47 protein-coding genes (2 of these 47 only partly in view) are annotated in these 57,671 nt (G+C 41.9%); 26 read left to right on the forward strand and 21 right to left on the reverse strand.

What is annotated here, in order from left to right:
- Nucleotides 1-944: the 5' portion of a methylmalonyl-CoA mutase gene (gene scpA, locus J2X69_RS08690; RefSeq protein WP_310101610.1), read on the reverse strand. 1,177 nt of this gene lie to the left of the window's left edge; the window shows 944 of its 2,121 coding nt (coding positions 1-944); its start codon is at nt 942-944; its stop codon lies off the left edge, out of view.
- Nucleotides 941-2,347: a methylmalonyl-CoA mutase family protein gene (locus J2X69_RS08695; protein WP_310101613.1), complete on the reverse strand. Its 1,407-nt coding sequence runs from the start codon at nt 2,345-2,347 to the stop codon at nt 941-943. The genes scpA and J2X69_RS08695 overlap by 4 nt, the downstream gene beginning before the upstream one ends.
- Before the next feature lie 405 nt (nt 2,348-2,752).
- Between J2X69_RS08695 and dnaA the strand changes: the two genes are divergently transcribed.
- Complete coding sequence (dnaA, locus tag J2X69_RS08700; protein WP_310101616.1) at nt 2,753-4,171, forward strand: chromosomal replication initiator protein DnaA; 1,419 nt, start codon at nt 2,753-2,755, stop codon at nt 4,169-4,171.
- Between the two features lie 232 nt (nt 4,172-4,403).
- On the opposite strand, the gene J2X69_RS08705 is transcribed toward dnaA, so the two are convergent.
- On the reverse strand, nt 4,404-4,820 hold the full coding sequence (locus J2X69_RS08705; protein ID WP_310101619.1) for a nucleotidyltransferase substrate binding protein: 417 nt from the start codon (nt 4,818-4,820) through the stop codon (nt 4,404-4,406).
- Nucleotides 4,821-5,223: 403 nt separating this feature from the next.
- On the opposite strand from J2X69_RS08705, the gene J2X69_RS08710 reads away from it, so the two are divergent.
- The 5 genes from J2X69_RS08710 (at nt 5,224) to J2X69_RS08730 (ending at nt 15,317) form a co-directional block, all read left to right on the forward strand.
- A complete protein-coding gene (locus tag J2X69_RS08710) occupies nt 5,224-8,394 on the forward strand; it encodes a SusC/RagA family TonB-linked outer membrane protein (protein ID WP_310101621.1) in 3,171 nt (1,056 codons plus the stop codon).
- Between the two features lie 11 nt (nt 8,395-8,405).
- On the forward strand, nt 8,406-9,881 hold the full coding sequence (locus J2X69_RS08715; RefSeq protein ID WP_310101624.1) for a SusD/RagB family nutrient-binding outer membrane lipoprotein: 1,476 nt from the start codon (nt 8,406-8,408) through the stop codon (nt 9,879-9,881).
- A 68-nt stretch (nt 9,882-9,949) separates the two neighbouring features.
- Entirely contained in the window at nt 9,950-12,643 is a 2,694-nt protein-coding gene (locus tag J2X69_RS08720; protein ID WP_310101627.1) for a TonB-dependent receptor, read from the forward strand.
- Nucleotides 12,643-13,749, forward strand: a complete 1,107-nt coding sequence (locus J2X69_RS08725; protein WP_310101630.1) for a DUF4249 domain-containing protein — start codon at nt 12,643-12,645, stop codon at nt 13,747-13,749. The genes J2X69_RS08720 and J2X69_RS08725 overlap by 1 nt, the downstream gene beginning before the upstream one ends.
- The gene (locus tag J2X69_RS08730; RefSeq protein ID WP_310101633.1) at nt 13,731-15,317 is read left to right on the forward strand and encodes a hypothetical protein; all 1,587 of its coding nucleotides are present in this window, start codon (nt 13,731-13,733) and stop codon (nt 15,315-15,317) included. The genes J2X69_RS08725 and J2X69_RS08730 overlap by 19 nt, the downstream gene beginning before the upstream one ends.
- A gap of 294 nt (nt 15,318-15,611) precedes the next feature.
- On the opposite strand, the gene J2X69_RS08735 is transcribed toward J2X69_RS08730, so the two are convergent.
- Nucleotides 15,612-17,063, reverse strand: coding sequence for a trypsin-like peptidase domain-containing protein (locus tag J2X69_RS08735; RefSeq protein WP_310101637.1), 1,452 nt, complete (start codon nt 17,061-17,063; stop codon nt 15,612-15,614).
- A 636-nt stretch (nt 17,064-17,699) separates the two neighbouring features.
- Between J2X69_RS08735 and J2X69_RS08740 the strand changes: the two genes are divergently transcribed.
- The 3 genes from J2X69_RS08740 (at nt 17,700) to J2X69_RS08750 (ending at nt 21,538) form a co-directional block, all read left to right on the forward strand.
- Nucleotides 17,700-18,866 (forward strand): 1-deoxy-D-xylulose-5-phosphate reductoisomerase, encoded by a 1,167-nt coding sequence (locus J2X69_RS08740; protein ID WP_310101640.1) that lies wholly within the window; start codon nt 17,700-17,702, stop codon nt 18,864-18,866.
- Nucleotides 18,866-20,188: an RIP metalloprotease RseP gene (gene rseP, locus J2X69_RS08745; RefSeq protein WP_310101643.1), complete on the forward strand. Its 1,323-nt coding sequence runs from the start codon at nt 18,866-18,868 to the stop codon at nt 20,186-20,188. The genes J2X69_RS08740 and rseP overlap by 1 nt, the downstream gene beginning before the upstream one ends.
- Before the next feature lie 123 nt (nt 20,189-20,311).
- Nucleotides 20,312-21,538 (forward strand): hypothetical protein, encoded by a 1,227-nt coding sequence (locus tag J2X69_RS08750; RefSeq protein WP_310101646.1) that lies wholly within the window; start codon nt 20,312-20,314, stop codon nt 21,536-21,538.
- Between the two features lie 36 nt (nt 21,539-21,574).
- Here the strand turns inward: J2X69_RS08750 and J2X69_RS08755 are convergent, their stop codons facing one another.
- On the reverse strand, nt 21,575-23,380 hold the full coding sequence (locus tag J2X69_RS08755) for a hypothetical protein (protein ID WP_310101649.1): 1,806 nt from the start codon (nt 23,378-23,380) through the stop codon (nt 21,575-21,577).
- Nucleotides 23,381-23,732: 352 nt separating this feature from the next.
- On the opposite strand from J2X69_RS08755, the gene J2X69_RS08760 reads away from it, so the two are divergent.
- The 5 genes from J2X69_RS08760 to J2X69_RS08780 all read left to right on the forward strand — a co-directional run bounded on the left by J2X69_RS08760 (nt 23,733) and on the right by J2X69_RS08780 (nt 27,713).
- Complete coding sequence (locus J2X69_RS08760; protein ID WP_310101653.1) at nt 23,733-23,963, forward strand: hypothetical protein; 231 nt, start codon at nt 23,733-23,735, stop codon at nt 23,961-23,963.
- A 92-nt stretch (nt 23,964-24,055) separates the two neighbouring features.
- Nucleotides 24,056-24,604: an RNA polymerase sigma factor gene (locus J2X69_RS08765; protein WP_310101656.1), complete on the forward strand. Its 549-nt coding sequence runs from the start codon at nt 24,056-24,058 to the stop codon at nt 24,602-24,604.
- Nucleotides 24,591-25,967: an outer membrane beta-barrel protein gene (locus J2X69_RS08770; RefSeq protein ID WP_310101658.1), complete on the forward strand. Its 1,377-nt coding sequence runs from the start codon at nt 24,591-24,593 to the stop codon at nt 25,965-25,967. The genes J2X69_RS08765 and J2X69_RS08770 overlap by 14 nt, the downstream gene beginning before the upstream one ends.
- A gap of 344 nt (nt 25,968-26,311) precedes the next feature.
- Complete coding sequence (gene mph / locus J2X69_RS08775; RefSeq protein WP_310101661.1) at nt 26,312-27,199, forward strand: Mph(E)/Mph(G) family macrolide 2'-phosphotransferase; 888 nt, start codon at nt 26,312-26,314, stop codon at nt 27,197-27,199.
- Between the two features lie 85 nt (nt 27,200-27,284).
- Nucleotides 27,285-27,713 (forward strand): VOC family protein, encoded by a 429-nt coding sequence (locus tag J2X69_RS08780; protein ID WP_310101664.1) that lies wholly within the window; start codon nt 27,285-27,287, stop codon nt 27,711-27,713.
- A 362-nt stretch (nt 27,714-28,075) separates the two neighbouring features.
- Here the strand turns inward: J2X69_RS08780 and J2X69_RS08785 are convergent, their stop codons facing one another.
- Nucleotides 28,076-28,777 carry a DUF4397 domain-containing protein gene (locus J2X69_RS08785; RefSeq protein WP_310101669.1) on the reverse strand — a complete coding sequence of 234 codons (702 nt, stop codon included), beginning with the start codon at nt 28,775-28,777 and terminating at the stop codon, nt 28,076-28,078.
- Between the two features lie 227 nt (nt 28,778-29,004).
- Nucleotides 29,005-29,499, reverse strand: a complete 495-nt coding sequence (locus J2X69_RS08790) for a DinB family protein (protein WP_310101672.1) — start codon at nt 29,497-29,499, stop codon at nt 29,005-29,007.
- Nucleotides 29,500-29,638: 139 nt separating this feature from the next.
- On the opposite strand from J2X69_RS08790, the gene J2X69_RS08795 reads away from it, so the two are divergent.
- A complete protein-coding gene (locus J2X69_RS08795) occupies nt 29,639-30,619 on the forward strand; it encodes a YafY family protein (RefSeq protein ID WP_310101673.1) in 981 nt (326 codons plus the stop codon).
- A gap of 122 nt (nt 30,620-30,741) precedes the next feature.
- On the opposite strand, the gene J2X69_RS08800 is transcribed toward J2X69_RS08795, so the two are convergent.
- The 4 genes from J2X69_RS08800 to J2X69_RS08815 all read right to left on the reverse strand — a co-directional run bounded on the left by J2X69_RS08800 (nt 30,742) and on the right by J2X69_RS08815 (nt 36,383).
- On the reverse strand, nt 30,742-31,755 hold the full coding sequence (locus J2X69_RS08800) for a bifunctional oligoribonuclease/PAP phosphatase NrnA (RefSeq protein WP_310101677.1): 1,014 nt from the start codon (nt 31,753-31,755) through the stop codon (nt 30,742-30,744).
- Nucleotides 31,756-32,128: 373 nt separating this feature from the next.
- Nucleotides 32,129-33,655, reverse strand: coding sequence for a glycosyltransferase family 39 protein (locus J2X69_RS08805; RefSeq protein ID WP_310101680.1), 1,527 nt, complete (start codon nt 33,653-33,655; stop codon nt 32,129-32,131).
- Nucleotides 33,656-33,667: 12 nt separating this feature from the next.
- Nucleotides 33,668-35,011, reverse strand: coding sequence for an ATP-binding protein (locus J2X69_RS08810; RefSeq protein WP_310101682.1), 1,344 nt, complete (start codon nt 35,009-35,011; stop codon nt 33,668-33,670).
- Nucleotides 35,001-36,383: a sigma-54 dependent transcriptional regulator gene (locus tag J2X69_RS08815; protein WP_310101684.1), complete on the reverse strand. Its 1,383-nt coding sequence runs from the start codon at nt 36,381-36,383 to the stop codon at nt 35,001-35,003. The genes J2X69_RS08810 and J2X69_RS08815 overlap by 11 nt, the downstream gene beginning before the upstream one ends.
- A gap of 182 nt (nt 36,384-36,565) precedes the next feature.
- Between J2X69_RS08815 and J2X69_RS08820 the strand changes: the two genes are divergently transcribed.
- Nucleotides 36,566-36,991: a peptidylprolyl isomerase gene (locus tag J2X69_RS08820; RefSeq protein WP_310101686.1), complete on the forward strand. Its 426-nt coding sequence runs from the start codon at nt 36,566-36,568 to the stop codon at nt 36,989-36,991.
- A 108-nt stretch (nt 36,992-37,099) separates the two neighbouring features.
- Here J2X69_RS08820 and J2X69_RS08825 read toward each other — a convergent pair whose 3' ends face one another.
- The 4 genes from J2X69_RS08825 to rsfS form a co-directional block, all read right to left on the reverse strand.
- A complete protein-coding gene (locus J2X69_RS08825) occupies nt 37,100-37,870 on the reverse strand; it encodes a hypothetical protein (RefSeq protein WP_310101689.1) in 771 nt (256 codons plus the stop codon).
- Between the two features lie 56 nt (nt 37,871-37,926).
- On the reverse strand, nt 37,927-38,703 hold the full coding sequence (locus tag J2X69_RS08830; RefSeq protein WP_310101691.1) for a UDP-2,3-diacylglucosamine diphosphatase: 777 nt from the start codon (nt 38,701-38,703) through the stop codon (nt 37,927-37,929).
- A 60-nt stretch (nt 38,704-38,763) separates the two neighbouring features.
- Nucleotides 38,764-40,833: an ATP-dependent zinc metalloprotease FtsH gene (ftsH, locus tag J2X69_RS08835; RefSeq protein WP_310101694.1), complete on the reverse strand. Its 2,070-nt coding sequence runs from the start codon at nt 40,831-40,833 to the stop codon at nt 38,764-38,766.
- A gap of 65 nt (nt 40,834-40,898) precedes the next feature.
- Nucleotides 40,899-41,246: a ribosome silencing factor gene (rsfS, locus tag J2X69_RS08840; RefSeq protein WP_310101763.1), complete on the reverse strand. Its 348-nt coding sequence runs from the start codon at nt 41,244-41,246 to the stop codon at nt 40,899-40,901.
- Between the two features lie 63 nt (nt 41,247-41,309).
- On the opposite strand from rsfS, the gene J2X69_RS08845 reads away from it, so the two are divergent.
- Both J2X69_RS08845 and ahcY read left to right on the forward strand, forming a co-directional pair.
- Nucleotides 41,310-42,071 carry a biotin--[acetyl-CoA-carboxylase] ligase gene (locus J2X69_RS08845; RefSeq protein ID WP_310101697.1) on the forward strand — a complete coding sequence of 254 codons (762 nt, stop codon included), beginning with the start codon at nt 41,310-41,312 and terminating at the stop codon, nt 42,069-42,071.
- Nucleotides 42,072-42,151: 80 nt separating this feature from the next.
- A complete protein-coding gene (gene ahcY, locus J2X69_RS08850; protein WP_310101701.1) occupies nt 42,152-43,471 on the forward strand; it encodes an adenosylhomocysteinase in 1,320 nt (439 codons plus the stop codon).
- 118 nt (nt 43,472-43,589) lie between these two features.
- Here the strand turns inward: ahcY and J2X69_RS08855 are convergent, their stop codons facing one another.
- A complete protein-coding gene (locus J2X69_RS08855) occupies nt 43,590-44,414 on the reverse strand; it encodes a hypothetical protein (RefSeq protein WP_310101706.1) in 825 nt (274 codons plus the stop codon).
- A 99-nt stretch (nt 44,415-44,513) separates the two neighbouring features.
- Here J2X69_RS08855 and J2X69_RS08860 point away from each other — a divergent pair, with 99 nt between their 5' ends.
- The gene (locus J2X69_RS08860; protein ID WP_310101709.1) at nt 44,514-45,386 is read left to right on the forward strand and encodes an SDR family oxidoreductase; all 873 of its coding nucleotides are present in this window, start codon (nt 44,514-44,516) and stop codon (nt 45,384-45,386) included.
- 62 nt (nt 45,387-45,448) lie between these two features.
- Here J2X69_RS08860 and J2X69_RS08865 read toward each other — a convergent pair whose 3' ends face one another.
- Both J2X69_RS08865 and J2X69_RS08870 read right to left on the reverse strand, forming a co-directional pair.
- Nucleotides 45,449-46,516, reverse strand: coding sequence for a PAS domain-containing protein (locus tag J2X69_RS08865; RefSeq protein ID WP_310101713.1), 1,068 nt, complete (start codon nt 46,514-46,516; stop codon nt 45,449-45,451).
- Between the two features lie 510 nt (nt 46,517-47,026).
- The gene (locus J2X69_RS08870) at nt 47,027-47,539 is read right to left on the reverse strand and encodes a DUF4494 domain-containing protein (RefSeq protein WP_310101716.1); all 513 of its coding nucleotides are present in this window, start codon (nt 47,537-47,539) and stop codon (nt 47,027-47,029) included.
- A 217-nt stretch (nt 47,540-47,756) separates the two neighbouring features.
- Between J2X69_RS08870 and J2X69_RS08875 the strand changes: the two genes are divergently transcribed.
- On the forward strand, nt 47,757-50,060 hold the full coding sequence (locus J2X69_RS08875) for a patatin-like phospholipase family protein (RefSeq protein WP_310101719.1): 2,304 nt from the start codon (nt 47,757-47,759) through the stop codon (nt 50,058-50,060).
- Here the strand turns inward: J2X69_RS08875 and J2X69_RS08880 are convergent.
- Nucleotides 50,057-50,536, reverse strand: a complete 480-nt coding sequence (locus tag J2X69_RS08880; protein ID WP_310101721.1) for an Mpo1-like protein — start codon at nt 50,534-50,536, stop codon at nt 50,057-50,059. The genes J2X69_RS08875 and J2X69_RS08880 overlap by 4 nt on opposite strands.
- A gap of 75 nt (nt 50,537-50,611) precedes the next feature.
- Here J2X69_RS08880 and J2X69_RS08885 point away from each other — a divergent pair, with 75 nt between their 5' ends.
- The 3 genes from J2X69_RS08885 to J2X69_RS08895 are packed head-to-tail and all read left to right on the forward strand — an operon-like array spanning nt 50,612 to nt 53,857.
- Nucleotides 50,612-51,745, forward strand: a complete 1,134-nt coding sequence (locus J2X69_RS08885) for an FAD-dependent oxidoreductase (protein ID WP_310101724.1) — start codon at nt 50,612-50,614, stop codon at nt 51,743-51,745.
- 49 nt (nt 51,746-51,794) lie between these two features.
- Nucleotides 51,795-53,258, forward strand: a complete 1,464-nt coding sequence (gene nhaC / locus J2X69_RS08890) for a Na+/H+ antiporter NhaC (protein ID WP_310101727.1) — start codon at nt 51,795-51,797, stop codon at nt 53,256-53,258.
- Nucleotides 53,255-53,857: a 3'-5' exonuclease gene (locus J2X69_RS08895; RefSeq protein ID WP_310101730.1), complete on the forward strand. Its 603-nt coding sequence runs from the start codon at nt 53,255-53,257 to the stop codon at nt 53,855-53,857. The genes nhaC and J2X69_RS08895 overlap by 4 nt, the downstream gene beginning before the upstream one ends.
- Here the strand turns inward: J2X69_RS08895 and J2X69_RS08900 are convergent.
- A complete protein-coding gene (locus J2X69_RS08900; RefSeq protein ID WP_310101733.1) occupies nt 53,847-54,500 on the reverse strand; it encodes a YigZ family protein in 654 nt (217 codons plus the stop codon). The two genes, J2X69_RS08895 and J2X69_RS08900, sit on opposite strands and share 11 nt — an antisense overlap.
- Nucleotides 54,501-54,576: 76 nt before the next feature.
- On the opposite strand from J2X69_RS08900, the gene J2X69_RS08905 reads away from it, so the two are divergent.
- Genes J2X69_RS08905 through J2X69_RS08915 form a run of 3 tightly spaced genes read left to right on the forward strand, consistent with a single transcriptional unit; the run spans nt 54,577 to nt 56,855 of the window.
- Nucleotides 54,577-55,002, forward strand: coding sequence for an FdtA/QdtA family cupin domain-containing protein (locus J2X69_RS08905; RefSeq protein WP_310101737.1), 426 nt, complete (start codon nt 54,577-54,579; stop codon nt 55,000-55,002).
- Nucleotides 54,974-55,903 (forward strand): hypothetical protein, encoded by a 930-nt coding sequence (locus J2X69_RS08910; protein WP_310101741.1) that lies wholly within the window; start codon nt 54,974-54,976, stop codon nt 55,901-55,903. The genes J2X69_RS08905 and J2X69_RS08910 overlap by 29 nt, the downstream gene beginning before the upstream one ends.
- 1 nt (nt 55,904) lies before the next feature.
- Nucleotides 55,905-56,855, forward strand: coding sequence for a glycosyltransferase (locus J2X69_RS08915; RefSeq protein WP_310101744.1), 951 nt, complete (start codon nt 55,905-55,907; stop codon nt 56,853-56,855).
- Here J2X69_RS08915 and J2X69_RS08920 read toward each other — a convergent pair whose 3' ends face one another.
- Nucleotides 56,856-57,671 carry the 3' portion of a pitrilysin family protein gene (locus J2X69_RS08920; protein ID WP_310101747.1) on the reverse strand. It continues 456 nt past the right edge of the window, so only the last 816 of its 1,272 coding nucleotides appear in the window; its start codon lies beyond the right edge, outside the window; its stop codon occupies nt 56,856-56,858. It abuts the gene before it with no gap.

The raw sequence follows: 57,671 nt of genomic DNA on the forward strand, positions 1-57,671 counted from the left end.
CAGTGTGTTCGAAGTACAAGTGATTTGTCAGATTTTGGATTGAATTGCTTTACGATTTTTGCCCACAGCAAGCGACCTGCCCGCATTTTGGCTATTTCCATAAAATAGTTCATTCCAATGCCCCAAAAAAATGAAAGACGGGGAGCGAACTCATCGATGTCCAAACCGGCTTTCACACCTGTTCTCAAATATTCCAGACCATCAGCAAGTGTATAAGCCAATTCAATATCTGCTGTAGCTCCGGCTTCCTGCATGTGATAGCCGGAAATGGATATGGAATTGAACTTCGGTGTCCGCTCAGAGGTGAATTTGAAGATATCCGCGATAATCCTCATCGAAGACTGTGGAGGATAGATATAGGTGTTTCGCACCATAAATTCTTTCAAAATATCATTCTGGATCGTACCACTAAGCTGTTCCTGTTTTACTCCCTGCTCTTCTGCAGCGACTATATAGAAAGCTAAAATCGGAATCACAGCCCCATTCATAGTCATGGATACAGACATTTGATCCAGAGGGATTCGGTCAAAAAGCAACTTCATATCTTCGACAGAATCTATCGCCACACCGGCTTTTCCCACATCACCCACTACCCTGGGATGATCAGAATCGTACCCTCGGTGAGTGGCCAGATCAAATGCAACCGAGAGGCCCTTTTGACCTCCGGCTAGATTTTTTCTATAGAAAGTATTGGATTCTTCTGCCGTGGAAAAGCCGGCATACTGACGGATAGTCCAGGGGCGTATACAGTACATTGTACTATATGGTCCCCGCAAATAAGGAGGAATTCCTGCCGCAAAATTAATATGGGTGAGCTTCCCGATCTGCTCAGAATCAAAAGAAGGAGGAATGGAAATTTGCTCAGGTGCCACCCAATTGGGCTGATCTTCCAGTTGGGCAGATTGAATTTTCGAAGATTTCCAATTTTTCAAATCCGGTCTCATGAGTTGCTCAGGTTATTTTGTTCCACAAAGTATGTCGCCCGGCTTGGCAGTAATTCAAAGTCTTTCTCTGTTATGGGTGCAAAAGGAAGATGGTTTTCCAGCTTGTCTTTGGCGAGGTATTTATTTGCACCGACTTTTATCAAGGAATCTGCCAGAACTTTCTTTTGAGCAGTTTCACGGCTTTTTCGAATTTCGGCATGCAGCGTGCGGTCTTCGAAGCTTTTCAGCCAACCACCTTGTTCTTCCAATTCTTGTAGACCTGAAATCACAGCTTTTTCAATCTCTGCTTGAAGCACTTCCATATAATATGATCCTGCTGCCGGATCCATGACCTTGTCTAAGTAACTTTCTTCTTTTAAAATAGAAGAAACATTCCTGGCAATTCTCTTTTCCAATACCGAAGCATTTTTGCTTTCTACAGGATTTACCCAGAGTGAATTCGCACCTCCCAGAATTCCCGCTATAGCTTCATAAGTCTGGCGGATGAGGTTGGTGTTTTTATCCATGAGGGATTTGCTCCAAATGCTTGTGGAGGCGATGATGTATATGTTCTCCACTTTTATTTGCACACCGTAATTACCTGCTAACTCTACGATCAGCTTGCGCAAAGCTTTCACTTTGGCAATTTCTGCGAAATGTGAATCACCTATAGCAGTATGGAAAGCGGTGTTTTCAAACACTTGACGTGCTGAGATGCTTTTCTTTGATAACTTATCAATCAGTTCAATGACTTCTCCCAAGCCGTACGTCAGTTCTTGAATTCCGGTTGCTCCGGTATTTGCATAGCGCGATAAGTCAATAGTCATCGGATAGAACTCTCTAAACTCCCTAAAGTCATTTATTGTCTGTGCTGCAAGATCAATCCCCAAATTGAAATTTTCCCCACTTCCAAATAACTCATCGCAGGGATTCCAACGAATGGCCCCACTCAGCATAGTAGGCTTCAGATTCAGAGATCCTATCCATTCTTGAATCAATCGGAGAAACAATGCACTTTCTGCCGTAGGAGAGAAAATTGTTGTAATATATTCCGTGTGAACTCCTTTGAGAATTCTGTTTAGATTTTGGGTTCCTTTCAGATGCAGGATAAGTCCATCTGCTCCATTTTTAAGCGTATTCAGGATTTCCTCATTTGAGGATTTTTCATTTTCCGGGTAAAAGGGAACCAAATTAGTCCATATTCTGGGCGACATCCCCGGGATTTTCGAGTCAGGATGAAATTTGTATTCCTGAGTAAGGTCTTTTAAGTCTTCTGAAGTGTAGAATGGTTGAATTTTGATTTTTTCCCAAAGTGTGGACGTAAGGGTGTCATCAAAATCCTTTCCTTTTAAGTCTTGTTTTACCTGATCTACCCAGTCGTTTTTGCCGGTTGGGATGAACGTATAAAAGTCCTGATTTGTCATAGTTGGGTTTAAAGTTTCACTGAATCTGAATTTATGTAAATAAAAACCATTACTTTATTGCTAGTTATAGATCGGAATGGCCTTTATCAAAATTAGGAAAATGCAGGGGAAATCCAGATTCTAAATTAACCGCTTTGAAAATCCGATTAGTTTCTGACTTCTTTTCAAAAGATTGAAAACTAGAATAGTTAGCATTAGTGACCAATAAGCCCTTTATAGTACACGAATGTGGATGCTTCAAACCGAAAAGGATTTTGTGGCCAAATTTCCTTCGGTTGGAAATAAGTAGTTGTCCAAAAATTCAATATTTCAAGAAGAAATCCATTTTTTATTTAAGTTAATTTTCATCAAATTTGACACCCTTGCACCTACTGCAAAATCTTTGTTTTTCAGAAATCTTCTCTAATGAGTTCAGAAGCTAGCGCCGTTTGGAATGAATGTTTACGTGTTATCGAACAGCACGTCAATGAGCAGAGCTTTTCAACTTGGTTTAAGCCTATTAATCCCGTCAAACTTGAAGGTACTTCGCTGACCATTCAGGTACCAAGTCAATTCTTCTATGAATGGTTGGAGGACAATTATGTACAGGAATTAAAGATTGCCATTAAAACCACATTGGGGCAGAGTGGAAGATTGGAATATGCTGTTGTAGTAGATCGGGGAAACTCATCAAATCAGCCTTATGTGGTTTCATTTCCTCAGGGGAATTCCGGGAATAAGAAGTATCAGGCGCCCGTAGAGCCTGATAAGACCCCTTTTGAGATGAAGTCGCTTAATGCAGAAGCATTGACGAACAGCAATTTAAATCCTACTTATACTTTTACCACTTATATAGAGGGGGATTGTAACAGACTGGCGCGATCAGCGGGCTTTGCTGTGGCTACAAAGCCGGGCATTACTTCTTTTAATCCGCTGATGGTCTACGGCGGAGTAGGGCTGGGCAAAACCCACCTTGTCCAGGCGATCGGTAACGAGATCAAAAATGGTCCTGAAGACAAATTTGTGTTGTATGTTTCTTCGGAGAAATTCGTAAATCAATTCATGGATTCCATCAAGGACGGAAATGTGAAAAGCTTTACCAATTTCTATATGCAGGTGGATGTGCTGATCATTGATGATATCCAGTTCCTTGCAGGAAAAGACAGGACACAGGAGATGTTTTTCCATATTTTCAATCACCTTCATCAAAGCAAGAAGCAAATCATTATGACTTCGGATTGTCCTCCTAGGGATCTGAAAGGCTTGGAGGAGCGATTGCTTTCCCGCTTCAAATGGGGGCTGACTGCAGATTTGCAGATGCCTGATTTTGAGACCAGAGTGGCGATTATCCGTCGGAAAATGCAGTCTGAGGGAATTGTCATTCCCGATGATGTGGTGGAATACCTAGCTTACACCGTGGATACAAATGTGCGTGAATTGGAAGGGATTCTTATTTCGCTTATTGCACATGCTTCGCTGAATCGGGTGGAGATCAGTCTTGAGCTGGCCAAAACCGTGATGAAGAATATCATCAAGGATATAGAAACGGAGGTAGGTGTGGATTTTATTCAAAAGACTGTTTCGGAATATTATGGAATTGCACTTGATGATCTCAAGGCGAAAACCCGTAAAAAGGAAATCGTGACAGCTCGACAGGTTGCAATGTATTTTTGCAAAGAATTTACCAACCATTCCTTGAAGTCAATAGGTTACCATTTTGGAGGAAGAGACCACTCTACCGTAATTCACGCTGTACAGACGGTGAATGACATCATGGAAACAGATAGCTCATTTAGAAATGCTGTGCTTGAATTGAAGAAGAAGTTTAAGATGAGGTCTTATTAAGACATGGTTGCCTCCAATTAGCCGTAGCCTTATTTCTTTGCTTGTCCGGTTGCCTGCCCTCGGGGAGGTGGGGAAGACGGGAGACCGAAGACAGGAGTGGCATAAATTTGAGAGATGTACTTTTTTAGCATATTTGATTTTTCCACTCGGTAAATAGGCGGTTTTATCCGTTGTTTTGCACCGGATTTTACCACTTTCCAAAGCTGCTTTTTATACCACTTTAGAGTAAGTTCTACTCATTCAGCTTTTTGACCATGGTATCTTCGAACCGCTGTAGCAGTCTGATGTACCTCTTCTGGATGTTCTCCAAGAATTTCTCCTGAGTGTCAATAGGATAAACCGGGTTGTATTGAATCCGGTCTATAACAATGTCCAGCCAAGCTTTTCCATCATCTATTAAATCCGCATGAAAAGCCTCTACAGTCAAATCTCTAGAACCTGAGAATGGACCTTTTCCTAGCTGGAGAAAATACTTGGTAATTACATTCAGTGCCAATTCATGGGTTCTCTCAAAATGCCTCAAGAGATCTCTTGATTGCGCCTCGTTTAGCTTCCCGTTTTTTGCACGGTTTGAATAATCGGTGAGATCAGCTAATGCGGTGCTGAATTCTTCCAGATACTTCTCGCAGGACTTTGTGTCAGTTTTCATTGCTTAAGGGTGATCTATGTAATTCAAATTAGTGAAAAATGATAGATAAAGTATAATGTTAAATAAAAGTTAATAACTGGGGTATTTGTGACTTGAGAACTAAAAAACCGGCACGAAAAAAGAGGGGTTTAAAACCGATTTCAAACTGAACCACTAAAAATGATTTTTTTTGAGCGAAGTGGGTCTGAAGGTGGGTGATATTTGACCTAAATTTGCATAAGAAAAAGATGATGGGTTGTTATTCTCTAATTTGAACTATCTAAAATGTTGAAATGGATTTTTTTGGTTTTTGGTAAATTTGATGGATTTTAATTTGTTTTCAAATTTCTCTCTATATATTTGGTCGATTATGAAACATTAACATTTTTAATTATCATATTTCATCAAATAAACCAAATCTCATATGAAGAAAATTTTACTATTTTCTTTCCTGATGGTCATTACAGGGTTAGCCTGGGCCCAAACCCGTACAATTGATGGTACGGTAACGTCATCCGCTGACGGGTCCTCTTTACCTGGTGTAAGCGTCCTTCTGAAAGGAACACAAAATGGAACAATTACCGACATAGACGGTAAGTACCAGTTGTCTGTACCAAGTACAGGCGGAGTATTAGTATTCTCTTTTGTAGGCATGTCCTCAACAGAGATTGCCATTGGAAATCAGTCAACAATAAATGCACAGTTGGCAGATGATGTAACTCAGCTTAATGAGGTGGTAGTCACAGCCTTGAACGTAGAGCGTGAAAAGAAGACGCTGGGATATGCTACACAAGAAGTGACCTCAGAAAACCTTCGGGTAGCGAGAGAAACCAATTTGAATGAGGCACTTGCAGGTAAGATTGCAGGTGTTCAGGTCGTTTCTGGCTCTGGAGCCAAATTTGGGGAAGCCGTAGTGCGTATTCGTGGTGTTAGAGGATTTGGAGGAGGTTCTCCTCTCTACGTAGTAGATGGAGTTCCTATTGCAGATCCTGCTTCTATCAACATGGATAATGTGGCAACTATTAACGTCCTAAAGGGAGCAAACGCATCTGCATTGTATGGTTCTCGTGCCAAAGAAGGGGTTATCATCATTACCATGAAGAAAGCCAAGGCGGGAGTGATGACTATTGACTTTAACAATACGACTACATTTGAGAATGTGTCTGTAATGCCTAAGTATCAAAATGAATATGGTGGTGGTTATTCTCAGGATTTTGAGACTTTTACCTTCAACCCGGCAACTGATGATCCTGCTCTTGCAGGACTGAACGGAGCGCTTATTCCTAATTTTTCTGCGGATGAAAGCTGGGGCCCCCGTATGGATGGCCGCCAAGTAGCACAGTGGGATGCCTTCACCCCGGGAACTGATACATATGGTCAGACCAGGCCTTGGTCACCTAATCCTAATAACGTAAAGAACTTCTTCAACACCGGCGTAGGTGTACAGAATAGCTTGACAGTAGGGAAAGCCGGTGAAGGCTACAATGTGAATGCCACGGTAACCAATGTAAACAGAACCGGTGTATTGCCTAATACCAAGCAGGAAAGAACTTTTTTGAACTTGAATGCAAATGTAGATCTTGCAAAGGGGTTGGTTATGCGGGTGATGGGTAACTATAACAGAACCAATACCTTTGGGAACTTGACAGAGGGGTATCAAGGCAGTGTGTCACAAAACTTTAATCAGTGGTTTCAGCGTCAGGTAGATATGGATTTGTTGAAGAAATATTACAGAATGCCGGATGGTAGATATACCAGCTGGAACATTAATTCTGCAAGAAATTCCAGACCTCTCTATTGGAATAACCCTTACACTGAACAATACGGCAACATTGCTGAAGCTCAAAAAGATGTGTATAACGGCAAATTTGGCTTGTCTTACGAGATCATAGACGGACTATCGGTAGTAGCGAATGCCAGCCGATACTATGAATCATCTTGGTGGGATGACCGCATAGCTTCCGGTACGCTTGAGCTTGATAGATATAGACAAGGTACTGAGGAAGCAACTGAGGACAACTTTGAGTTTATGGGACAGTATAGTAAGGTGACTGAGAATTTCTCTATTTCAGCTCTAGCCGGTGGTAATATCAGATTTAACAAAGATCGCAGAAATAGATTGGAAACTGCGGGTGGGCTATCTGTTCCTGATTTATACAATATTGGTGCATCAGTTGACCGTCCGGTTGTTACTAATCGAATCCGTCAAAGAGAAGTGAGATCTCTTTTTGCACAAGTCAGTCTTGGATATAAGGAAATTTTGTTTCTTGATGGATCCGTGAGGCGTGATTGGGATTCAGTATTGCCAATAGATAATAATGCGTTCTTCTATCCAGCAGTCTCTACATCGTTTATATTCTCCGAGCTATTGGGTAGTCAAAATATTTTGTCTTTCGGTAAACTTCGAGCAGGCTATGCAGAGGTAGGTGGCGAACTGGATCCGTATCAGCTGGATCCAGCTTATACCTTGAGAATTCCATACAACGGTAATCCTTCAATGACCTATCCTAATGAACTGATAGATCCAAATTTGCGCCCTAGCACTACCTCAGCTATTGAAGCAGGTATAGAGTTGGCATTCCTTAATGGCCGTATCCGTACAGATTTCTCTTACTTCTATTATGATAATTCTAATGACATTATTAGGACTGAGGTGCCAAGTACAACCGGTATAAATGCCTTTACGATCAATGCAGGTAAGACTTATACTAAAGGATGGGACGCGACTATAGGTGGTACTCCTATCAAAACAGCTTCTTTTAATTGGGATATTAACTTCAATTTTGCACGAAGTAGAAACTTTATTGAGGAGATATATCCTGGAATTGATGCGCTTCAGCTTGTGAACGGTTTCCTAGGGGACCGTGTAGCAGGAGGCTGGGGATCTATCTCTGCAAGAGCCAAAGTGGGTGAAGAATGGGGGACTATCATAGGTGCCAAATATGAGAGAGATGAAGCGGGTAGAATTGTAGTAGGTAGCGACGGTATTCCTTTGCAGGTTCAAAACCAAGTCTTGGGTACAGTACTTCCTGATTACACCGGAGGTATTTTCAACAGATTTACTTATAAGGATTTTGAACTAAGCTTCACTATTGATTGGCAGATTGGTGGCAAGATCAACTCCATCACCAATATGTTTAACGCCTATTCCGGCTTAGGCCAAATGACTGTAGGTAACAACGACCGGGGAGTCCCTATGCGTAACAGCGCTGAAGATGGAGGCGGTCTGAAGTTTGACGGAGTTTTCGCAGATGGAACAGAGAACGATATCTACCTAGAAACAGATGCCTATTGGAAAGCATTGTTTGGTTTGCATGAAGCTTGGGTTTATGATGCCTCTTACGTGAAACTACGCGAAATCCGATTTGGATACAATTTGCCTCAAGCATTACTACAGCGGACGAAGGTTCTCAGAACAGCTTCCTTGGCTGTAGTCGCAAATAACCCTTGGTTGATCAAGACCAATGTTCCTGGACTGGATCCTTCCCAGTTGTCAGGTGATACCAGAACTGCACGTAATAACGGTGCTTGGGTAGATAGTGGGCAGCTTCCTGCTACACGTTCTGTAGGTTTTGATATTCGTCTAGGATTCTAAAAATAAGAAACATGAAAAAATCAATTTCAAAATACATACTTATAGGGGTGATTGCTGTAGGGGTGACTTGTTGCGATATAAAAGATTTTGGGGATACCAACGTCAACCCTAACCAAACCACTCAGGCAATCCCGTCAGCTTTATTGACTAATGCACTGACAGATCCGGACTTTGGTTTGAAGACAACAATAGATGCTACCCAAGGGCAGCATTATGCCCAGTATTTGGCTAACTCCCAGTATACCAGTGCTGATAATTACCAGACCATCATATTTGATTATGGTGGGTATTATCGTACGGTCTTGATGGATTTGCAGCAGATTATTATTGTTAATTCAGATGAAGAGACAATGGTAGAAGCTTCTAGATATGGCTCAAACGAGAATCAGATTGCTGTTGCGCAGATTCTTCAGTCTTATTATTTCAATTACCTAACTGATAGGTGGGGTGATATTCCTTATTCTCAAGCACTTGCTATTGCAGAGGGGGTACGTCAGCCTGTGTTTGATCCTCAAGCGGATGTTTATGCCGGAATTCTTTCTACATTGAAAACAGCTCAGGCAAATCTTTCGTCCACAGCACCTGTACTGGGGGATGTCCTTTTCGATGGCGACATGGATATGTGGAAGAAGTTTGCCAACACCATTAGAATGAGAATGGCATTGAGAATGTCTGAAGTTGACCCTACCACCGCTGCTGCGGAATTTATTTCTGCTATAAATGATGGCGTGATAGCTTTGGATAACAGTGAGAATATATTCTTTGCTAACCTTCCGGAAGCGGCATTCCAGAATGCTTGGTTTGCTAGATTCCTTACCCGTCGTGATTACGCTGTGGCCAATACCTTGGTGGATAGAATGCAGACTGTAGGAAACGGTGGTGTACTTAATGTAGCAATGGATCCCCGCCTTCCTGTATTTGCAGATCCTACAGAAAATGGTGGGAATTACGTAGGAATGCCTTATGGACTGTCAGAGGCTAGATCCGGTGCTATTCCCAATACAAACAAATCATTCTTAGCGGCTGGATTGCGGGCTCAAGATGCCCCAAATTACCTCTTTACTTCTGCTCAAGTGTTGTTTTCAATGGCTGAAGCAGTTCATAGAGGATGGATATCCGGAGATGTAGAAGCGCTGTACAATCAGGGTATACAAGCATCTTTGAACCAATATGGTGTTGGCAGTGGATATGCTCAGTATATCACTAATTCTTGGGTGAAGTTTGATGCTTCTAAGGCTAGGGAGCAGATTCTTACACAAAAATGGATTGCCAATTTCCTGAATGGCTATGAAGGATGGGCTGAATGGAGAAGAACCGGTTTTCCTACGCTGAAACCGGCAGAAGATGCGTTGAATGCCAGTGGTCAAATACCGGTGCGCCAAGCATATCCTTTGTTTGAGGTTAATCTTAACTCTACAAACTATGCGGCTGTAGTTGCACGTCAAGGTGCGGACAACTTGGACACGCCGGTTTGGTGGGATAAATAATAAAAACTGAAAAATATAAAATGCCATCTGCAGAATTGTGGATGGCATTTTTATGCTTCTTTCTATTTATGAAAAGAAAACTACTGCCATTTTTATTGTTTCTACTCTTTCAAGCCAGTGTACTTTTTGGACAATCAGCGGAAAAAACAATACCTTTTGAGCAAGATTATTCAGATGTACCCTTACCTATGGTATTGGATGCTATTGAGAGTCGGACTGGAATCCGTTTTTTTTATAAAAAAGAATGGGGGATTGATGCCTTTCTTGTCAACTCCGTCAAAGGCGATGATGCTATAGAAACCATTAAGAATTTATTGGAAAATTTTGGCTACAGTTTAGTCCCCTACCAAGGTCTTTTGGTCATCGTAAACCAGGAAGGACTAGAAGCTTATCGATATGAGAAATGGGAGGAAGATGATTCTAGTTATGACGATTACCGGATAATCGGTACAGGCAAGCCTGAAAATTCTAATCTGCCCGTGACTGTTTCAGGACAAATTAAAGATGCAGGCGAAAACCTTCCATTGATCGGGGCTAGCATTCAAGTTGTCGATAACCCCGAAGGCGTGGTGACCGGCTTAGATGGTTCTTATCAATTGTCTCTTATTCCGGGTAAATACAAATTACTGATCCAATATGCAGGCTACGAACCTAAATCCATTCAGGTACAGGTTATCAATTCGGGAGAACTGGATGCAGAGCTTTTCAATCAAACACTCAAGTTGGAAGAGGTGACGATCTCTGCCAAAAGGCAGGAGGTTTCTGTATCAGAAAAAATAGCTGGTAGAGAAATACTGGACATAGCCGTGATCAAAAGCCTACCCACATTTATGGGAGAGGTGGATCCTGTCAAGAGTCTGATATCTCTTCCGGGGGTCAGCTCTGTAGGAGAAGGGACCTCAGGATTTAATGTGCGAGGCGGAGATCCTGGCCAAAACCTCGTAATGATGGACGGGGCGATTGTGTATAACAGTTCACATCTCTTTGGTTTTTTTGGTGCGTTTAATTCAGACCTGATCAGGGATGTAGAGTTGTATAAAGGAGGAGGACCTTCGAATTTTGGAGGACGTGTATCTTCCGTGCTTAATGTGAATCTCCGAAATGGGAATTCCCAAAAAATGGATGTGCAGGGAGGATTAGGTTTGATCTCTTCCAGACTTTTGGTGGAGGGGCCGCTGAGGAAGGATAAAACTACGTTTTTACTTTCCGGAAGGACAGCCTATCCAAATTGGATGCTGAAGCAGACGAAAAATCCGGATTTGTATCAAAGTGCGGCCGGTTTCTACGATGTCAATTTTAAACTAAACCACAACATTGATGAAAATAACGTCCTTACTTTTTCAGGGTATCTGAGTAATGATAATTTTGAATTTGCATCGGATACTTCTTATGTGTGGAAAACCCAGCTAGGAATAGTGAAGTGGGATCATAGATTCAGCAATAAGTTCCTGATGCAAACTCAAATGATAGTGAGTGATTTTCAAAGCAATATTCAAAATAGCCAAGAAAGCTACGATTTTGACTATCAATCAGGGATTTTGAACTATCAGGGAAAAATTGATTTCACCTATGAATGGGGAACCGCCCATAAACTGGACTTTGGTGTAAGCTCTCTTTATTATGCGTTTAATAATGGGGATTTCGTGCCTGGAACCCAAAATCCCACATCAGAACGTATCCGTATTCCTAAAGAAAATGCCTTGGAAAATGCAATATATCTGAATGACGAGTTTGTGATTTCCCCACGTGTATCTTTAGTGTATGGTGTCAGAGTATCAAACTACCTTGCGTTGGGGGGAAGCTATTTTGATTTTGATCCCGCCCAGCCCCGATCTAACTCATCAATTACAGATACGTTGAGTTTCAGGAATGGCGAAGTTGCAAAGTCTTACATTGGATTCGAACCGAGAGCATCATTTCGCTGGCTTGTCACTCCTTCCAGCTCTCTTAAGCTGAGCTATTATAGAACCAACCAGTACATTCATCTGATATCGAATACTGCCGCTATTTCTCCAGTCGATTACTGGAAGTCATCCGGGTACAATCTCTCTCCTTCCATATCAGATCAATATACCCTTGGTTTTTTCAAGAATTGGAAAGATAATCTCTTCGAAATATCAGTTGAAGGGTATTTCAAGGACATCCAAAATGTGGTCGATTATAAGGATGCTGCCACTATTTTGCTGAATGAGACATTGGATGCTGATTTGGTTCAGGGAGAGGGAAGAGCCTATGGCTTAGAGTTTTTGTTGAGGAAAAACCGTGGAAAGCTGACAGGATGGGTTGGGTATACCTATTCGCGTAGCCTCCGGAAATTTGACAAGTCACCTTTTCAAGAGGAGAAAATCAACGGAGGAAGTTTTTATCCCGCCAATTATGATAAACCCCATGATTTGTCGGTAGTGATGAATTATAATGTCAGTAGAAGATTTGCGATGAATATGAATTTTGCATATTCCACGGGGAGACCCATTACTGTTCCTGTCTCAAAGTTCCAATATGAAGACATTCTCTCTGTGCTGAACTTTAGTGATCGTAATCAGTATAGAGTGCCAGACTATCACAGATTGGATTTGGCTTTCACCCTCAAAAGTGGTTTGAAGAAGGAAAAAGCAATTGACGGTGAGTGGGTTTTCTCCCTTTATAATGTTTACGGAAGAAAAAATCCATTCTCTGTGTATTTTACACAAAGGGGAAATGCTTTCCAGCTGTCAGTATTAGGTAGTGCATTTCCATCTATCAGTTACAATTTTAAATTATAATGATGAGACAGACTTTTTCCATTGCACTTGTATTGCTACTGACGGCCTGCATCGATCCCATCACGTTTGAAACTGGCAGTGAATCCCGACGCTTGGTAGTCGATGGTTTTATTTCCAACATTTCCTTTGTGGAGCAGTCCCAAAAGCCGGCGCCTCCCCTGAGATTTTATGTGGCTCTACGTTGGACCAGTGATGTGGGGAATGTCCGGGATGAGGTGATATCCAATGCTAGGGTTATGCTGATGACAGAAGAGGGGGAGAGCTATAGGTACTTTTGGGATGTTCAGGAACAACGGTACTTGATAGAGGATGATACGTTCTATGCCAAAGAAAATGTGTTATATAAGCTTCGAATTGAGACTGATGGAAAAGTCTATGAATCCGATTCGGATAAGCTGTATCCTGCTCCGGCTATCGAGGGGATAAACGTGGATTACAAAACAATGCTGAAAAGTATAGATATAGCAGGTCAAACGGAGATAGTGGAGCAACGCGGTATTCAGATATCTGTGCCATTGCCCCCACATTCCGGAGATTCTTTTCGCTATAGGTGGAAGATAGTTCCTAGCTGGATCTTTGAAACTTCACAGCTGGGGGATGGGAACCCGAATAAGAGATGCTATGCTACAAATAATTATGCATACCAAGCAATTAAAGTTTGGGAGGACAAGAATGGAGGATATAACCGCGATTTATATTTTCTTGAAACAGATGACAATGAGCAGTTGCAACATGGGTATTCTGCTTTTATTACCCAGTACAGCCTTTCCCCTTCAGGATATAAGTTTTGGGATCAGCTGGCCACTCAGCAGCAAAGTGGAGGAGGTATTTTTGACCCGCCCCCATTTGCGCTAGTGACCAATATCCATAATGTGGATGATTCAGAAGAAAATGTCTCCGGCTATTTCTTTGTCGCACATGAATCGTCTTATCGCTGGAGGCTTTCGCCTGTAGATTTGCCTTACCAGCTCACATTTGTAGACCAATGTGCACCTATCCCCGGAGTGCCTTATTTTCCTCCTGCGGGATGTAGTAATTGCCTAGAATATAGAGGTGCTCATACTGATATTACCAATCAAAAACCCGAATGGTGGAACGAATTCTAAAAATCATATCCTTCTCCTTAATGGTTTTGGTGCCTGCCATTTCAATGGCTCAAAATAAGCAGGATCAAGTGAGAATGGTCGTATCATCCACTGTATATATAAGTGGGGATTTGGTGGAGCTGCAGTTGCTGACGTTAGATGATGGGGACAAATCTCCTACTGAAGGAGATTTGATCAATTTATATCTAGTCGCTCATGATGGTCAAACCATTACAGTCGAGCGCTTTAATCCTGTGGGGGGAGATACAGGTGTAGCATTTTTATTGCCAGACGAGCTTCCTACGGGAAATTATAAATTGGTGGCACAAGTTCCGGGATCAGCATTTCAGACTGAAGCCATAATTCATGTCTTTAACCCCACTATATTTTCATCAACAAGTTTACCAAAAAATGCCAATCCCGAATTGGGATTACCTGCTCTCACTTTTTTGACTGAAAGTAGTATCGTAGACTTGAATGTCCAGCAAACGACGTTGGGAGTAACTCTAAAATCTTCGCAATCAGGAATTTTGACAGTAAAAGTATATGATCCGTTGTTAGAGGGACCTCCAATTTTAGGAGCTATCAAAAAATCAGAAATTGTTGTAGAGAATTCAGGGAGATTTGAATTGATTCCGGTTTCCCATGATCCTAATTCAAGAATTTCTGTACTTTTTCTGGATCAGGGAATTGTCGAAGAATTCAATATGCGCGATAGCTTGGAGATAGAACCAAAGCTGATCAGACACCGTGGGTCTTCTGTTGTTTGGGCCTACCAGTTTGATAATCTGGGTAGACATATAGGAGAGGTGCCTATGGATTTGGAAAAGTGGAAAAACAATCAATTTAGTCCATTTGAAAATGTTGTGCCGTTTAATGATCATGTGGTAAATATTCTTGATCACAAAAGAAAGCGGAAATACATAGATCAGATCTATAGAACAACGTTTGACAATTATAAGTCAATCCATCAGAAATCTAGTCAAGTGGATCCGGATCAGCTATACGTGACCAAGGACTATGAAGGTATAGCTACTTTAAGAGAAGCGTTTTCCGGTATAGTGTCAAAGATTTCGGTAAAGCGGAGCAAGGGTGGATATGAAATTAGACTTTCGCCGGCAAATGCAGGATTTCGCTATGAAGAAGGCCCCCTTATTCTTTTTAATGGCACTCCGATTTTTGAATTAGGAGAATTGATTGAAACTCCTTTTCATCAAATCAAATCTATTTCAATTTATAACTCTATTCAGTCACTCAAAAGGTTTGGGGTTTTGGGACGATTTGGTGTGATCGAAGTGGATATGAAAGAGGAGTTTGGTGATCCCATGCTTGCCAAAAAGGCTGTCTATCCCTTTTATCAGGGGATCAATGATTTAGTGCAGACAAAAGAAGAGCTTGATCCTGCTGCCCCTGATCTTCGAACAGTTTTACTATGGGGATCACACGAATTCATTGAGCAGGACCAAACTCCATCTTTTGATTGGAGAGCCTCGGATGTGGAGGCGGAATATGTGGTGTGGATAGATGTTCTGACAAAGGATGGTACCTCGCAACAGTGGTACAAACCTTTGTTAACCCTACCTAAATAATAATTTCATCTGTTTATATTTTGATTTTTAATGGTCAGATAGCCTGTCCCGAACTTGATTCGGGAGAATCTCGCCAGGCGAATAATCATGCCTCTCCCGAAGCAAGTTCGGGACAAGTTGTGTGTCGTCTTCGACATGCTCGATTTCATCTGTTTATATTTTGTTTTAAGAGGTCAGATAGCCTGTCCCGTCCGCCGCGGCGGATCGGGAGAATCTCGCATAACAGATAATTATCCCAGTGTGTGATCCCGTATGTACGGGATCATGCCTGCCTGATGGTAGGCAGGCTCGATTTTACCTCACATTATAACTCTGCATAAATGGCTGCCCATTGGAAGCAACACCTTCCAGAAGTAGTCTTCCGCTGAATTTCTCCAAGTATGCCCCGACTTTAGTGGGATCCTTCGCAGGATCTCCATTGATCTGGGTGATTATAAATCCTTCTCTCAGTCCCAATTCCCGCAAATAACCCCGCGTCAAACCTGTGATTTTAATTCCATTATCGACTCCAAACTTGTCTTTCTCAATTGTATTGACCGCTTCCAATCTTGCTCCCAGGATTGCAGAACTGTAGAATTCCCGCTTGATAACACCATTGCCTCCCTCCAGATTTTGAAGTTGAAGATTAGCGGATTTCATAACACCATTTCTCAGATAAGATACGGGAAGTTGATCTCCCGGATAATAGTGTGAAATAGCTTCTTCAAAACTTCCTTTTCCTGTTATTGTCTGGGATCCGAGTTTGGTGATCACATCGTTGCGCTGCAATCCGGCTCTTTCAGCTGCTCCGCTTTTTACCACGTGAGTTACAATCACTCCATCAAGTGTCTTTATGTTCATTTCCTCTGCCAATTCCGGTGTGATTTCCACAGCTTCAATACCCGGAATTGCCTTTTGAACCTCCCCGTATTGGATCAAATCACTGGATACTTTCATTGCAATGTCCACCGGTACAGCAAATCCATAGCCTGTATAAGAGCCTGTTCTTGATAAAATGGCGGTATTAATACCTACCAGTTCCCCATTCACATTTACCAAAGCTCCTCCCGAGTTGCCGGGGTTAATGGGAGCGTCAGTTTGGATAAAGCTTTCCAGTGGGAAATCTCCACCCAAAATATTGATTTGGCGTTCTTTTGCAGATACTATTCCTGCGGTAACAGTGGAAGTCAGATTAAATGGATTCCCGACCGCCAAAACCCACTCGCCGATTTTCAGGTCGCGACTGCTTCCACGTTTGATCGCAGGGAGATCAGTTCCCTCAATTTTCAATACGGCTATATCCGTGTTTTTATCCGTACCTACCAATTTGGCCTTATAGGTTCTTTTCTTATGTACAACCTCAATCGTCTCTGCCCGGTCTATCACGTGGTTGTTGGTCACGATGTAGCCATCGTCAGAGATGATAACTCCTGACCCTGTGCTTACTTGCTGAGATGGAGCTCCGCCGCCACCGAAGAAATAATCGAACATGCTATATCTTCTTGGATCCGTTCCTGAAAAGTTCTTGATAAAAACGACTGATTCGGTACTGTTTTCGGAAGCTTCTACAAAGGAAACAGGTCCCTCAGTCGGAGAATATCCATGGTCAGCGGGTCTGTATTGTGAAGCAAAAGATACCTCTGTTTTAGTATTTTGAGGGAAGTCGTAGGAATGCTCTGTTTCATTGACATTGAGCGTAGTCCAAGCCGCGGCTCCGGCCAAGCCTGCCACAAAAGAAACTCCCGTAGTTTTGAATAGACTTTTCATCTGTTTATATTTTGTTTTAAGAGGTCAGATGGAATCTCGCAAGGGCTATAATCATCCCGGTGTGTGGCTTTTTAGTCATGCTCGATTTCATCTGTTTATATTTTGATTTTTAATGGTCAGATAGCCTGTCCCGATCCGCCGCGGCGGATCGGGAGAATGTCGCATAACGGATAATCATCCCTCTCCCGAAGCAAGTTCGGGACAAGTTGTGTGTCGTCTTCGACATGCTCGATTTCATAGGCGAATAATTTATCAATTTGACGAAATAAAAGAATAGCGGTTGCTTAAATTCACATTTTTTAAATCCTGAATTTGGGTGTCATATTTACTGTTTTGCATAGTTGCTTTTGTGTCAAGTATTGGGTAAAACTAAATTAGAAACTGCCATACACCGGTCGGAAGGTGCATCGGTCTCCTGTCATCCCTGCTTGTCCGCTAGTCAGAAAACTTCCAGCTTAGGAAACAATGAAGTTAAAGGGACTGGCATCCTTGCAGATAATTACATTTAATATTGTACCATTTGGCAAAAACTGACGATTTGTACGAGGAAAAGTCTGAGCATCTTGTAATTTTGTCAGCAATTGAGAAAACTCTCCAGATCGTATGAGTTTTATTTGCTCAACAATTATAAACTGAATGACAGAACCCAAACGCGTAGCCATCCTGGGCAGCACCGGAAGCATTGGTACTCAAACCCTAGAGGTAATTCGTCAGCATCCTGAAGATTTTATCGTTGAGGTTCTTACCGCACAGAATAATGCAGATTTACTGATTACACAAGCGTTGGAATTTATTCCAAATGCCGTGGTGATCGGCAATGAGAGTCTTTATATACAAGTTAGAGACGCATTAATACCAAAGGATATTAAGGTTTATGCCGGAATTAAGGCGATTGCCCAAGTGGTAGAAATGGATACTATCGATGTGGTATTGACTGCATTGGTAGGCTATTCCGGCTTGATTCCGACGGTGAATGCCATTAAAGCCGGAAAGCAAATTGCGTTGGCTAATAAGGAAACTTTGGTGGTGGCAGGTGAAATAATCACTGCCTTGGCCAAAGAGAATCGGGTCAATATCTATCCTGTGGATTCAGAGCATTCGGCTATTTTCCAATGTCTGATCGGCGAGTTCCACAATCCTATCGAAAAAATAATTCTTACTGCTTCGGGTGGACCATTTAGAGGAAAAGATAGAGAATTTTTAGAGTCAGTGACCCGGGAGCAGGCACTTAAGCATCCCAATTGGGACATGGGAGCAAAAATTACCATTGACTCAGCTTCTTTGATGAACAAGGGCTTGGAAGTGATCGAAGCGAAATGGCTTTTTGGCTTGAAGACCGCACAGATAGATGTAGTCGTACATCCGCAGAGTATCATTCATTCGATGGTGCAGTTTGAGGATGGATCGATCAAAGCACAACTCGGATTGCCTGATATGCGTATCCCAATTCAGTTTGCCCTCAGCTTTCCTGATCGGTTGAAAAGTGATTTCGAAAGATTTGATTTTATGAATTATCCTCAACTGACCTTCGAGCAACCGGATTTAAAGACTTTCAAAAACCTTCAGTTGGCATACGATGCACTGGCAAAAGGTGGCAATGCCCCTTGTGTGCTAAATGCCGCCAATGAAATTGCGGTAGATGCTTTCTTGAATAAAGAAGTGGGATTTCTTGAAATGTCTGATTTGATTGGCGAAACTCTCGAAAAAGCTGAGTTTATTGCACATCCTAATTTGGATGATTATGTGGAGACGGATAAGAGGGCAAGAGAAATTACTAAAGAACTAATAACGAATAAAGTATAATGGATACCTTAATTATGGTGGGCCAATTACTCCTGGGGTTATCGATCCTGGTGGGTTTACACGAGTTGGGCCACTTGCTTACCGCCAAGATGTTTGGCATGAGAGTAGAGAAGTTTTCAATTGGATTTCCTCCGAAAATCGCCGGGTTCCAGTATGGAGAAACAGAATATTCCATAGGAGCAATTCCTCTTGGTGGTTTTGTGAAAATATCCGGAATGGTGGACGAATCTATGGATTCTGACCAAATGGCAGGAGAACCCCAACCATGGGAATTCAGATCCAAACCGGCTTGGCAGCGTCTTATCGTAATGTTGGGTGGGATCATAGTCAATGTCGTTACAGGTATTGTGATCTTTGTGATATTGGTGTATAACAATGGTGAAACGTATTTTTCCCGTGATCAAGTAGTAGAAAACGGAATAGAGGCATTGGAGATCGGCGAGTCTATCGGTTTGAAAACCGGAGATAAGATTTTGGATATCAATGGACAACCATACCAATCATTAGGTGATTTGACATCAGGATCAGCATTGCTTAGCGAAAATGGCTACTACACGGTAGATCGTGGAGGAGAAATCATCAAGATAGCTATCCCTAGAGGCTTTATCAATTCCTTTAATAGTCAGGAAGCAATAAACAATTTTGTTTTTATCCGATATCCATTCGAGCTTCGGAAGATTGATAAAGGAGGAGCAGCTGAGAAAGCAGGTATCACTGTAGAAGATAAGATACTTTCGATAAACGGTCAGCCGATTACGTACTTTGATGAGCTTCAATCGGAACTGGAAAAAGTCAAAAGCAAAGAAGCGGATATTGAACTGCTGACTAGCGGAAATGATACTATTCATAAAATGGTGGCGGTCACTGAGCGCGGTACAATAGATATAGTTGTAAAACCTATGATCGAGATGGTACAGCGAAAGTATGGTTTTTCAGAATCCATTAAGAAAGGGACAACCAAAGCTTTTACTGTAGTCATCGTGAATGCGAAGGCAATGGGCAAAATGTTTACTGGCGAGGTCTCCACCAAGAACGTAAGTGGTCCTATCGGAATGGCAAAAATATACGGTGATACTTGGGATTGGACCAAATTCTGGACTATTACCGGATTGATTTCTATGATACTGGCATTTATGAATTTACTTCCGATTCCGGCATTGGATGGAGGGCATGTGATTTTCTTGCTTTATGAGATGATTTCGGGACGCGCACCATCTGATAGATTTCTGGAGAATGCACAGAAAGTCGGTATGGTCTTATTGCTGGCCATCATGGTTTTTGCTATCGGAAATGATGTGCTGAAGCTATTCACGGGAGATTAAAGCCCTAAAAAAGAACTAAACAAAAAAGCCGGGAAACGTCCCGGCTTTTTTGTTTCTATATTTTTCATTCTAGGATTTCACGCGAAGGTTTTATTACTTTAGCGCACTGAAAAATTTTTAATAATGAAATTAAGAGCTTCGAAATACCTAGGTTTAGTTAGTTTGTTTTTAGTGTCACTTTCTCTTTTTGCCCAACAGGAGACGGAGTATAATTCTTATGTGATTCTGCAGGATGGGACCCAAATTAGAGGGGAAATAAAGCAGAAATTTGATGTGGAATCTTATTCTGAACTAGAGTTTATAACTGAGACAGGCGAGAGGAAAGTCTACAAGCCAAATGATATTCAGGCTTTTTCCTTGGGCAATGGAAGATTTTTTAGAACTGAGACAATTCCATCTCAAAGTGATCTTGTATTTGTCCAAGAGCTTATGTCGGGTAGTGTGGCTTTATATAAATGGAGTAATAAATACTACCTAAGATATGAAGACCGACTAATTGAACTAAAAACAGTTCATTCCTCCAAAACTGAAAACGGCAAAATTGTAAATGTTACCAGCAACCAATATGTAGGTGTGCTGAAACTGGCGATGAATGATGATTGTGGAACAGGGTTACACAAAGAAATAGAATCAACCAAATTGTCTGACAGAGATTTGATTAAGCTTTTTACGTCCTATTATAATTGTAATAACCAGCCTTTTGAAGTCCACGTCTCCCAAGTTCCCTTATCCAAATTATCTCTCAAAATTCAGGGTGGTGTTGGGTTTTTGGGATTGATGGAATATGAATCAAATAAGGATGTGAATTACAAACTTGATAAAACCATTCTTCCGTATTTTGAAGTCGGCCTACGGTTTAAGGAGTTTCGGAATGCCCCGCGCTTAATGGTGGATCTTGGTATTGGGTATATGGCAGAAAGCAATACGTTAATTATAGATTCTCAATTATCCACATTTAAACTTACAGGAAGGGAAAAGTATGAGTCTTTTTCCGTATTGGTCCCGATTCAATTGAGCTATATAGTCTTTAAGCAAGGTACTAATCAAGTTTATACAGGAGGGGGCCTTACCTTTTGGTTTACCAAGTTTGACGCTGATCTTGGTGAATTAAGCGTAGATAACGGGACGCCAAATCCCAATGTTATAGAATCGACTTTTATTGATAGAAAGGAAAAGGGGATTAGCCCAAATCTGAAAATAGGCTATAGAAATCAATTGTCTGCGAAGACAAATTTGTTTGTGGAGTTAAAAGGTGATTTTTTAATTAAAAACATGTTCTTTTATCCGCTCACCTATAATGCGTCTTATAATTACGTTGTTGGAGCATTGACTTTTGGTATTGAGCTTTAAGTTGCTTTTCTACCGGTAAAGTGGCGAATAATCCCACTAGGCAACTTCCGGTTTTAGCAGAGTAGTGAAAGCCTCTATTTCTTTTTTAAGGTTTATAAACTGCCCTTTCATTTTTTGTAGAATGTCTTCAGAATCTACTTGAACGGAGTTGATCATTTTCTGGTAATAGCTGACTCCGTCAATTAGGTTACTTCTAAACTTTTCCAAGTAAGCTTCCTTCTTGGCCGTTTTTTCTGAGATTTTGACCTCAAATTCCTTTTTTAAATATGCTACGTAGAGCTGCAATTCCTTGACAAATACATGGGGCCTTTCCAAGTCCACGTTTAAGGAGAACTTGCCATAGATATGGTCGGTCATTTCTTTGAGTGTAAAAGTGCCTTTGAAATATGCCAGATTCGGTCCGGGACAAATGGTGACTGCGGTGAGATTTCGGCGTGGTGTTTCTCCTGCTGCCAAAATCGCCGGAGCACTTAATCCTTCGCAAAGACAATCTTTTGCCAGTACATTGTCCATTTCTTCAGATGCAATCACTCCTGCCGCAAATTGCTTTGCTTTAAGGACTTGATATTGTCTGGACGCACTGCAAATCGGCTGATCTGTAAATTCGGTGTTGTTGGATAGAAACTTCTTGTAGCAAGGGCTTCCAGCCCTATTTTTCTCTATTCTTGCCAGACGTTGTTCCTCTCCCGAGGAGATCCGGAGGTTATTGAAAGGTACTCCAAGAGGTGAGGCATAACTAAGATAGAAATCGGATTTTCTGGCTTTCAGTAAGCGCTCCAAGGTATCATCATCCACAGATGTAGCTTCAGGTACTAGAAGAAATGGACTTCCCCAGCCTGTTCCATCCAGCTCATAGTACGCCCGTAAGAAGCTGTCTTCAGTGGCCGTTCCGATCCCGCCCTGGTAAGTTATCTTGAAAGGAGGACTTTCTGAAAGCTTTTTGACCCCTTTATTTTCAAGTGATTTTTGGCATGTTTCATAAAGCGTTTGAAAAAGCTCATTTCTATTGTTTTTGAACTCTTCCAAAATCGGTCCGATCAGAAATCCATCTGTCGCAAAGGCATGGCCGCCACAGTTTAATCCGGACTCGATTCTAAATTCTGAGACCCAAAGCCCCTTCTTGGCCAGAAATTTTCCCTGGATCAAGGCAGACCTGTAATCACTTACTTTTAGGATAATTCCTTTTGGAAGTTCTCCGAATTGATTTGGGTGAAAAGCTGAAAATTGCTCCGCATAGCCGTATAGAGCCGGATTCATTCCTGCTGAGAAAACAACTGATCCATTTACGTTACTTTTGGCAAATCCTCTTAGAGCAGAGAGGGCATCAGAATATTCTCTTGGCAATTCATTGCCTTCTTTATCACTGTTAAGCTTATCCACTTTGGTCATGATATTCACGTCTATGGCACCCATACTCAGTTTGGATTTGAACTCTTCTCTGAGTTGGAATTTCTCTGATTCTGAAGACCCTTCTAGCTTTTGTGCCAGCTTTAGAAGCGAGGTGCCATTGGGAAGTAGGTCCAGGTATTTTCTGAATTCCGTGTTGGTTTCCCAATCTTCATTTGCCAATTTATTGAATTGCTCCTCTACTATAGATTGAGTCAAATTCAAGTAAGCAGTGATTCGTTTTGCCCGGTAATCTTCTTCTGTATCCTGAATTGGGGCAAACTCACGCACATATTTTTTCGAGTAGATTTTCCGCATATCTTCCAGCAGGTGATCATCCATAATAGAGATCACACTGGAAATACCATATTTGGCAACTTTGATGGGTGTATCTACAGTATATCCCAGTCCCATGACAGGAATATGAAAGCTATGAGCTGTGAAGTGCGGTGACATAATGTATAGTGGGAGATTTAATTTGTTAAGGAAAAGTAAAATTAGACCCAATTGACGCTGCTTCGCCTGTCAGCCCTCAGGACCAAGACTGACTTTCGTCAGGTTTCATGGGGTTAAATCTCGATAGGTAAGCTTGTCAAGTCACAGCGGGGATTGTCCAGAGAGCACAAGTTTAATATTGATCTTTTTGCCTCCATCCCTTCGGTCGGCAGGCAACTCAGAGAGAAATGATACTGCCAACTGCGACTGGCCACTTTCTACTTCTTACTTCCCATACAGATTCAACATCCAAAAAAAAATCCCGACTACTGTAGCGTATTGGCTGGGCTATCCGTCAGGGTAAAAAAGCGTTATGAAGACACTTCTTCGAATCTACTTGGTTTTGATATTTGCCGGCAGTGCACTGGACGCCGGCTCGGAGAATGACTCAATCAATTCGGGATTTCCGGTAGAAGCATCTAATTTTGCTATAAATTCAGGCTATTCTCAGAATCAAAAAGAAATGGCCAATTGTATGCAATTACCACTTTCGGTGGAGTATAAGAAAATAAATACAGTTGGTAAAGAGAAAATCTCCAATTAGGATGCCTATGAGGAGATTGGCAATGAATAACTAACGAATGAGAATTCCGACTCCAATAGGGAAGTCGTAAACCATAGATTAATAGGTTTGAATTGAATTGGACTGATCAGGAGCTGATCGAAGGTTGCAAACGACGATCGGCTAAGTACGAAGAGGTGTTTTATAAAAAATACTATGGCTATGTCATGGGGATAAGTCTGTCCTATTCCAAAGATAAAGCATTGGCTGATGAGATCACGAACGACTCCTTCATGAAGTTTTTCGGATCTATTAAGAAATTCGATGACTTTCAGTCTGTGAAAGCATGGCTCCGCCGCATCACCGTAAACACTGCGATAGACTATTTCCGCAAGCAGAAGAAGTTTCAGAATCAAACCGATGTGTCTGAGGAAATGGGAGTGTTCCATGAAGTGAGTGCGCTTCAGGACTTGGCATTTCAGGATATTGTCAACCTGATCAATCAATTACAGGAGGATCATAAAATGATTTTCAACCTCTATGAAATAGAGGGTTACAGTCATAAGGAAATTGGCGAGAAGCTGAACTTGTCAGAAAGTTCATCTAGAGTCTATCTCGCCCGGGCTAAGACCCAGCTCCGTAAACTAGTCTCATTACATTTGAAAGAATATGAAGGAAGATAAGCTAGATAAAGAAATCGCTGCTTCCCTTAAAAAGAAGTTAGTCGAAGCCTCCGTACCCTACGAATTGGGCGCATGGGAAGCTTTTCAGAAAAAGCGCGCATTGCGCAAACGTAAAACTATTTCCTATTGGGCAAGTGGAATCGCTGCATCCCTTGTACTACTGGCAGTGGGATTGAATTCTATAGATTTCTCGGGAAGTGACCTTCCTGAGCATACAGAAGTTCAATTGGCGGAAGGTGCCGAGAATACCTCTGAAAATACGGTGGAGGAAATTATTACAAATGAATCGAAAACTCTGGCGGAAAATTCTCCCGCCGAAACTAACGTAAATCAAAAGCCGGGTGAGATAACATCCGGTTCGGAACCAATAGCAAAAACTGAAAAAGAGCAAAGCTCCCAGCCGATTTCTGTTGATACTAAAGCTTTGGCAGCTGTTGACAAGCCTCTAGAAGAAGTAGAAAAGGCCACTAAAACGGAAAACGCCCTACATGAATTGCAGGTGATTTCTACTGAAAAACCCGTAGAACTAATACCAAAAAGTGAAACCCATCAAAACCCTCCTCTAATTGCTGAGGCGGAAGAAAAGGAAAACCGGCTATTGACTGAGAAAATACCTGTGGAGACTGAAGTAAAAGAACCCGTGAAACTTATAGAATCAGATAAGGAGAGGTTTGTTGCTGAGAATGATTTTCCTGTTATTCCAAAAGACAAAGCGACGGTGGGACTTGGTATGGGGTTATCTCCGGGTTTTGGTGCGATCCAAAGTGATAATCAGGTCGCTACAGCTTCTACAATCGGATTAGGCATGCTGGTGGATATCAATCTTCCGGGTAAATTTACTCTGGGCTCGGGGCTTGGGCTAAACTACCTCAACCAAAATGCAAAGCAGGAAAGTACAGTGATGGCATTTGGAAATACATACCCCCAAACTGAGAAACTGGAAGTTCGTCAGATGCAGGTAGAGTTACCTGTATTTGTCAAGTATCCTTTGACCAGAAGCAATTCCGTATCCATTCAGGCAGGATTTTCGAATTTCTATGCTTTAAACGAAACTGCCAGCCAAGAGAATACTGTAGAACGTCAGATGGCTGTGTATAATAGTGACGCATCCGGTTTTTCGTCAGTTACCCTCAGGCAGCAGGCAGTGACGGAAAGTGCTACACTTGAACCCAAAAATGGTAGATTCTATCCATTTGCCACACTGAATTTTGGATTGAATCTTCGTGTACTGGAGACCAAAGGAGCGAACTACGTGATTATGCCTTTTTACAATTATCAGGTAAGACAAGTTTCAGGTTATGGTGATACTTATGGCTTGTTTGGAGCTAGCTTTAAGGTGAATTTTGGAGGTGGAGAGAAGTAGATGGGAGAGTTTAGTTTCAGTAATCATTGTCCATACATAGTTATTATTGGTCAATTCTAGGACACAGTTTAATGCCTAAGAGTCAGTGGCTGCCATTCTGAGCACTCATCCTACTGTAGATGGGGCCGAGGGGCGGATCCTGAGGCTTTAGGTTTTTCATTTTTAGGCATTGATTGTAATTGATTTTGCTTCCCTAGCCCTTGGACCGTGATCTGCGTTTTGCAGGTTATTTAAATAAAGCAATTTTGTCATCGTCTACCTAAAGGATGTGAAGGAGCCTTTTAGCCGGTAAAACAAAGAAAATAGGACCACTGGCATCATTACAGATAATCATAAAAAGTAAAATGACAATCAGAGATATTCAAAAAATAGCTGAAGAGCATGGATTGCTTCTTACCGACGAGATGAAATTCAATGAAATGGGCATCGATTTTAAAGTAGGGTTTGCTACTGATAAAGACGAAAAACAATGGGTGCTGCGAATTCCCAGACGTAATGATTTGGGGGGACAGATTGAAAAAGAGAAACGTATTTTAGAGTTGGTGAAAAAGCATCTTTCGATACAGGTTCCTGATTGGCAAATTGCCACCCCGGCACTGGTCGCTTATCCATTATTGAAAGATAAGCCAGCTTTGACTTTTGATGCGATCACATACGAGGTGACTTGGAATATGAATCAGGAAAGCCTGAACTATGTGCCATCCCTTGCAAAAACGTTGTTGGAATTACACAGAATCGGTGAAAAAGAGGTTGAGGAAAGTGGTCTGAAGGTAATGGTACCGGGTGATTTGAGGTCGGAAATTGCGGATCGTTTGCAACTGGTAAAGTCTGAACTGGGTATTAGCACAGAGTTGGAGACACGCTACAGAAAGTGGTTGGACAATGATGGGCTTTGGCCGGACTTCACAGGCTTTATTCATGGAGACTTGTATGCAGGGCATGTGTTGACATCTTGGGAAGGAGTTGTCAGTGGAATTATTGACTGGTCCACCGCACATGTAAGCGATATTTCACAAGACTTTTCGGGGCATGTCACAGTTTTTGGAGAGGATAGTCTTAAAGCGCTCATTACTGAGTATGAAAAGCAGGGCGGAAAAGTCTGGGATAAACTCTATGAACAAACACTGGAGCGTGCCGCTGCTGCACCATTGGCTTATGGCTTCTTTGCAGTAGAAACGCAAGACGAAACCCATATTCAGGGAGCTAAAGCACAACTTGGAGTGGGATTATAGCAAAAAATGTCAGTAGGTTTTTTTTGATAAGTGTATGGTCTGTAGATATATAGATCATGAGGGGGAATTGGATGACTGTTAAAAAATGGCTAAATTATGCCGTAAGAATCTGATGCCCATAAAACTCCTTGTCATGCTTCAAAATGCCGATGTGTTCAGCAGTTACTCCGTGGATGATATTCCAAAAGCCAAGTCTTTCTATCAGGATACTCTTGGGCTTCATGTAGCAGAAGATGAAATGGGATTTATCTCTCTTCACCTTAGTGGGGGTGGGAATGTAGTTATTTATCCCAAGCCCAATCATACACCCGCTACATTTACTGTACTGAATTTTTCTGTGGATGATATTGACCGGACGGTGGATGAGCTGATTATGAAAGGGGTCAAGTTCGAACAGTATCCAGATCCTATTCAAACCGATGAAAAGGGGATCTGCCGTAAAGGTGGCGGTCCATTGATCGCTTGGTTTAAGGATCCTGCGGGCAATATTTTGTCTGTGCTTCAGGAAGTGTAAGTTGATTGATCTTCATACTGTCATAGAAAAGCTTCATCAAGCTGTCCTAAGTAGGGTATGGCAGGCTTGCCTTTTGGCAGTCAAGCAAAAACGAGTATAAGCTTGTGAATTAATCCTGCTTACGGAGAACCAGGATAACGCTCAGCGGAAAAGCCTTTTGTATGTCACAAACGGCGGAGTATGCTCATCCAAAAAGTTAAACGTTGAATATCACTTAGCTGTATCTGCGTAACCCTCCGTATCCCCAAGTTGTTAAAACAAAAAATCCCGACCTGTTTAGATCGGGATTTTGCATTGTGGCTGGATTACCGATTGGTTTATATCCGCTTCTTGTGAGAATTTTATTACGGATAATTGATAATTTAATAGTGTATATAGTTGGTCAGTAATTGCAAATCAAGTTTCTTGGCATTCTCAGTTGACTGCTTGTAGCCTCTCAGCACTAAGGTATAAACTCTGTTGCCTCTGAGCTCCACTCTGGTCGCTGTAGCTAGGGTTTCGCCTGTGCTTGAGACAACAGTTAAGTCATAAATTTTGCTGTCCAAACCTTTAAAATCTGAATTGGATTTGAAGGCCAAATCAGCAACGAATGGAGTTTCGCTTTCATCGATTAACAGCGATGCTGTTCCCGCATCAGGAGAAAGATTTATCATTCTGATTTGTGATTTACCTGCAGTGGTCTGAGACCAGTTGTCATCAAGCAAGACAGCATCCAGCGTACCTGCATCCTCTACTACAAACATGGAGTATACTGAATCAACTTTGATTTCGAATTCTTTATCCAAAAGAGAAGTCACAGAGTTACTCTGAGAAAACTTAAACAGTCTCTTGCCCGGATAGAAGTTGCTGTAAGCCAAAGCTTCGGAATACTTCAGTGGGTTATTGTTGACCTGGTTTTGGTCTGCAAATACTATAACCCCGGTATTGTTCGGTGCACCATTGTAAATAGAGATATAACCTGCAGGTGGGTATTCAATAGGGTCCTTGTCATTATCCAAGCAGCCTGTCAATCCCAAAGTTCCGGCAAGCAACGCTATTGAGGCCAAGTGTTTAAGGTTCTTCATAGCAAATGAATTTACACTCATCATATGTATTTGTTGGTTTTAGTTTTTAATCTTTACCAAGACGCGTGACAAGATTTATTCGCTACACAAAGAATTAAAATTTATTAACAGCGGTAAAGGTGGTCTGTGCGGACACAGACCACAGGATGATCGGAAACAGTCTATATACAGACTAGGATGAAGATTGTGCCGGTGAAAATGGTGCGGGTAGCTCTACTGCTAATAGGCTAGTACTGCTCCCAGAAATTTGGAGGAGTGATGCCCAAGGCCCGGAGATACACATATCCCTGACCACGATGGTGTATCTCGTTGTCAATAATGTAAAACAGGGTACTGTATCCTGAGCCTTCATATTGACCGAAGGCGACTATGTGTTGCTGAAATCTCTCTATAGGGATAGCTTTCCAATGACGTTCGATTTTCTCGGTGGATTCATCCCAACTGTCCAATAGTGCCGCTTTTGTTGTCAGTTCAGTTTTATCTTCGTCAAAAGCCTCCCATTCATTCGTGGCCAAGCCCTCTGCAGTGGGTGCCGCCATAGCTAGCATTTCTTTGATCAGCTTTGCAAAAGGACGCATGCCGCCCAAACTGAATTCAAAAAGTTCTTTCTCAGGAAAAGCTTCCAATACTTTTCGGGTGAGTTTGCGATGTCCTAGCCAGTGAGTCAAAAGCTGATCTTTGTTGATGATTTGAGCTGTTGTAGCTGATGTTGTAGTTTCCATAGTGCTTGTGTTTTGTTTAAGAATACCCAAATAAACAACCGTATTGTGTCAGCCCTATGTCAGCAGTGTTTTGGGGTTTTGGAAATTTTTCTGATTTTTTTCAAGTTTCTTTACTTTCAAACTTTTGATCCCTATTTCCATGAACAGAATAGACCGACTTACAGCCATCCTCACACATCTTCAGTCGAAGCGAACTATCCGCGCTGCAGAGCTCGCAGAGCGCTTTAGCGTGAGTCTGCGTACCATATACCGGGATGTGAGATCTCTGGAAGAATCCGGCGTGCCGATTATCGGGGAGGCCGGACAGGGATATTCGCTGGTAGAAGGATACAGGCTCCCTCCGATTATGTTTAGTAGGGAGGAAGCATTGGCACTTTTGGTAGCAGACAAGTTGGTGGAAAAACTGCTGGATGAGCAGAGCAGTAAGTTTTTCAAAGAAGCGTTGATCAAAATCAAGGCAGTATTGAAATCCACAGAGAAAGATTTATTGGTGGAAGTGCAGGATACCATCAAGGTTTTGAAGTCAGGCTCTTCACAGTCCATGAATAAATCCAGCAAGGCTTTTCAGGTTGCGCTACAGGCTATTTCGGAGAAAAAAGTGCTGGCTACCGGTTATATGACTTTTGACCCGCAGCGGAAATCAGATCGAGAGCTTGAACCCATAGGCTTGTTTCATTCCTACGAGCAGTGGTATTTATTGGCATTTTGCCGTCTGAGAGATGATTATCGCACGTTTAGATTAGATAGGTTTAGCAAACTTCACATCACGGATATTTCCTATTCTACTGTAAAGCATCCTTCTCTACAGTCGTATTTGGACAAAATAGCGAGTGAACAAAAACTTCATCAAATTATTTTGGAGGTACCGGATGGTTCTTTGAAATACCTCGCCAACTCAAAATACAACAATGGATTTGTGTCGGAAGAAAGGGTTGGGAATAAGACTGAGATGACCTTTATGAATTCCTCCATAGAGGGATTTGTACGCTGGGTGATCTCACTCGGCGATATTGTGGTGATCAAACAGCCTGTAGAGCTTCAGGATCGATTAGCTCAGTTGCTGCACGATATTAGAGAAATGCAGGAGGGGGGCTCAGTAGATAGAGATTTTTGCCCATAGGGTAGTCTAGGGAAATAAATTTCCGGGTTTTTTATAAACTTTTGCCCACAGGGCAGTTACTCTTTGAGGTTTTTCGAATCTCGAAAAGTTGTACCTGTTTACTATCCAGAACAGGAGATGTTTTATATTTTCACCTCACAGGGAAAATATTCAGAAACTAGAGCTTTGATTTTATCCAAGGTCTCGGGCATGGGGAGTGTACTCATTCCTCCTTCGGCATTTGCATGTCCGCCCCCGTCAAAATGATTGGCAGCTAAACCATTTACAGGATTCTGTTTGCCTTTGGAGCGGAAGGATATCTTAATAATACCATCCCGCTCTGAAAGCACAATAGCTACTTTCATCCCTTTGATGGATAATGCAAGATTGGCCAGACTATCTGTGTCTCCTTTTTTGTACTGATATTTTTCCAACTCCTCTTTAGTCAGCGAAATAATAGCTACAGAATTTTCATCCATAATCTCCATTTTCTCGCTCATTGCGAATCCTTGCAGCCGAAGACGGCTTGCTGTATTGGTATCATTCAGCAATTCATGAATCAGGTGATGTTGGACACCTCCGGCCAGCAATTTTGCCAGTACTTCATGAGTTCTTGCTTTCACGGAATTGAACCGAAAGCTCCCCGTGTCAGTGAGAATTCCCAGATATAAAGGAGTGCCTATCTTTTCATCCAGCAAAGCCCCATTTCCGGATTGTTCTATCAATTCCACGATCAATTCAGCCGTGGAGGATGCGGAGGTTTCGGAGATTGTTATTGAGGTGAAACCCTGTGGGTCAAGATGATGGTCGATCATGATTTTGGGACAGGTTGCCGATTCCAGTAAGGATTGCATTTCAGAGCCTACACGATCAGTAGAGTTATAGTCGAGGCAAAAGATCAAATCTGCCCCAATAAAGGCTTGGGTAACTTTCTCAGATTCCTCATCCATCACAGTGATGGGGGACAAGTCAAGGAAGTCCAAAAAACTGGGAGCTTTATCCGGGTGACAAATGAGGGCTTTTTTGCCAAGCTTTTCTATAAAATGAAATAGACCCAAAGAAGAGCCGACAGAGTCACCATCAGCAGATTTGTGGGCAGTAATGAGAATAGTTGAGGCCGATAGGATTGCGGCTTCTATTTGTTTGTACGTATTCATGAAGGAGGTTTTGCCGGGGAATTATGCTTGAATCAAGAAGACTGTAAGGCGGTAGGATAAATCCCTCTTGCCATCTTTTGGAAAGGGAGATTTGCCAAATTTAAGCTTCTAAAATTTAATCACGGCACATATGTGATGTTTCGCGGATATGTATCTTCATTTATAATAAATATGAGTGATTTATCTTTACTTAGGGATTTTCTGATGCATGGATAAAGACCTATTGTGGTCAATAAGCTTGCACTTGCTGAAAAACCGTTCGCATGAAAAATGGGTTAATCATTCAATATGAAAGCTTTTGATTTGTTACTGGCGTTTTTCAGCATGCCCTACTTATGAGATGTGAGAAGATGCAGTAATAAATGACGGTCAGTCACTCTCTCAGCTCCGCTCTTTTTTCTTCAATCTCAGTAGCCAAAATTGCATTAATATCTGTTTTGGTACCAAGAAGCAAATGGATAATGGTTCCATGTTCACGGGCATCGGGATCGGTTATGGTTCCTATTTCTTCCGAGCTTTCGAAAAATGAAATCTCCCGATCGCTTACACCATCTTCAGCTTCTCTGACCAAAATTATATTTCTAATTTCCCTGCTTAGGTCCACCCAATTGACATAGTCTGCATTCATCGTAACAGCCTTCAAACCTTTGGTTTTGGTGTAAAAGTTGATTGCTCCCGCTTGTCCATAGTTGTCACAGATGATCAGTGTGTATTCCTCTTTGGGAGCTTTGGAGTAGGCAAGATCTACTTTCTCTGCCAGCTCTTTCCAGCCCAGCATATCCGCAAAATCCTGTGACAAATCGTGAATTTCACCATCTTCCCATCGATTTTCCATTAGTTCAGGATGACGACTCTGGACTTTCTTCAGGTATTGAGGATCTCCGATGGGATATGTCATCGGGGCAGTCAGGATAAATAGCGCTATAGGAATAACCATGACTACCGGCTTTAAATACTTACCCCAGCTTTTAGAAAATAAATGTGAAAGATAAATTGCTCCAAATGCATAATGAATAGGATAGAGACCAATGGCATAATAGTTCTTTGCCTGAAAATAAGTAAAGATGGCCAAGGTGAAAACTGTGGACCAGAAGAACACCTGATACTTTCGAAAAGGAGGGTATGTGAAATAGGAAATCATGGACAGAACCAGTACGAAAGCAGATCCGAAAAAGAAGAAAAATTGATCCGTGAGAAAATTCAAGCGATTCACATGAACCAACTGATGGTTACTTAGCATACGCATGTGCCAGATCACCGGAAAATCGTTTTGCCACTGCCAGATCAGATTTGGCAAGGCGATTAGCAATGCCAGACCCAAAGCGGCATACAAATGCGGATTCTTGAAAATCTTCCGCTCAGAAGTCAGCAGCAAAGCGGGTACTAATCCAAGCAATTGAAATGCGATGTTATATTTATTCAAAAATCCAAAGCCTATACCAACGCCTAGCCAATACAGCCATTTGTTTTTCCCGGATTGGATATAGCAGAGTAGAGAGTAGTACACAAATGTCCAAGCCAAAATGTCAAAAGAATTAGGCTGGAAAAGGATATTCAGCCTCGCCAAAGCTGAAAATATCAGGCAAACTGCTGCCAGGGATTGTGCATATAAATTACCACCAAGCCTTTCTATAGCTTTCCAAACAAGCGTAATCGTCAGCGCCCCAAACAGTGCGGGAAAGAACTTGACCCAAAATTCAGAATTGCCAAGTAGAAAGATCAAATAAGATAACCAAGAAGTAACCGGCGGAACCGAAATATAGCCCCATGCCAGATGATGTGCCTGATCTAGATGCAGGTATTCATCTCTATGCAGATCGTACCCCGAGTCTATGAGTAGGTATTGAAGTAGGATTTTGATCAGGATGAAGCCTATTAGAAAACCGGTGTTTTTGGTCATGGCCTAAAAAGATTACCCGTTAAATATCAACTTAAACGTAGTTCCTTCACCCTGCGTAGAGCGAACCTGAATATTGCCTTTGTGGCGACGCATGATTTGCTTGGAAAGACTCAGCCCGATTCCGGACCCTTTGGATTTGGTGGTGAAGAATGGAATGAAAATCTTGCTTAAAGCCTCTTCTTCGATTCCTTTTCCGGTGTCTGCCACCTCCAGAATTATTTTTCCTGCCTCATCGATAAATGCCCGAAGGATGATTCGTTTGACTTCAGAATCTTCTACTGCCTGAATGGCATTTTGGGTAAGGTTGATCAGAACCTGCTCAATTTGAGTTTGGTCTCCAAATAGGATAAGTTCCTTAGGATTTATTTCTTTAATTAGTTCTATCTGATAAGTTTCAAGTTGATTTTGTAGCAAAACCTCAAGTTGGTGGAAGAGCTTTGCGATAGCTATACTGCTGAACTTGGGTGCCGGAATATGGGCCAAGCTTCTAAAGTCAGACACAAAACTGATCAGACCCTGACTGCGCTTTTCTATCGTGCTGATTCCCATCAGATAGTCTTCCATGTCTTGTGGACTGATTTGTTCCACATTCTCTATTTTGCTTTCTATCTCTCCTTGGATCGTTCCCGCCAACGAAGAAATTGGAGCAATTGAATTCATGATTTCATGGGTCAGGATTTTGACAAGGTTTTGCCATGCTTCCATTTCCTTTTCCTCCAGCTCGGACTGGATATTCTGTAGAGAGACCAATTTGAATTTCTCCCCACGCATGAGCAGTTCGATCACATAGACTGAAATCTGCATGATCCCGTCGGGATGGGCGATCTTGATCAATTCACTGCCGCCTGTTCTTAGGTCATTGATTGCCAGGTGTAATTCCTTGTTGATTTTTTCGATTTCCCCGATGTTTTTCAATTCTTCCACATCGAGAATTCGCTTTGCTGCGGTGTTGATGATCTGTATTCCGCCGTTTTCTCCAAACGTGATCAATCCTATGCTCAGGTGCTTAAAGACTGATCTGAAATATTGATAATTAGCTTCTTTTTCAGCTTGGTCTTCTTTTAGCTTTGCGAGGATCGCATTGAATTCTATGTGAAGATCATCTGTCTCCGTACCGTCAAATTTGACCGGATAAAGCTGAGAGTATTTATCCTGCTTAATGTTGTCCAGAAAAACGCGCACTTTCTTAAATGAACCTTCGGAATAGCGAAGCAGGTAAATGATTTGAAATACCACCAAAACCAGTAAAAGGGAGATCATGAAGACTCCCCAACTGGCTATGATGGCATTGGAAAGAAGAAAGAGAGAAGCGGCCAAAAAGGCAATTCTCCCGAGCAAGCCAACTTTATAGTCCATATTTTTCCAGCCTTCTATACAAGGAAGCTCTGGTCAGTCCGAGTTCCTTAGCTGCTTTAGAGATATTCCCTCCATTTTTGTCAATTGCTCTCTGGATCGTGTTTCGCTCCATATCATCGAGGTTAAGCGTCACTGAAGTGGGAGCTTTGTCCGAAGCCGGCTTGGCAGAGAGGAAGAAGAAGTCTCTTGAATCCAGTACATCCCCTTCAGCCATAATAATAGCCCGCTCGATGGCGTGCTGAAGTTCCCGGATATTGCCGGGCCATGCATAATGCTGCAAAAGATCCATGCCCGCGGTAGTGAATCCTGTGAAGTTTTTGCGGTATTTCTGGCTGTAGCTTTTCAGAAAATGGTTTGCCAACACAGGAATATCATCTTGTCTTTCACGAAGTGGGGGAAGGAAAATCTCTACCGTATTGATTCTATACAATAAATCCTGACGGAAGGTATTGTCTGCAATACTCTCGTGAAGTGGCATATTGGTAGCGCATATCAGGCGAATGTCTACCGGAATGGCTTTGTTTGTGCCTATTCTGGTTACCTCTCTTCTTTGAAGAACCGTCAAAAGTTTGGATTGTAGGGGAAGAGAAAGATTTCCTATTTCGTCCAAAAACAAGGAGCCTTTATCAGCTATTTCGAATCTACCGGAGCGATCATCTTTGGCATCTGTAAATGCACCTTTTTTATGGCCAAACAGCTCAGATTCAAACAAGGTTTCTGTGATAGCACCCATATCTACCCCTACAAAAATCTCATCTTTTCTAAGTGATCTGTCATGAATAGCACGTGCGATCAGTTCTTTTCCCGTTCCATTTTCGCCCAAAATCAACACATTGGCATCTGTCTGAGCCACTTTGTCTATGATGGAGAAAATATTTTTCATAGAAGCACTTTGACCAATAATGTCGGTGTAGGGCTTTTTCATGTCAGTCTGCAATTGCTTTTGTTTCTTTTGCAGCTTGTCTACTTCATTATAGCTTTCCTTCAGTCTGATAGCGGCAGATAGCGTCGCAATCAATTTCTCGTTTTGCCATGGCTTCAGGATGAAATCGGTAGCGCCTTCTTTCAGTGCCTGTACAGCCATTTCTACATCGCCAAACGCTGTAATCAGAATTACAACCGCCTTGGGATCGATTTCTTTGATCTGTTTTAGCCAGTGAAAGCCTTCTTTTCCTGAGGTGGTATCCTCACGGAAATTCATGTCCAAAAGGATTACATCGTAATTATTGTTATTGATCAAAAAAGGGATTCTACGGGGATCCTTTTCTATCATGACTTCTTTAGCGTGCTTTTTCAGAAGCATCTTGGCAGCAAAGAGTAAGTCTTCATTATCATCGATGATAAGAATCTTGCCTAAATCTTGAGTTTCCATTGTGAATTGTTTGGTGTTCTTAAGGGGAAAATGATGCCAACCCCAATATAGGCCTATAAAATGGGTTTCGTTAGTAAAAGTGTCCAATTATGTACGCTTTCATGTTGAAATCGGACATAATTTACCGGATTTTCATCCCTAAGAGATTTTTGTAACTTTGTACTTTACTAAAACAAAAGACTATGCAAGCTAAAAAAGGAGATGCAGTTCAAGTGCATTATACCGGTAAATTGGAAGATGGAAGCGTATTTGACTCTTCGGCAAATCGTGAACCATTAGGATTTACCTTAGGCGATGGAAATATGATTAAAGGTTTTGATGCCGCTGTGGACGGCATGACCTTAGGAGACAAGGTGACTGTGACTATCCCTGCTGCAGAAGCCTATGGTGAGCGCAGAGAGGATATGATGATCGAAGTGCCGATAGAGCAAGTTCCTGCTGATATCAAACCAGAAATAGGAATGACATTGACTCTTCAAGGAGGCAATGGACAGCCTATGCCTGTAGTTGTAGTAGATGTGGATGCGGAAAAAATCACATTGGATGCTAATCACCAACTTGCAGGAAAAGACTTGATCTTTGATATTGAATTGGTGAAAGTCAACTAATAGAGCTGAGTTTATTTAGTTAGAAAAGGCTGTTTCAGATGTGAAGCAGCCTTTTTTTATAGTGGGAGGAGACAGGATCGGGTTCCACTAGTGGCATCGGAAGTCTCCTCACCTCAAGGCCTTTAGCCACGTTGGGGTTGGGTAAATTCTCACCTTGTCTTTGGATACAATGGCAAGTCTTTCTTGTCCTATTTGGATGTAAACGGATTCAGAGCTCTCAAGCTGCGCAAGGGTACTTATTTCGTTGGTGGAGAGGGAGATTGCCATCAGCTTACCTTGATCACACCAAAACAAATGTTCTCTGTAGTAGCACAACCTGGGAATGTTTTTCAAATTTATTTTTCGCATCAGATTCCCCTGATTGTCAAAGATAAATATACCTGTATCCGGTACATTCATAAACAGACGATTTTTGAATTCCCTGATTTCTGTGACTTCCAAGTGATCAGTATTCAATATCAAATTCAATGGTTGTGACTGTATGACAAGATTTCTTCGATAGTCGATCGATTTGAGACTTAAATCCGACTCGTCCCAAACCCACAGTACATTGTTGTTTCCCAAAGTAGCGGCTTTAGCCAGGTTTACTTCGGAAAGAGTGGAACCATCTTCTGCCAGGGGATTCAGAAAACGATCCAAAATTCTGTATTCCTGCAAATCTGCCGAAAAGCTAAAAATGTTCACTGTCCAGGCAGCTTCCAATTGGCTCAGTCTTCCTTGTCGGGAGGGAGAGAATAAATTTAGCTGTTTTCCGCCCTGGTTGAAAAGGTAGATGTCTCCAAAAGTATTACTGATGAACAGTTGGTCTTGAGTGTCAAAAGAAACCAGGTCCAGATTATCGAGCAAAATTTCAGCTTGGGGAGCTCCTAGTTTTGCCATTTGCTGTGAAGAAGCGACCAGTGGTAGAATGAAGATTATTAGCAACCCCAGTGATTTCATCCTTTGAAGGTAATTAGCTTGGCTTCCTGACCGTCAAAGGTTAAGTAAGTATTTTGAGTGACCCATTCCCCAAGGTTAAAATAAGTTGCGTTCTTGCCCACTTTTAGTTCCAGAGGTAAGTGTCTGTGGCCGAAAACATAGAAGTCGTGATGTTTCTTTCCTTCCAGTTCCTTGCAATAGGCCCAAAGCCACTCGTCCTCACCCAGGAAGCGACTTTCATCTTTTGCCATATTGGTAATACGGCTATGGCCGGACCAGGCTTTGGCGAGTTTTATGCCCAAATCAGGGTGAACCCAGTGGAATAGCCATTGTGCTGTAGGACTTGTAAAGATTCTCTTAAGTATTTTGTATGAATTGTCTCCTGGACCGAGTCCATCTCCATGACCTACCAAAATAGATTTTCCTTCTACTTTCAGCTCAATAGGATGGGGATAGACAGGTACACCCAGCTCTTTGGTGAAGTAGTCTTTCATCCATAGGTCATGATTGCCTGTGAAGAAAATGATAGGAATACCACGATCTCTAAGCTGATGGATCTTTGATATAAACGGGATAAAGCCTTTGGGAATCACCTGTCCATATTCAAACCAAAAGTCAAAGATGTCTCCGACTAGAAAGATGGCAGCAGCATCATTGGCAATGGAATCCAGCCAGTGGATGATTCTTTTTTCCCGGATCTTGCTTTCGACTTCATTGGGCGCCCCAAGATGAAAATCTGATGCGAAGTAGAGTTTTTTTCCATTCAAGGGAAAATCCAGCGGGGTTGATTGCATGACTAAAGATATACGGGCAAAGACAAAAACAAAAAAGCCCCGAGTGATTCGGGGCTTTCATTATAAGATTTGATTATCTGAATTCGGCGCCGGAATCGGATCAACCAAAGGATCGGATGATTTCGGATCGCTATCGTCTTCCTTCGTTACCAAATCCGGATCTTTCAACTTGTCTTTTTTGTTGGTAAATGCCTGATAGGTGGTCTCCTTATCAAAAGGCCTTTTACCAATCAATCGCTCCAAATCAGCTTGGAATAGGATTTCTTTTTCCAAGAGTTCTTTTGCCAGTATCTCCAGCTCCTTGATTCGGTGGGTGAGCAACTCTAAGGTTCTGTCATAAGCTGACTGAATTAGTTTCCTGACTTCCTCATCGATCACTTCTGCGGTTGTTTCTGAATAAGGTTTGGTCATTTTATAACCATCCCCTTTGGAATCGTAGAAAGAAACATTTCCGATCTTATCGTTCATACCGTATACCGAAACGATGGAGTACGCCAACTTAGTAACGCGTTCCAGATCACTCAAAGCACCGGTGGATATTTTTTTGAAGATGATTTGCTCAGCAGCACGGCCACCCAGTGTCATGCACATTTCATCCATCAACTGCTCTGTTTGGTACAGGAACTGTTCTTTGGGAAGGTATTGGGCATATCCCAACGCAGCTACTCCACGGGGAACAATACTTACTTTGACCAATGGATCGGCATGCTCCAAGAACCAGCCGGCTACAGCGTGACCGGCTTCGTGGAAAGCAACGATTTTCTTTTCTTCAGGAGAGATTATCTTATTTTTCTTTTCCAGACCGCCGATAACTCTATCGACTGCATCTTGGAAATCCTGCATATCTACTGCCGTTTTATTTCTTCTGGCTGCGATCAAGGCTGCCTCATTACACACGTTTGCAATCTCTGCACCTGCAAATCCCGGAGTCTGTGCAGCACATTTCTTAGGATCCACATCATCTGCCGTTTTGATAGGCTTCAAGTGTACTTTGAAAATAGCTTCACGTCCGTTGATATCAGGTTTGTCGATGGATATCTGTCTGTCAAAACGTCCCGGTCTTAGCAAAGCGCTATCGAGTACATCCGGTCTGTTGGTTGCGGCTACTACGATTACCCCTGTGTCAGTGCCGAAACCGTCCATTTCCACCAATAGAGAGTTGAGCGTATTTTCTCTTTCGTCGTTTGAACCCGGCATTTGACCTTTACCTCTTGATCTACCGATAGCATCGATCTCATCTATGAAGATGATACAAGGTGCTTTCTCCTTGGCTTGCTTGAAGAGATCACGGACCCTCGCGGCACCGACACCCACAAACATCTCCACGAAATCAGAGCCTGATAAGGTAAAGAAAGGTACGCCTGCTTCTCCGGCTACAGCCTTTGCAAGTAAGGTCTTACCTGTGCCCGGAGGGCCTACCAGCAATGCACCTTTTGGTATTTTGCCTCCAAGTTTGGTGAATTTCCCCGGGTTTTTCAGGAATTCCACAATCTCCTGAACTTCTTCTTTAGCTTCGTCAAGTCCTGCCACATTGTCAAAAGTAATTTTGACCTTGTTTTCAGCATCGAATAGCTGAGCTTTGGATTTGCCTACATTGAATATCTGTCCACCGGGTCCTGAAGGCCCTGCCATACGGCGCATCATAAACCAGAACAATACAAACAGTAAAATCAAGAAGCCAAAGCTACTGAAGTAACTCCCCCAGTTTTCCTCTGTCGCTACGGATAACTCAATCCTGTCTTCCTGAGGCACTGCCTCTTTCAGTGAATCGAAGTCATTGGCGAATTTGTCTACAGAAGCTACTTGAAATGAATAATGCGGGCCCTGAGGATTAAAAAAGGTGGAATTTGATTCCAGCTCAGTCTTGTATTTTTCTGTAGATAATGCTGAAGATTTAAGAGTGATGTCCACGCGCTCCATGTTTTTTACCATGGTGACTTTGGATACATCCCCTGCCAAATACATATCCTCAAATCTTTTCTGGGTAATGTCCACAACGGCATTCCTATTTTGAATATAGGTAAGGCCAAGCAGAACGGCTACCGCGGCAATAATCAGCCAAAGCTGGAAACCGGGCTTTTGGGGTGTCTTTGGTACAAATTTTTTGTTTTTATTCTTAGTGTCGCTCATTTCTTATAAGGGTAATTTCATAAACTTAAGGTAAAACGGAGAGTGAAGCTGAAAGTTCGGGACTTTTATCCTATTCTGGTGACTTTAGCATCTCCCCAAAGTTCTTCTAATCCATAATAAGCTCTCTTATCTTTAAGGAAAATATGGGCCACAACGTTCACATAATCTACCAAGATCCATTGACGGCTACTTTTTCCTTCACTTTTCCAAGGATTTCCCTGACCGATTTTTATAATCTCATCTTCGATAGAATCTGCAATTGCGTCGAGTTGTGTGTCAGAACTGCCTGAGCAAATAACAAAAAAATCTGTTACCGTATTTTTTATGTTTCTTAGGTCCATCACTACAATGTCTGAGGCTTTTTTCTCCTCCATTCCTTTGATGATTACTTTGCTCAGCTCTTCTGCTGTCATATTATTCATTTATTTTTGCAATGTCGTGGATAAAAATATCCTTTTTAGACGAATCCAAAATTTATGTATAAAATTCTTGCCAATACGATTTTTTTAGGGAAAGATGTGCATTTCCTGCCAGAGTGTCACTCGACTAATGACATCGCACTGAAACTGGTCAGGCAAAGGCAGGCCGCAGAAGGAAGTGTCGTGATCTGTGGACATCAGACGCAAGGAAAAGGCCAACGTGGGAATTTGTGGTATTCGCAGGCCGGTAAGAACCTCACGTTCTCACTGGTGTTGCGTCCTGATTTCATGGATATCTCCGAGCAATTTTATTTGAACATGGCTGTATCAAATAGCATCAGGAGATTAATGCAGGATTATATCCCACAGTTGGAAGTGAAATGGCCAAATGATCTAATCGTCCCCGGGTTTGGGAAGATTGGCGGGATTTTGATCGAAAATACCTTTTCGGGCAAAGAATGGGAATACGCCATAGTGGGAATTGGTTTGAATATCAACCAGCTTGATTTTGGATCCACCACCGCAGCATCCATCAGATCAATTACGGGAAGTCACTTCGAATTGGAAGAATTATTCCGTCTATTGATCACCCAGCTGGAGCAGGGTTATATTCAGTTGAAAAAAGGAAAGTGGAATGAGATCAAATCGGAATATCTGATGCATTTGTACAGAATGGATTCTTGGGCAAATTATTCGGCAAACGGGGAACAATTTCTGGGAAAAATAGTTGGGATAAGTGCAGAAGGAAAGCTTGAGGTGGAACTGGAAGAAGGTGAAACGGTGCGTTACGGCTTGAAAGAGATCACATTTGTACCTTAGGTTTCATTTCAGATTCCAGATTTTATACGGTACCTTTGCGCAGGTTTTTAGTGGATAAAAAAACGTTAACTAACAATATTATGTCAGAAACTACATCTGAAAAGTACGTTCAATACAAGGTAAAAGACATCTCCTTGGCAGAGTGGGGCAGGAAAGAAATTAAATTGGCCGAAGCTGAAATGCCGGGTTTGATGGCTCTTCGTGAAGAATACGGAGCTTCTCAGCCTCTGAAAGGTGCTAGAATAGCTGGATGCCTTCATATGACCATCCAAACAGCCGTTTTGATCGAGACATTGGTTGCTCTTGGTGCAGAAGTGACTTGGTCATCCTGCAATATTTTTTCTACTCAGGATCATGCTGCTGCTGCTATTGCTGCTGCAGGTATTTCTGTTTACGCCTGGAAAGGCCTGAATGAGAAAGATTTTGATTGGTGTATAGAGCAGACCCTGTTTTTTGGAGAAGATCGCCAGCCATTGAATATGATTTTGGATGATGGCGGTGACCTGACCAACATGGTTTTGGACCAGTATCCTGAATTGGTTGCCGGTATCAAAGGCCTTTCGGAAGAGACTACTACCGGAGTTCACAGACTTTATGAGAGAATGAAAAACGGCACTCTTCCAATGCCGGCTATCAATGTGAATGACTCGGTGACGAAGTCAAAATTTGACAATAAATATGGCTGTAAAGAGTCGCTCGTAGATGCGATCAGAAGAGCTACCGATGTGATGATGGCAGGTAAAGTAGCCGTAGTAGGTGGCTATGGTGATGTAGGAAAAGGTTCGGCTGCTTCACTTAGAGGTGCCGGTGCAAGGGTAATCGTCACTGAAATCGATCCAATCTGTGCGCTTCAGGCCGCTATGGATGGCTTTGCTGTCAAGAAAATGATAGATGCTGTAAAAGAAGCCGATATCGTAGTCACTGCGACAGGTAATAAGAATATCATCACGGAGGAGCATTTCAGATTGATGAGAGACAAAACCATCGTGTGTAATATCGGCCACTTCGACAACGAAATCGATATGGCTTGGTTGAATGGCACGTATGGAAATACAAAGATTGAGATCAAGCCTCAGGTTGATCTTTACAACATTGAAGGAAGTGAAATTATTGTGCTTGCTGAAGGCCGTTTGGTGAATTTGGGCTGCGCAACGGGCCATCCATCATTTGTGATGTCCAATTCCTTTACCAATCAAACGTTGGCTCAATTGGAACTGTGGAACAACACAGATGAGTACAAGCCTGGAGTATATGTTTTGCCAAAGCACTTGGATGAAAAGGTAGCTGCGCTGCACCTAGCCAAATTGGGTGTTGACCTTGAAGAGCTTTCTCAGGAGCAAGCTGAGTACATAGGTGTTACTGTAGAAGGTCCGTTCAAGCCTGACTATTATAGATATTAATTGAGCAAGACTCACATTGGAGCCCTGATTTTGAATCAGGGCTTTTTTTGTCATTAACCACAGGAGTGCACAGAGGTTTTCACAGAGGGCACAGCAAATACTCTTTCAGGATTTTTTACTATTCCGTGGGATTTAGCAGGAATTTTCTTCCATCGGGTAATGTAGCATTTGCCGAAACCTTACATCCATCAATTTGAGGCTCGTAAGTTACTCCATAGGACACTTGAGAGTTTCCCTTTCGGGACACAAACCAATTTTCCATTCCCGTACTTGGAAGGATTTCATTTTGATGATAGCAGGAAATAAAATGGTTTATCGGATTTTCAAGTGTAATTTCAAAATTACGTCCTGCTGCATTTGTTCCTTGAATTCTTCCTAAGGAAGTGAAGCTCGATACGGAGTCATTGGCATAGGTTTTCGTATGGATTAATTTTCCCGAAAAGGTAGAGCTTAACTTATTTTCAGTCTTTTCTGTGATCTCGTTGAATTCTTCCAAAACTTGGAGTGAATCATTGCCGGTAAAGGTTCGGATTCCCTCAATTGTGTTGGTTCTGAACTTATAGGCATCATATTCCATTGTCCATTTTTTAGCAGGACTAAGCAGGGTTGTATCAAATCTGATGATCAACTTACCACTTCTGGCATAAGTACCCGATTGAGTGCACTCTGTACTTGCGGGGAATTGTAAAGTGACTTCTCTTGACTCTTCATTCAAGAAAATATCGGGGCAGCTGGGGAGCTTCACCGATCCGACCGTGCCCATTTGTACATATTCTTCCCATGGAATTAGTGCAAAATACAGGCTTTCGTTCCAAGTGTTTGAAATACTAAACAGCTCAGCCGCCTCTGCAGTCAGGTCTGTTTGAATTATTCTGTCCTCATCTTCATTACAGCCAATCACTATTGGCAATAGAATGACGAGTGCAATAATTAAATTTCTCATTAATATGACAATTAAAAATATTAGATTCGGTTTAGTCTTCTTCCTTCAATTACCAAGCCGAAATACCTATCTTCACAAGCTACGATAAACCGCAAATTTATGACTTTAGCAGAAGGTATGCTCAAACCGGGAGCACTGAAAGGTAAAAATATTATAATAACCGGAGGTGGCACAGGGCTTGGAAGATCGATGGGAGAGTATTTTTTGGAGTTGGGAGCCAACTTGGTGATTACTTCCCGTAAACTCGATGTCTTGAAGGAAACCGCCAAAGAAATGATGGCCGGAAAGGGAGGCAAAGTGGTTGCTTTGGCCTGCGATGTAAGAGAGATAGATCAAGTAGAAGCCATGTGGAAAGATGCTACTGATCAACTGGGACAAATTCATGTGGTGCTGAATAATGCAGCAGGCAATTTTATTAGCCCTACCGAACGGCTTTCTACCAATGCATTTAATACAGTACTGGATATTGTGTTGAAAGGTACTTCTCAAGTGACACTTACTGCAGGTAAAGACTGGATCTCAAAAAAGCAGCCGGGGACTTTTCTTAATATTGTAACTACCTATGCATGGACAGGTTCGGGGTACGTTGTGCCTTCTGCTGCTGCAAAAGCCGGTGTATTGGCAATGACGCGATCACTGGCAGTAGAATGGGCTAAATATGGCATTCGTTCCAACGCAATTGCCCCAGGGCCATTTCCCACTGAGGGGGCCTGGAGCCGACTATTGCCGGGGAGTTTGGTGAAGAAATTTGATCCCGCCAAAAAAGTGCCTTTGGGCAGAGTGGGGGAGCATCAGGAGCTTGCAAATTTGGCAGCTTACCTGGTATCCGATTATTCAGGCTATGTCAACGGAGAAGTCATGACCATAGATGGTGGAGAATGGCTGAAAGGGGCCGGAGAATTTAATAATCTGGATCAGATACCTGAAGAAATGTGGGATATGATGGAAGCTTCAAGAGGAAAAAAAGTATGAGCCCCAACTTGATTTGGGGCTATCTGAAAGCTAAATGGAAAATCAGAAATCTTTGAATTGATTTATAGACCGGACATGCTTGGCTCGTCTGCAAAATCATTCTCCAGTGATATGTTTTTTTGAACGGATTCCTTGATACTTTTCTTAAGCGATTGATCAAGTAACTTAGTTTCATTCCGGATCAACTGGACCAGACGTATGGATTCCATGCTCTGTGGCTCGCTTTCGAGGATTTCCAAAATCCCCAGAATATTTGCGACTCTTGCCCGAAGTGTATGGGACTGTTCAAAAGCAAGTTCTTTAAGGAAATAATGGTGTTCTTTGAGCCATATCTCCTGTTTTTTCCTGTCGGAAATATCCAAGATACATCCCAATATTTTGGTGGGATGCCCTGTATTTGACCACTCAATGGTTTTGCCAAAACCTAACGCCCATATAGTCTGGTTGCTCTTCTGATTGATCCGGAATTCTTTCTTGAAGGGAACATTGCCCGAGGTCTTCAAATGGGTTGCCAAATCGCGAAGAAGAATTTGGAAGTCCTCCGGATGGATATGTTTTCGCCATGAAATAGGAGTGTTCTCTGCCAATTCATCTTGTGTGTATCCCAGCATTTGCCCCAATCCCTGGCTGATTTTATCGCTCTTCTTTGCCAGATCAAACTCCCAAAACCCAAGCAGTTTATCTTCTAAGATACTATCTATAATTTCTCTTCCGTCCTCGTTGGTACTGTCAAAAAAGTCACCCAGACCCAAGTTATAGCCTGTGGCTTGTGCGGGCGAATGGCCTATTCCCCAACATGTTCCGAAGTCTTCTGTAATAAAAAAGAATTCCCATTTCGTATCTACAAAATCACCTTGAGGGTAATTTATTTTCCGAAGGTCTACGGTGAAGGAATTTTGAGCGTTTTTTTCGGCATTGGTACGCCTGCTCTCAAAATCCCCCCAGTCGGAAGCTTCAAAACAGTCTGCGAAACAGACTGTTTTCTCATTATTGCCGAAAAAACCGTGAGTTGGGCCAATTCCCGAATTGGAGGTAATGACCTTTCCAGCTTTGTCTAGGGAGATTTGGAAATAATAATCAGATGCAACCGTAAGGTGGCTTATCGCCTGAATAGCATCGTAGTGGTTCATTATGTAAATCTAATTCATTTTTCCATTTTAATTGTTTAAAGTACATAATTTAACATATGAAATATATTTTAATGTATCTAAAATTATTTTATGAGGCAATGGGACATTAAAAGAGACGTGCAGAGATACAGGTAGCATCAATAGACATATTGGCTTAAAAATATGTTTGAGTAGATCTTTGAATAGCTGTTTGCGGCCTCTGATTCACACTTTGGAAGGGAGTTTTTATATTCTTCCTACGACTCCCCTTTAAGATTTTCACATGCTAGGGGTAGTATGGGAGTAATGCTAAAAAAAGCAAAGAGGCCGCAATTGCGACCTCTTTGCTTTTCATTTGATAATAGTACTAATAGTATATCCGCTTTTCTACCGGTAGAGATCCAAAAGTACCATATGATAGGGTAAACTTAAGAATTGAGGCCGCCTCTGCCTGCCAGCCATGGCTGGTCTTTCGGCCGCCTAAGGGAAGAAAATAATATCACCGGTATCATTGCGGATACTCTTACAATACTATTCTTCGTCCTGCTCTACTGCTGTTACAGGCATTTCGGATACCGGTCTGAAATTGCCTTCAGGCAATTGCTCCGCTACCTCATCCCGCTCAAAAGGGAATACTTCGACAATCGGGCTTTCCACGATATCAGGTACTCTGAAGCTTACCAGCATATTGCCCAGACTTTCCTGAATCCTATCGTAAGCTTCTTTGACGTCATTGGCGGTGACGATCATATATTGAGTGACTTTTTTCTCTTTCCCACTTTCGCCATCTGCGACCATGTAAGATATCTTGCATTTATGCCAGATATCGGCATCTTCATAAAAGAACACATCAACAATATTGCTTTTGCTGATGCCTGTTACTTGGAAGTCTCCCCTAATCTGGGAAGCAAGCCTATCGTAAAGAATTGCCTCTGCTTCGGTAAAGGATACCGCATCCACCAGATATTGCTCCGAAATATTCTTCAGCAATCCTTGTTCATTTTCTTTCGCGTACTTGACTTTGCACAAAAACCAGGTTCTCATATCTATCTATTTGAATTTCGAAGGTAAAATTTATCCTTAGAAGGACAAGAGGATTTCGGTTCAAAGAAATCGCTTAACTCCTATTGTTGCTATTAAGTGGCTGATAGTCAGTTTGATTTATTTGAGCGCAAAATAAGCTTGAAAATTGACGTTGCCAATGACTTCCGGAATTGTGGGGAGTAAAAGAAAAGCAGTAAATTATCCCAAAACCAAATGCATGAGGGATAAAATCTGGTACAGCTTTCCTGTACAATTGTTTTTGCTTCACTTGAGAAAAAACCTAGGTCTTACCCTTATTTGGATAGCGCTGATGGGAGTGATTTTGGAATATTTCGGCGTTGTATTGGGTATTCCGTTTCTTTTCCTTGACCCGGAATACCTGCATCAGGTCTCGTGGGTCAGTTTTTTTTTAATGGGGGTTGGGTTTGCTGTTTTGACCATGGCATTCCATATGTCCACCTATATTATGGACGGTAAGCATTTCCCTTTTTTGGTGATTCTGAATAAACCTTTCATTCATTATTGTGTGAACAATGGGCTTATACCGCTGATTTTTTATGTAGTCTATATTATAAGATTTGTAAGTTTTCAGCTAAACAACAATCCTTCGAGTGATTGGGAGGTATTGTTTTATTTCCTGGGTTTTATTGGTGGAGGAGTGATCACCTACACGGTTATATTTGGATATTTTTCTCTGACGAATAAAGATTTCTTTATTCTTTTTGCCGGGACTGTCGATAAAAGGCTGCGTAAAGTCCGGCTGACCAGAGCGAGTGTGATTAGTCAATACAAGGATTTGAAAACCCAACACTACAAGGTCCTTTATTATCTGAATATCAAGCTTCGTCCTGAGAAAGTACGACCGGATATTTCCAGGTTTGAGGGGACAAAGTTACTGCGGGTTTTTGACCAGAATCACTTGAATCTGTTTATCATCCAGCTTGTCTTAATTCTCTTTGTATTGTTTTTGGGCTTTTTCAAAGAAAATCCGTATCTCCAGTTGCCCGCGGCGATGAGCGCGACACTTTTGTTTGCCATCCTGGTTATGTTGGTAGGGGCGGTGAGTTTTTGGCTTAGAAGATGGTCCACCTTTGCTGTATTCGCTTTTCTGATTTTGGCTAATTATTTCAGTAATTTCAATTTTCTCAATCGTCCTCACGCAGCTTACGGATTGGATTATACCGTTTCCCCGGCTATCTATAGCCTTGCCCGCATGGACTCCCTTTTGGCTCCTGATATTGTAAAAAAGGACAGGGACAATGTGCTGAATATTTTGGATAATTGGAAAGCAAAATTTCCTGATGAGCGTAAACCCAAACTGGTGATGGTGTCCGCAAGTGGGGGAGGGCAGCGGGCGGCACTTTGGACACTCAAAGTTCTACAGAGTATTTATACTATTGAGGATGGGGAGGTCTTAAAACATACGGAGCTGTTTACAGGGGCTTCAGGTGGGGTTTTGGGCGAGGCGTTTTTCAGAGAAATTTATCTAAGATCCCTGACTGACCCTTCTGTAAATCCCCTGGATGAAAAGTATCTTGATCAAATCTCTGCAGACAATCTCAACCCGATTATTTTCACTTTATTGGTAAATGACTTATTGATCCGAAACCAAAATTTCCATTACAATGGGCATAAGTATCTTAAAGACAGAGGGTATGCTTTTGAAAATCAATTGAATAAAAATACGGAGGGAATTCTAGAAAAAACTATTTCAGCATATAAAGAACCGGAATTTACAGGTAGTATTCCTCTGCTTCCCGTTACTACATTGATTACAAATGATGGGAGAAAGCTGGTGATTTCTCCGCACTCTATGTCATTTTTCGGAACATCCATGCTTGGGAAACTGGGCACTGATGAAAAAAAGCAGACTATAGATTTTCTCAGATTTTTTGAAGAACATGACTCCAAGAATCTACGATTCCTTACTGCATTGAGAATGAGTGCCACCTTTCCTTTCATTACTCCTAATATTCAGTTGCCAACTCAGCCTATTATGGAAACTATGGATACAGGCCTGTCGGATAATTTTGGGATTCAGGATGCACTTAGGTTTATGTTTGTGTTTCAGTCATGGATCAATGAAAATACGGGTGGAGTAGTCTTGATTACAATTAGGGACTCTGAGAAAGCAACTGAAATAGCACCTAGTTTTCCTCCTAGAATTTTCGAGAAAATTTTCACTCCGTTGAAGAATATTTATGCTAACTGGGATAATGTACAAACCATACAGAATGAGGTGCTTTTCAATTACATGGCGGAGTCTATGCCTTTCGCACTGGAAAGGATAGAGTTTGAATACGCACCTGATAAGGTGCAGGTAGAGGAATTGACAGAAAGTCAGGAGACTATGCAGCGGGCATCCTTGAATTGGAGATTGACGTCCAGGGAGAAAAAATCAATTCTGGAAAGCATGTACACGCTGAAAAATCAACGTTCCCTGAAGCGGTTGGAAGAGCTTTTCTCCAAAAATCAACCTATTGAAGAAGACAGTGTTCTGATGACTGGAGAAAGTGATTAATAGGCAAATCCCCATTTTTTATAGATAAAGTGCATCAACCATGCAGGGCCGATTAGCAGAAACTGGAGGTCTCTCAGAAAAGTGGGCTTTTTGCCTTCAATCTTATGTCCATAAAACTGCAATACCCAAGACAGCAAAAAAATCCCGAGACTAAACATCCATAGCTTTCCGGGGAAATACAAGTTGATGAAATTAGCCACTGCCAGACAGAGGGCAGAGAAAAGAAACATTCCTAAGGTAAGCGGAGTGGAGAGCATGAGGTAGTAGATCAGCACCAAGGCCAGAACTACCGTGGCCCAATTGGCAAAATTGCCTAGGAAAGGCATCAACTCCGGGAGTGGACCGGGAGGGATGCTGAAAATCAGGCCCACAATACTAAAGAAAATTGCAGGTACACAGAACCAGTGGATGAGCTTGTTTGTCATGTTTTGGTGGCTCAGCCCATATTCTTGGAATAACAAGTCAATTTTTCTCATGGTATTTTGGGATTATATCTCTTAAATTTATTTAAAATACTAAATCTATTTTAATTCCTATTTCTAAAATTCGAAATGTTCAGTTATTGGGAGAAAAAGCACTTTTTCCATTACGATCTTATTGTGGTAGGATCGGGCTTTGTGGGACTTTCCTCAGCTATCCATTTTAAGGAAAAATTTCCCAAGGCAAGCGTCCTTGTTTTGGAGAGGGGAGTTTTTCCAACTGGGGCTAGCACCAAAAACGCGGGTTTTGCATGCATTGGGAGTTTGACGGAGATTTTAGATGATTTCTGGCACATGACTCATGCTGAGGTTTTAGCACTGGTAGAGCGTCGATACAAGGGCTTGAAGTCAATAAGAAAGCAGTTTGGGGAGAAAAATCTGGGGTATGCCCACACGAACGGATACGAACTTTTGGATGAAGAAATGCTAAGAGCATTGGAACAACTGCCCGGGGTAAATAAACTTCTCAGACCTTTATTCAAAGAAGACGTTTTTTCTCAGGTCAAGAATCCGGAGAAAATGGGTTTTGCCAATCAGATCAAAGCAGTTGTCAAGAATAAATTCGAGGGAGAACTGGATCCGGGCTTGTACATGACTTCACTTTGGAGACTTGCGCAGTCTGTAGGAATACGGATATTAACGGGTGTTACTGTGTGTGAAGTGTCACAAGATGAAGGAATAGTCTTGGGTGAAGATGGTGCTGGGGAAGGGGAAGTGAATTTAGAGTTCAAGGCAAAGAAAATTGCTATTTGTACCAATGCATTCACCGAGAAATTATGGCAGGATTCAGCTATTCAGCCAGGCAGAGGATTGATCCTTTTGTCTAAGCCGCTGGACTTCAAAATTCCCTGGAAAGGGACATTCCATATGGATAAGGGCTACGTCTATTTTCGACAGATTGACGGGAGGCTGCTTCTGGGAGGTGCGAGGAATGTGGATTTTGAAGGAGAAAAAAGCATGGAGTTTAAGGTGAATCCCAAAATAAAATCTCACTTAGAGACACTGGCAAAAGAGGTGATTTTTCCTAACAAACCCATTGTATGGGATACTGAATGGACTGGGATTATGGCTTTTGGCAAAATAAAATCTCCTCTTATCAGGCAGGTGGGAGTTAAAACCGTGGTAGCTGTACGGCTTGGCGGAATGGGAGTGGCAATAGGTTGGCAAGTAGGGAAGGAGCTTTCGATACTTTTATCCAAGATGTAATTAATATTTTTTCATTAGATTCAAGTCCTTAACTCACCAAGCCCGTTTAATGCAAGGATTTAACCGTACTCCAAAAGTTTCTGACGCACTGATTCCGCTGGTTTTTTTGATCGTACTTTTGGTATTGAATATACAAGTGTTTGGCACAGATGGTCTTTCTGGCTCCAATCAGTTTGTACTTGTCCTTTCCTCTATGGTCGCTGCTTTGGTGGCAATATTTCGTTTAGGATTTAATTGGGAAACACTGCAAGATGGGATTATTAAAAGCATCAGTGCGGCGATGTCCAGTATTCTGATTCTATTTCTAATTGGGGCTCTTGCAGGAACTTGGTTGCTAAGCGGCATAGTACCGGCTATGATATATTATGGGCTTCAGATCCTTAACCCGACGATATTCTTGGTGGCGGCATGTATAGTCAGTGCCATCGTTTCAGTGGCTACAGGTAGTAGCTGGACCACCGTTGCGACGGTGGGTGTTGCTTTATTGGGTATAGGAAAGGCATTGGGTTTTGAAGAAGGGATAATAGCGGGAGCGATTATTTCCGGAGCATATTTCGGGGATAAAATGTCACCCCTTTCTGATACAACTAATCTTGCGCCCGCCATGGCAGGTACGGACTTGTTCACTCATATTCGTTACATGGCGAAGACTACAGTTCCCTCGATTTCTATTTCACTTATCATTTTTGTAGTGATCGGTATGAATTATGAGACAAATGGCACTGTAAATGATGTGCAGGTTATTTCAGATGTAATATCGGAAAAATTCAATGTGACGGGATGGCTATTTATTGTTCCGATACTAGTCATTGTGATGATTGTGAGAAAAGTTCCTGCAATTCCTGCTTTACTTACAGGAGCTCTTTTGGGAGGGCTTTTCGCGCTGATTTTCCAGCCGGAGATTATCAGACTCATCGCTGATGAAAATGCATCCTATGCTTACCAGAGTTTCAAGGCTGTAATGATGTCTCTTTATGGAGAAATCAGCATTTCTACTACCAATGACGTAGTCAATGAACTGCTCGTCACCAGTGGTATGGGAGGGATGATGAATACGATTTGGCTGATCATTGCTGCGATGGTTTTCGGTGGTATTATGGAAGAAAGCGGTATGCTCAGAGTTCTTGCAGAAGCGGTGATTCAGAAGGTACATAGCATTGGTTCATTGATCGCATCCACTGTCGCTACCTGTGTGTTCTTTAATATTACTACTTCAGATCAGTATTTGGCTATTCTGGTTCCTGGTAGAATGTATGCCGATGTGTATAAAAAGCGGGGATTGGCACCCGAAAATCTCAGTAGAACTTTAGAGGATTCAGGAACAGTGACTTCAGTTTTGGTTCCTTGGAATACTTGTGGAGCTACACAGGCTTCCGTGTTGGGTGTGGCTACATTGACGTACGCACCGTATTGTTTTTTTAATATTATTAGTCCCTTTATGACCATCCTATATGGTTATTTCAAAATTGGGATCACCTATTACGATGATGTAGAAGAAGAAAAGTTGGTATGATTCCATTTAAGATTACAAAAGAAGAAGTAAACGCCCTTCCACTGGGACAGTTTGAGGGCGAAATGTTTTTAATAGACAAGCTTGAAGAAGTAGAAGAGGTTGCGGAGTTTCTTGTGCAGCAGCGAGTGATTGGGTTTGATACAGAGACTAAGCCCGCTTTTCAAAAAGGGGTGATCAATCAAGTGTCATTGCTTCAGCTTTCTACATCCACACAAGCTTTTCTCTTTCGGTTGAATAAAATCGGTTTTCCCGATTCTATTCGGAATATTCTTGAAAAAGAGAGTATCGTGAAAGTCGGCGCTGCAGTCCATGATGATATCAAAGGACTGGCAAAGCTTACCGATTCATTTTATGCCAATTCTTTTTTCGATCTGAATGATGAACTGAAAAGAGTAGGGTTTGTGAATATTGGTGTGCGCAATCTTTGCGCTATGGTTCTTGGAATACGTATTTCCAAGTCTGAGCAAGTTTCTAACTGGGAAGCGGAAACGCTTACCGTCAAGCAGCAGCGCTATGCCGCCACTGACGCTTGGGGATGTCTGGAAATCTTCAAAAAACTGAGAACTGAGGGCTATTTGGATGAATTGTTTAAGGGCTAATCAGCTGTAAGCCTTCAATTTCCTCAAGGGAATTTACGATTAGCTCTTGAAGTCCTTTCCTGAATTCCAGCATCATTTGGCAATCCAGCGCCATTTCCTGAGCAATAATCTGTAAATCATGTGTCTTGATGAGTTTCATTACGTCATTCATCACGGGATATGGGAAGTGAATTTCCACTGAGGCTTTCACCTGCTCTTCTACGATTTCATTTTCTTCTATTGCCAGAGCTGCGGAGGTTTTATAGGCTTGGATCAATCCACCTATTCCAAGCTTCGTTCCACCAAAATAGCGGACCACTACAATAAGTATATTAGTCAGGTTATTGGATCTAATCTGACCCAAAATAGGATCGCCTGCTGAGTGATTTGGCTCTCCATCATCGTTGGCTCTAAACCGCTCTCCATCTTTTCCCAGCGCCCATGCAAAGCAATGATGTCTGGCATCAAAGTACTTTTTTCTTAGATCACTGAGATGGATCTTGATCTCGTCTTCATTCTTCACAGGGAAAGAATAATAGTGGAATTTACTGCTCCTATCTTTGTAAAGACCTTCGCTGGTTCTGGAAACTGTGAAAAATGTATCTTCGAAATCTGACTCTTTGTCCAAGTCCAACATGAATTTGGTAGCGTTGATGAAAAGCAAAATTAGAATTTTAACAAATAGGTAACAGTTTATCCATTCGAATTATCTTAATTTTAGCTAGAGGAAATTAGTAGAAATGCGTGAATCAATTATTGCACAAGTGCCGTATCAATTTACCCTACCGGGAAATTTCGGAGGAACAGGAAATCTCCACTTTTGGGAGAATTTAGACCTTTTTCCGGAAGGGATTCAGCGGTGCTTTTGGATTTCAAATGTACAGGAGGGGGAGACAAGGGGTAACCATGCCCACTGGAAAGAATCCCAAGTCATCGTGGCAGTGGCAGGAAAAATACAATTGGAAATTCATTCTTCGGAGGGAAGAGTTTTTGAATTCGAACTTGATTCACCCGGGCAAGGAGTTTTTATTCCTCCTCTAAATTGGTTAGTTGCCAGATTTGCACCCAATTCCGTATTGCTCGGAATGTCTGATCGGGCTTTTTCGGAAGATGATTATATCAGAGACTTAGATTATTTTGGAAAGCTACAAAAAAGAAATAAGTGAATCCCATCAGCTTCGGGTGATTTCAGCCTTGAAAGAGGATAAGGATTATTTTTTGAGCAATTTCCCATGCGATTCATATCAGGATCAGCTGGATTTTATTTGGGAGAAAACACAAAAAAACAAAGCCAGAATCACATTTGCAATTTCATTGAAAGGGGAGGCTGTCTCACTTCCACAGGCACCTTTTGGGGGGCTATGGATAAATGACAGTTTAAGCTCTGCTTCACTGGAGGCATTTATATTGGCAGTAATCGATGAATTAAATCATCGTGGCATTCACTCAGTATCGATTACCCAATCTCCTAAGCCTTACGAGCCTCATGTTGACTTGATCTGTTACCTACTGTTTAAATCCGGTTTTGAGCAGAAGAAAATACTAAGTCACCATTTTTTTATAGGTAAGAAAAAGATCAAGAAACTTGCACAAAAGGAGTCTTTGAAGATCCAGAAGAAAAGTAGGGATTCAGGTCTGAAGACCAGCCATTCCTCTATTTCCAACTTTGGTTTTTTGAAGGAAATCAGAGCCTGGAATGCCCAAAAAGGATATGAAATTGTGATTGATGAAAATAGAATTGTACAGCAAGTATCAGAATATCCCGATAGGTATTTTTTGATCACTGTGAGCAAGGGAGGCATTGCGGTCGGGTATTCTCTCGGAGTGAAGCTTACGGGCAATTCGCTTTACTATTTCCTATCGGCCATCAATCCGAAAATCCCTGTGAAAAATGGGGGAGAGCTTATTTTGAATGAGCTTTTCCAGCTAGCAGTGGAGCAAAAAGTGGATTTTATAGATCTTGGTTCATCTGATCTCGAAGAGGGTGCAAATCATAGCTTAATGTTTTTCAAGTCACGTTTTTCAAATGATATTTGCAACAAGATCACTTGGGTGAAGAAGCTCTAGCATGAATTCTACCGACCGGGTTACCGTTGTTTGCATTGCCTTCAATCATGAAAAATGGATTGAAAAAGCATTGGTCAGTGTGCTGCTACAGGATTATCAGCATAAAGAATTAATCATTGTAGACAATGGAAGCGAAGATCAAACTCCTGATCTCATTAAGGAATGGATGAGGGATAATTCGGAAAAGCTTTCTGTCAAAGCTATTTATAAAAGTAAGTCTGAGCCCTATTGCCGGTTGTTTAATGAGATTCTCAATCAGGTGGATAGTAGATTTGTAGTAGATCTATCAGGAGATGATTTTCTCTATGCCCATCATCTGTCGTTTTCGATTGACAGGCTTCATCAAAATCCCGATGCGGCTTTTGTATTCTCCGATGCTGTTATTTTGGATGAATTAGGAAATGAAAGACCCTATTATACCCGTGAAGATTATGGGAACCTGCAAGAGAAAATCTTGGCGGGTGATTTATATGAAACACTGATTAGGCGAAGTTATATTTCAGCTCCTTCGGTAGTTTTCAATACCGGTATTCTCAAGCAAGTAGGAGGATATGATGCTTCATTACACTATGAAGATTTTGATATTCAACTCCGATTGGCAAGAAATTATCCGCTGGCATTTTCAGAGCATATTGGTGTTTTGAAGAGAAAGCATGCAAACTCTCTATCGGCTAGTCAATATAGGCGCTACCATTCTGAGATGCTTTCGAGCACACTTCGGATTTGCGAAAAAATCAGGAGAATGAACAAAAATCCAAAGGAAAACGCTGCACTTTCAGAGCGTGTTCTACATGAACTGAAGCATGCCTTATGGTCGGCAAATTTTCAGATAGCAAAAGATTTCGTTAAATTAGGTAATGATCTGAATATGAATGGATTGGAGTTTGGTTTATATAAGGTTTGGCTTTTTTTTCGGTTGGATTTTTCCTGGCTTTATGCCAACGTGACCTGATTAGCCTACGACTACTTCTATAAATGGAGGTGACGCAAAGTATTTTTGCCCTATGGCAAGCATGTCTTTTGCCGTAAATATCTTCAGGTAGGCCAATTTCTCTGTGTAATAATCGAAATCCGTCCCTGAATGGTGTGCTGATTTGAACCTATCAATCAAATCAAATGCAGTGCTGAATTGTTTTAGCATCTGGCCAATCAAATAGTTTCTGACCACTTCAAGTTCATCAGCAGAGATTTCCTCTTGGGTCAAGAGGTGAATTTCATGGTAAATTTCCTTGATTACTGAAGGATAAAACTCTTTTTGAACATCAGCAGCTATGACCCAATAATTAGAGTCACCTATTTCTGTGAGAGAGGAATATATCCCGTAGGTGTGCCCTTTGTCTTCTCGGATATTCTTGATGAGACGAGAGCCAAAATATCCCCCTAGGATAGTGTTGAAGATACTGAGCGCAATAAAGTCAGGATGGGATTTTGGGATGGACCAGCTGCCTATGCGGATACTGCTTTGAACTGATTTTTCTTTTGGCTCAGTTACTGCCAAAAGTGTATTTATTTTGGGTAAAGGTGCTGATTCTGATACGAGTCTATTAGGCAATTGACCGAATTGTAAACAGAGATTTTCCAATTCGGTGGAGTCGAAATTTCCGGTAACGAAAACTTCCAAATCTTGCCAAAGCATCGTCTCATAATAGGAGATCAACTGGTCTCTTTTGACTGCATCAACATGAGCTTTCTCGATTTCTGCCCCGTACGGATGACCGGCTCCGAAGAGGCATTCTCTAAAAACTTGGTCTGCTCTGGAAGATGTCTT

The sequence above is a fragment of the Algoriphagus sp. 4150 genome, assembly GCF_031457395.1.
GTDB lineage: Bacteria > Bacteroidota > Bacteroidia > Cytophagales > Cyclobacteriaceae > Algoriphagus.

What these genes read in the sequence shown, in the direction of transcription:
- J2X69_RS08820 (WP_310101686.1), top strand. Translation starts at nt 36,566, where the DNA reads ATGCAAGCTAAAAAAGGAGATGCAGTTCAAGTGCATTATACCGGTAAA.
- J2X69_RS08895 (WP_310101730.1), top strand. Translation starts at nt 53,255, where the DNA reads ATGATTCCATTTAAGATTACAAAAGAAGAAGTAAACGCCCTTCCACTG.
- J2X69_RS08730 (WP_310101633.1), top strand. Translation starts at nt 13,731, where the DNA reads ATGGTGGAACGAATTCTAAAAATCATATCCTTCTCCTTAATGGTTTTG.
- J2X69_RS08855 (WP_310101706.1), bottom strand. Translation starts at nt 44,414, where the DNA reads ATGAGAAATTTAATTATTGCACTCGTCATTCTATTGCCAATAGTGATT.
- J2X69_RS08755 (WP_310101649.1), bottom strand. Translation starts at nt 23,380, where the DNA reads ATGTCACCGCACTTCACAGCTCATAGCTTTCATATTCCTGTCATGGGA.
- J2X69_RS08760 (WP_310101653.1), top strand. Translation starts at nt 23,733, where the DNA reads ATGAAGACACTTCTTCGAATCTACTTGGTTTTGATATTTGCCGGCAGT.
- J2X69_RS08815 (WP_310101684.1), bottom strand. Translation starts at nt 36,383, where the DNA reads ATGGAAACTCAAGATTTAGGCAAGATTCTTATCATCGATGATAATGAA.
- rseP (WP_310101643.1), top strand. Translation starts at nt 18,866, where the DNA reads ATGGATACCTTAATTATGGTGGGCCAATTACTCCTGGGGTTATCGATC.
- nhaC (WP_310101727.1), top strand. Translation starts at nt 51,795, where the DNA reads ATGCAAGGATTTAACCGTACTCCAAAAGTTTCTGACGCACTGATTCCG.
- J2X69_RS08710 (WP_310101621.1), top strand. Translation starts at nt 5,224, where the DNA reads ATGAAGAAAATTTTACTATTTTCTTTCCTGATGGTCATTACAGGGTTA.
- J2X69_RS08740 (WP_310101640.1), top strand. Translation starts at nt 17,700, where the DNA reads ATGACAGAACCCAAACGCGTAGCCATCCTGGGCAGCACCGGAAGCATT.
- J2X69_RS08705 (WP_310101619.1), bottom strand. Translation starts at nt 4,820, where the DNA reads ATGAAAACTGACACAAAGTCCTGCGAGAAGTATCTGGAAGAATTCAGC.
- J2X69_RS08795 (WP_310101673.1), top strand. Translation starts at nt 29,639, where the DNA reads ATGAACAGAATAGACCGACTTACAGCCATCCTCACACATCTTCAGTCG.
- dnaA (WP_310101616.1), top strand. Translation starts at nt 2,753, where the DNA reads ATGAGTTCAGAAGCTAGCGCCGTTTGGAATGAATGTTTACGTGTTATC.
- J2X69_RS08780 (WP_310101664.1), top strand. Translation starts at nt 27,285, where the DNA reads ATGGCTAAATTATGCCGTAAGAATCTGATGCCCATAAAACTCCTTGTC.
- J2X69_RS08905 (WP_310101737.1), top strand. Translation starts at nt 54,577, where the DNA reads ATGCGTGAATCAATTATTGCACAAGTGCCGTATCAATTTACCCTACCG.
- J2X69_RS08805 (WP_310101680.1), bottom strand. Translation starts at nt 33,655, where the DNA reads ATGACCAAAAACACCGGTTTTCTAATAGGCTTCATCCTGATCAAAATC.
- J2X69_RS08720 (WP_310101627.1), top strand. Translation starts at nt 9,950, where the DNA reads ATGAAAAGAAAACTACTGCCATTTTTATTGTTTCTACTCTTTCAAGCC.
- J2X69_RS08865 (WP_310101713.1), bottom strand. Translation starts at nt 46,516, where the DNA reads ATGAACCACTACGATGCTATTCAGGCGATAAGCCACCTTACGGTTGCA.
- J2X69_RS08790 (WP_310101672.1), bottom strand. Translation starts at nt 29,499, where the DNA reads ATGGAAACTACAACATCAGCTACAACAGCTCAAATCATCAACAAAGAT.
- J2X69_RS08845 (WP_310101697.1), top strand. Translation starts at nt 41,310, where the DNA reads ATGTATAAAATTCTTGCCAATACGATTTTTTTAGGGAAAGATGTGCAT.
- J2X69_RS08880 (WP_310101721.1), bottom strand. Translation starts at nt 50,536, where the DNA reads ATGAGAAAAATTGACTTGTTATTCCAAGAATATGGGCTGAGCCACCAA.
- J2X69_RS08725 (WP_310101630.1), top strand. Translation starts at nt 12,643, where the DNA reads ATGATGAGACAGACTTTTTCCATTGCACTTGTATTGCTACTGACGGCC.
- J2X69_RS08715 (WP_310101624.1), top strand. Translation starts at nt 8,406, where the DNA reads ATGAAAAAATCAATTTCAAAATACATACTTATAGGGGTGATTGCTGTA.
- J2X69_RS08860 (WP_310101709.1), top strand. Translation starts at nt 44,514, where the DNA reads ATGACTTTAGCAGAAGGTATGCTCAAACCGGGAGCACTGAAAGGTAAA.
- mph (WP_310101661.1), top strand. Translation starts at nt 26,312, where the DNA reads ATGACAATCAGAGATATTCAAAAAATAGCTGAAGAGCATGGATTGCTT.
- J2X69_RS08885 (WP_310101724.1), top strand. Translation starts at nt 50,612, where the DNA reads ATGTTCAGTTATTGGGAGAAAAAGCACTTTTTCCATTACGATCTTATT.
- J2X69_RS08785 (WP_310101669.1), bottom strand. Translation starts at nt 28,777, where the DNA reads ATGAAGAACCTTAAACACTTGGCCTCAATAGCGTTGCTTGCCGGAACT.
- J2X69_RS08825 (WP_310101689.1), bottom strand. Translation starts at nt 37,870, where the DNA reads ATGGCAAAACTAGGAGCTCCCCAAGCTGAAATTTTGCTCGATAATCTG.
- J2X69_RS08735 (WP_310101637.1), bottom strand. Translation starts at nt 17,063, where the DNA reads ATGAAAAGTCTATTCAAAACTACGGGAGTTTCTTTTGTGGCAGGCTTG.
- J2X69_RS08800 (WP_310101677.1), bottom strand. Translation starts at nt 31,755, where the DNA reads ATGAATACGTACAAACAAATAGAAGCCGCAATCCTATCGGCCTCAACT.
- ahcY (WP_310101701.1), top strand. Translation starts at nt 42,152, where the DNA reads ATGTCAGAAACTACATCTGAAAAGTACGTTCAATACAAGGTAAAAGAC.
- J2X69_RS08750 (WP_310101646.1), top strand. Translation starts at nt 20,312, where the DNA reads ATGAAATTAAGAGCTTCGAAATACCTAGGTTTAGTTAGTTTGTTTTTA.
- J2X69_RS08875 (WP_310101719.1), top strand. Translation starts at nt 47,757, where the DNA reads ATGAGGGATAAAATCTGGTACAGCTTTCCTGTACAATTGTTTTTGCTT.
- rsfS (WP_310101763.1), bottom strand. Translation starts at nt 41,246, where the DNA reads ATGACAGCAGAAGAGCTGAGCAAAGTAATCATCAAAGGAATGGAGGAG.
- J2X69_RS08770 (WP_310101658.1), top strand. Translation starts at nt 24,591, where the DNA reads ATGAAGGAAGATAAGCTAGATAAAGAAATCGCTGCTTCCCTTAAAAAG.
- J2X69_RS08870 (WP_310101716.1), bottom strand. Translation starts at nt 47,539, where the DNA reads ATGAGAACCTGGTTTTTGTGCAAAGTCAAGTACGCGAAAGAAAATGAA.
- J2X69_RS08915 (WP_310101744.1), top strand. Translation starts at nt 55,905, where the DNA reads ATGAATTCTACCGACCGGGTTACCGTTGTTTGCATTGCCTTCAATCAT.
- J2X69_RS08810 (WP_310101682.1), bottom strand. Translation starts at nt 35,011, where the DNA reads ATGGACTATAAAGTTGGCTTGCTCGGGAGAATTGCCTTTTTGGCCGCT.
- J2X69_RS08830 (WP_310101691.1), bottom strand. Translation starts at nt 38,703, where the DNA reads ATGCAATCAACCCCGCTGGATTTTCCCTTGAATGGAAAAAAACTCTAC.
- J2X69_RS08695 (WP_310101613.1), bottom strand. Translation starts at nt 2,347, where the DNA reads ATGACAAATCAGGACTTTTATACGTTCATCCCAACCGGCAAAAACGAC.
- ftsH (WP_310101694.1), bottom strand. Translation starts at nt 40,833, where the DNA reads ATGAGCGACACTAAGAATAAAAACAAAAAATTTGTACCAAAGACACCC.